This window comes from Nonomuraea sp. NPDC050540 (genome assembly GCF_044457485.1).
Lineage (GTDB): Bacteria > Actinomycetota > Actinomycetes > Streptosporangiales > Streptosporangiaceae > Nonomuraea.
On sequence record NZ_JBITHA010000006.1, the window covers coordinates 557,322 to 613,297 of the forward strand.

The 55,976-nt window shown below is 71.5% G+C and carries 54 protein-coding genes (2 of these 54 cut by a window edge); 20 read left to right on the plus strand and 34 right to left on the minus strand.

All coding sequences use genetic code 11. The features are described from left to right. On the plus strand, window positions 1-423 hold the end of the coding sequence (locus ACIBI5_RS23760) for a hypothetical protein (RefSeq protein ID WP_397250118.1). It extends 627 nt beyond the left edge of the window; 423 of the gene's 1,050 nt are visible here — the last part of the coding sequence; the start codon falls outside the window, past its left edge; its stop codon occupies window positions 421-423. 126 nt (window positions 424-549) lie between these two features. After that, on the plus strand, window positions 550-1,044 hold the full coding sequence (locus tag ACIBI5_RS23765; RefSeq protein ID WP_397250120.1) for a hypothetical protein: 495 nt from the start codon (window positions 550-552) through the stop codon (window positions 1,042-1,044). A 70-nt stretch (window positions 1,045-1,114) separates the two neighbouring features. Here the strand turns inward: ACIBI5_RS23765 and ACIBI5_RS23770 are convergent, their stop codons facing one another. Beyond that, window positions 1,115-2,542 carry a PLP-dependent aminotransferase family protein gene (locus ACIBI5_RS23770; protein ID WP_397250122.1) on the minus strand — a complete coding sequence of 476 codons (1,428 nt, stop codon included), beginning with the start codon at window positions 2,540-2,542 and terminating at the stop codon, window positions 1,115-1,117. A 72-nt stretch (window positions 2,543-2,614) separates the two neighbouring features. On the opposite strand from ACIBI5_RS23770, the gene ACIBI5_RS23775 reads away from it, so the two are divergent. Together ACIBI5_RS23775 and ACIBI5_RS23780 are read left to right on the plus strand one after the other, a co-directional pair. Then, window positions 2,615-3,220, plus strand: coding sequence for a YitT family protein (locus tag ACIBI5_RS23775; protein ID WP_397250124.1), 606 nt, complete (start codon window positions 2,615-2,617; stop codon window positions 3,218-3,220). A gap of 84 nt (window positions 3,221-3,304) precedes the next feature. Next, the gene (locus tag ACIBI5_RS23780) at window positions 3,305-5,059 is read left to right on the plus strand and encodes a glycoside hydrolase family 15 protein (protein WP_397250126.1); all 1,755 of its coding nucleotides are present in this window, start codon (window positions 3,305-3,307) and stop codon (window positions 5,057-5,059) included. Window positions 5,060-5,140: 81 nt separating this feature from the next. On the opposite strand, the gene ACIBI5_RS23785 is transcribed toward ACIBI5_RS23780, so the two are convergent. The 5 genes from ACIBI5_RS23785 to ACIBI5_RS23805 form a co-directional block, all read right to left on the minus strand. Next, window positions 5,141-6,091, minus strand: a complete 951-nt coding sequence (locus ACIBI5_RS23785; RefSeq protein WP_397250128.1) for a glutathione S-transferase C-terminal domain-containing protein — start codon at window positions 6,089-6,091, stop codon at window positions 5,141-5,143. A 13-nt stretch (window positions 6,092-6,104) separates the two neighbouring features. Continuing rightward, the gene (locus ACIBI5_RS23790; RefSeq protein ID WP_397250130.1) at window positions 6,105-7,406 is read right to left on the minus strand and encodes a lanthionine synthetase LanC family protein; all 1,302 of its coding nucleotides are present in this window, start codon (window positions 7,404-7,406) and stop codon (window positions 6,105-6,107) included. Window positions 7,407-7,484: 78 nt separating this feature from the next. Further along, complete coding sequence (locus ACIBI5_RS23795) at window positions 7,485-8,402, minus strand: hypothetical protein (RefSeq protein ID WP_397250132.1); 918 nt, start codon at window positions 8,400-8,402, stop codon at window positions 7,485-7,487. Between the two features lie 43 nt (window positions 8,403-8,445). Beyond that, entirely contained in the window at window positions 8,446-9,405 is a 960-nt protein-coding gene (locus tag ACIBI5_RS23800; protein ID WP_397250134.1) for an LD-carboxypeptidase, read from the minus strand. Then, window positions 9,392-10,117, minus strand: coding sequence for an SIR2 family NAD-dependent protein deacylase (locus ACIBI5_RS23805; protein ID WP_397250324.1), 726 nt, complete (start codon window positions 10,115-10,117; stop codon window positions 9,392-9,394). Before ACIBI5_RS23805 ends, ACIBI5_RS23800 begins: the two co-directional genes overlap by 14 nt. A 42-nt stretch (window positions 10,118-10,159) precedes the next feature. Between ACIBI5_RS23805 and ACIBI5_RS23810 the strand changes: the two genes are divergently transcribed. Further along, window positions 10,160-11,044, plus strand: coding sequence for a sulfotransferase family protein (locus ACIBI5_RS23810; protein ID WP_397250136.1), 885 nt, complete (start codon window positions 10,160-10,162; stop codon window positions 11,042-11,044). Here the strand turns inward: ACIBI5_RS23810 and ACIBI5_RS23815 are convergent. From ACIBI5_RS23815 to ACIBI5_RS23835, 5 genes are all read right to left on the minus strand, one after another. Continuing rightward, the gene (locus tag ACIBI5_RS23815; protein ID WP_397250138.1) at window positions 11,016-12,902 is read right to left on the minus strand and encodes an ABC transporter ATP-binding protein; all 1,887 of its coding nucleotides are present in this window, start codon (window positions 12,900-12,902) and stop codon (window positions 11,016-11,018) included. The genes ACIBI5_RS23810 and ACIBI5_RS23815 overlap by 29 nt on opposite strands. 39 nt (window positions 12,903-12,941) lie before the next feature. Next, window positions 12,942-13,763: an enoyl-CoA hydratase/isomerase family protein gene (locus tag ACIBI5_RS23820; protein ID WP_397250140.1), complete on the minus strand. Its 822-nt coding sequence runs from the start codon at window positions 13,761-13,763 to the stop codon at window positions 12,942-12,944. Between the two features lie 122 nt (window positions 13,764-13,885). Then, window positions 13,886-14,101, minus strand: coding sequence for a helix-turn-helix domain-containing protein (locus ACIBI5_RS23825; protein WP_157247547.1), 216 nt, complete (start codon window positions 14,099-14,101; stop codon window positions 13,886-13,888). Between the two features lie 113 nt (window positions 14,102-14,214). Further along, on the minus strand, window positions 14,215-15,813 hold the full coding sequence (locus ACIBI5_RS23830; protein WP_397250142.1) for an ABC-F family ATP-binding cassette domain-containing protein: 1,599 nt from the start codon (window positions 15,811-15,813) through the stop codon (window positions 14,215-14,217). Between the two features lie 88 nt (window positions 15,814-15,901). Then, entirely contained in the window at window positions 15,902-16,540 is a 639-nt protein-coding gene (locus tag ACIBI5_RS23835; protein ID WP_397250144.1) for an acVLRF1 family peptidyl-tRNA hydrolase, read from the minus strand. A 667-nt stretch (window positions 16,541-17,207) separates the two neighbouring features. Here ACIBI5_RS23835 and ACIBI5_RS23840 point away from each other — a divergent pair. Both ACIBI5_RS23840 and ACIBI5_RS23845 read left to right on the plus strand, forming a co-directional pair. Next, entirely contained in the window at window positions 17,208-18,209 is a 1,002-nt protein-coding gene (locus tag ACIBI5_RS23840; RefSeq protein WP_397250146.1) for an EAL domain-containing protein, read from the plus strand. A gap of 64 nt (window positions 18,210-18,273) precedes the next feature. Beyond that, a complete protein-coding gene (locus tag ACIBI5_RS23845) occupies window positions 18,274-19,584 on the plus strand; it encodes an aminotransferase class V-fold PLP-dependent enzyme (protein ID WP_397250148.1) in 1,311 nt (436 codons plus the stop codon). 48 nt (window positions 19,585-19,632) lie between these two features. On the opposite strand, the gene hisG is transcribed toward ACIBI5_RS23845, so the two are convergent. The 13 genes from hisG to ACIBI5_RS23910 form a co-directional block, all read right to left on the minus strand. Further along, window positions 19,633-20,478: an ATP phosphoribosyltransferase gene (hisG, locus tag ACIBI5_RS23850; RefSeq protein ID WP_379639194.1), complete on the minus strand. Its 846-nt coding sequence runs from the start codon at window positions 20,476-20,478 to the stop codon at window positions 19,633-19,635. 14 nt (window positions 20,479-20,492) lie between these two features. Then, window positions 20,493-20,756, minus strand: coding sequence for a phosphoribosyl-ATP diphosphatase (locus ACIBI5_RS23855; RefSeq protein ID WP_184974198.1), 264 nt, complete (start codon window positions 20,754-20,756; stop codon window positions 20,493-20,495). Window positions 20,757-21,104: 348 nt separating this feature from the next. Next, on the minus strand, window positions 21,105-23,054 hold the full coding sequence (locus ACIBI5_RS23860; RefSeq protein WP_397250150.1) for a DEAD/DEAH box helicase: 1,950 nt from the start codon (window positions 23,052-23,054) through the stop codon (window positions 21,105-21,107). A 310-nt stretch (window positions 23,055-23,364) separates the two neighbouring features. After that, window positions 23,365-23,727: a metal-sulfur cluster assembly factor gene (locus ACIBI5_RS23865; protein ID WP_397108657.1), complete on the minus strand. Its 363-nt coding sequence runs from the start codon at window positions 23,725-23,727 to the stop codon at window positions 23,365-23,367. Next, window positions 23,724-24,161 carry a Fe-S cluster assembly sulfur transfer protein SufU gene (gene sufU / locus ACIBI5_RS23870; RefSeq protein ID WP_379617703.1) on the minus strand — a complete coding sequence of 146 codons (438 nt, stop codon included), beginning with the start codon at window positions 24,159-24,161 and terminating at the stop codon, window positions 23,724-23,726. Before sufU ends, ACIBI5_RS23865 begins: the two co-directional genes overlap by 4 nt. A 2-nt stretch (window positions 24,162-24,163) precedes the next feature. Further along, complete coding sequence (locus ACIBI5_RS23875) at window positions 24,164-25,417, minus strand: cysteine desulfurase (protein WP_397250152.1); 1,254 nt, start codon at window positions 25,415-25,417, stop codon at window positions 24,164-24,166. Continuing rightward, complete coding sequence (gene sufC, locus ACIBI5_RS23880; RefSeq protein ID WP_397250154.1) at window positions 25,417-26,163, minus strand: Fe-S cluster assembly ATPase SufC; 747 nt, start codon at window positions 26,161-26,163, stop codon at window positions 25,417-25,419. The genes ACIBI5_RS23875 and sufC overlap by 1 nt, the downstream gene beginning before the upstream one ends. Then, window positions 26,164-26,481 carry a non-heme iron oxygenase ferredoxin subunit gene (locus ACIBI5_RS23885; RefSeq protein ID WP_184974174.1) on the minus strand — a complete coding sequence of 106 codons (318 nt, stop codon included), beginning with the start codon at window positions 26,479-26,481 and terminating at the stop codon, window positions 26,164-26,166. A 7-nt stretch (window positions 26,482-26,488) separates the two neighbouring features. Next, entirely contained in the window at window positions 26,489-27,610 is a 1,122-nt protein-coding gene (sufD, locus tag ACIBI5_RS23890; RefSeq protein ID WP_397250156.1) for a Fe-S cluster assembly protein SufD, read from the minus strand. After that, window positions 27,610-29,022, minus strand: coding sequence for a Fe-S cluster assembly protein SufB (gene sufB / locus ACIBI5_RS23895; protein ID WP_379617693.1), 1,413 nt, complete (start codon window positions 29,020-29,022; stop codon window positions 27,610-27,612). The genes sufD and sufB overlap by 1 nt, the downstream gene beginning before the upstream one ends. Next, the gene (locus tag ACIBI5_RS23900) at window positions 29,019-29,795 is read right to left on the minus strand and encodes a helix-turn-helix transcriptional regulator (RefSeq protein ID WP_397250158.1); all 777 of its coding nucleotides are present in this window, start codon (window positions 29,793-29,795) and stop codon (window positions 29,019-29,021) included. The genes sufB and ACIBI5_RS23900 overlap by 4 nt, the downstream gene beginning before the upstream one ends. Before the next feature lie 82 nt (window positions 29,796-29,877). Continuing rightward, window positions 29,878-31,095 carry a multidrug effflux MFS transporter gene (locus ACIBI5_RS23905; RefSeq protein WP_397250160.1) on the minus strand — a complete coding sequence of 406 codons (1,218 nt, stop codon included), beginning with the start codon at window positions 31,093-31,095 and terminating at the stop codon, window positions 29,878-29,880. Window positions 31,096-31,177: 82 nt separating this feature from the next. Beyond that, window positions 31,178-31,954: a VOC family protein gene (locus ACIBI5_RS23910; protein ID WP_397250162.1), complete on the minus strand. Its 777-nt coding sequence runs from the start codon at window positions 31,952-31,954 to the stop codon at window positions 31,178-31,180. Between the two features lie 145 nt (window positions 31,955-32,099). On the opposite strand from ACIBI5_RS23910, the gene ACIBI5_RS23915 reads away from it, so the two are divergent. The 4 genes from ACIBI5_RS23915 (at window position 32,100) to ACIBI5_RS23930 (ending at window position 35,646) form a co-directional block, all read left to right on the plus strand. Next, the gene (locus ACIBI5_RS23915) at window positions 32,100-33,008 is read left to right on the plus strand and encodes an ABC transporter ATP-binding protein (protein WP_397250164.1); all 909 of its coding nucleotides are present in this window, start codon (window positions 32,100-32,102) and stop codon (window positions 33,006-33,008) included. Further along, on the plus strand, window positions 33,005-33,772 hold the full coding sequence (locus ACIBI5_RS23920) for an ABC transporter permease (RefSeq protein WP_397250166.1): 768 nt from the start codon (window positions 33,005-33,007) through the stop codon (window positions 33,770-33,772). Before ACIBI5_RS23915 ends, ACIBI5_RS23920 begins: the two co-directional genes overlap by 4 nt. Window positions 33,773-33,837: 65 nt before the next feature. Further along, a complete protein-coding gene (locus ACIBI5_RS23925) occupies window positions 33,838-34,758 on the plus strand; it encodes an EamA family transporter (protein ID WP_397250168.1) in 921 nt (306 codons plus the stop codon). A gap of 75 nt (window positions 34,759-34,833) precedes the next feature. After that, on the plus strand, window positions 34,834-35,646 hold the full coding sequence (locus ACIBI5_RS23930) for a class I SAM-dependent methyltransferase (protein WP_397250170.1): 813 nt from the start codon (window positions 34,834-34,836) through the stop codon (window positions 35,644-35,646). A 4-nt stretch (window positions 35,647-35,650) separates the two neighbouring features. Here ACIBI5_RS23930 and ACIBI5_RS23935 read toward each other — a convergent pair whose 3' ends face one another. Together ACIBI5_RS23935 and ACIBI5_RS23940 are read right to left on the minus strand one after the other, a co-directional pair. Then, a complete protein-coding gene (locus ACIBI5_RS23935) occupies window positions 35,651-36,325 on the minus strand; it encodes a GntR family transcriptional regulator (protein WP_397250172.1) in 675 nt (224 codons plus the stop codon). 17 nt (window positions 36,326-36,342) lie between these two features. Further along, window positions 36,343-37,296 (minus strand): ornithine cyclodeaminase family protein, encoded by a 954-nt coding sequence (locus tag ACIBI5_RS23940; RefSeq protein ID WP_397250174.1) that lies wholly within the window; start codon window positions 37,294-37,296, stop codon window positions 36,343-36,345. Window positions 37,297-37,431: 135 nt separating this feature from the next. Here ACIBI5_RS23940 and ACIBI5_RS23945 point away from each other — a divergent pair, with 135 nt between their 5' ends. From ACIBI5_RS23945 to ACIBI5_RS23955, 3 genes are read left to right on the plus strand one after another with little or no spacing between them, the layout of a single operon-like run. Beyond that, window positions 37,432-38,457 carry a DUF418 domain-containing protein gene (locus ACIBI5_RS23945; RefSeq protein ID WP_397250176.1) on the plus strand — a complete coding sequence of 342 codons (1,026 nt, stop codon included), beginning with the start codon at window positions 37,432-37,434 and terminating at the stop codon, window positions 38,455-38,457. Continuing rightward, window positions 38,454-39,683: a sensor histidine kinase gene (locus ACIBI5_RS23950; RefSeq protein ID WP_397250178.1), complete on the plus strand. Its 1,230-nt coding sequence runs from the start codon at window positions 38,454-38,456 to the stop codon at window positions 39,681-39,683. Before ACIBI5_RS23945 ends, ACIBI5_RS23950 begins: the two co-directional genes overlap by 4 nt. Continuing rightward, a complete protein-coding gene (locus ACIBI5_RS23955) occupies window positions 39,680-40,345 on the plus strand; it encodes a response regulator (RefSeq protein WP_397250180.1) in 666 nt (221 codons plus the stop codon). The genes ACIBI5_RS23950 and ACIBI5_RS23955 overlap by 4 nt, the downstream gene beginning before the upstream one ends. Before the next feature lie 272 nt (window positions 40,346-40,617). Here the strand turns inward: ACIBI5_RS23955 and ACIBI5_RS23960 are convergent, their stop codons facing one another. The 6 genes from ACIBI5_RS23960 to ACIBI5_RS23985 are packed head-to-tail and all read right to left on the minus strand — an operon-like array spanning window position 40,618 to window position 46,233. Next, window positions 40,618-41,583, minus strand: a complete 966-nt coding sequence (locus ACIBI5_RS23960) for a proline racemase family protein (protein ID WP_397250182.1) — start codon at window positions 41,581-41,583, stop codon at window positions 40,618-40,620. Beyond that, window positions 41,580-42,581, minus strand: a complete 1,002-nt coding sequence (locus ACIBI5_RS23965; protein ID WP_397250184.1) for a proline racemase family protein — start codon at window positions 42,579-42,581, stop codon at window positions 41,580-41,582. Before ACIBI5_RS23965 ends, ACIBI5_RS23960 begins: the two co-directional genes overlap by 4 nt. Window positions 42,582-42,639: 58 nt before the next feature. Beyond that, on the minus strand, window positions 42,640-43,533 hold the full coding sequence (locus tag ACIBI5_RS23970) for a dihydrodipicolinate synthase family protein (RefSeq protein ID WP_397250186.1): 894 nt from the start codon (window positions 43,531-43,533) through the stop codon (window positions 42,640-42,642). Continuing rightward, window positions 43,530-44,846, minus strand: coding sequence for an NAD(P)/FAD-dependent oxidoreductase (locus ACIBI5_RS23975; protein WP_397250188.1), 1,317 nt, complete (start codon window positions 44,844-44,846; stop codon window positions 43,530-43,532). Before ACIBI5_RS23975 ends, ACIBI5_RS23970 begins: the two co-directional genes overlap by 4 nt. Further along, the gene (locus ACIBI5_RS23980) at window positions 44,843-45,088 is read right to left on the minus strand and encodes a (2Fe-2S)-binding protein (RefSeq protein WP_397250190.1); all 246 of its coding nucleotides are present in this window, start codon (window positions 45,086-45,088) and stop codon (window positions 44,843-44,845) included. Before ACIBI5_RS23980 ends, ACIBI5_RS23975 begins: the two co-directional genes overlap by 4 nt. Further along, window positions 45,088-46,233, minus strand: a complete 1,146-nt coding sequence (locus ACIBI5_RS23985; RefSeq protein WP_397250192.1) for an NAD(P)/FAD-dependent oxidoreductase — start codon at window positions 46,231-46,233, stop codon at window positions 45,088-45,090. Before ACIBI5_RS23985 ends, ACIBI5_RS23980 begins: the two co-directional genes overlap by 1 nt. 104 nt (window positions 46,234-46,337) lie before the next feature. On the opposite strand from ACIBI5_RS23985, the gene ACIBI5_RS23990 reads away from it, so the two are divergent. Together ACIBI5_RS23990 and ACIBI5_RS23995 are read left to right on the plus strand one after the other, a co-directional pair. Further along, a complete protein-coding gene (locus ACIBI5_RS23990; RefSeq protein ID WP_397250194.1) occupies window positions 46,338-47,315 on the plus strand; it encodes a heme A synthase in 978 nt (325 codons plus the stop codon). A gap of 51 nt (window positions 47,316-47,366) precedes the next feature. Beyond that, window positions 47,367-48,056 carry a vancomycin high temperature exclusion protein gene (locus ACIBI5_RS23995; protein ID WP_397250196.1) on the plus strand — a complete coding sequence of 230 codons (690 nt, stop codon included), beginning with the start codon at window positions 47,367-47,369 and terminating at the stop codon, window positions 48,054-48,056. A gap of 327 nt (window positions 48,057-48,383) precedes the next feature. Here ACIBI5_RS23995 and ACIBI5_RS24000 read toward each other — a convergent pair whose 3' ends face one another. After that, on the minus strand, window positions 48,384-49,517 hold the full coding sequence (locus tag ACIBI5_RS24000) for a PrsW family intramembrane metalloprotease (RefSeq protein WP_397250198.1): 1,134 nt from the start codon (window positions 49,515-49,517) through the stop codon (window positions 48,384-48,386). Window positions 49,518-49,563: 46 nt separating this feature from the next. Continuing rightward, on the minus strand, window positions 49,564-50,508 hold the full coding sequence (locus ACIBI5_RS24005; protein ID WP_397250200.1) for a heme o synthase: 945 nt from the start codon (window positions 50,506-50,508) through the stop codon (window positions 49,564-49,566). Window positions 50,509-50,829: 321 nt separating this feature from the next. Here ACIBI5_RS24005 and tkt point away from each other — a divergent pair, with 321 nt between their 5' ends. The 4 genes in view from tkt to zwf are tightly spaced (at most 1 nt apart) and all read left to right on the plus strand, a layout consistent with a single transcriptional unit that may run on beyond the window. Next, window positions 50,830-52,860, plus strand: a complete 2,031-nt coding sequence (gene tkt, locus ACIBI5_RS24010) for a transketolase (protein WP_397250326.1) — start codon at window positions 50,830-50,832, stop codon at window positions 52,858-52,860. Between the two features lies 1 nt (window position 52,861). Beyond that, window positions 52,862-53,959 carry a transaldolase gene (gene tal / locus ACIBI5_RS24015; RefSeq protein WP_397250202.1) on the plus strand — a complete coding sequence of 366 codons (1,098 nt, stop codon included), beginning with the start codon at window positions 52,862-52,864 and terminating at the stop codon, window positions 53,957-53,959. Further along, the gene (locus ACIBI5_RS24020) at window positions 53,959-55,569 is read left to right on the plus strand and encodes a glucose-6-phosphate isomerase (protein WP_397250204.1); all 1,611 of its coding nucleotides are present in this window, start codon (window positions 53,959-53,961) and stop codon (window positions 55,567-55,569) included. Before tal ends, ACIBI5_RS24020 begins: the two co-directional genes overlap by 1 nt. Before the next feature lies 1 nt (window position 55,570). Beyond that, window positions 55,571-55,976, plus strand: the beginning of a protein-coding gene (gene zwf, locus ACIBI5_RS24025) for a glucose-6-phosphate dehydrogenase (protein WP_397250206.1). Its footprint extends 1,196 nt past the window's final position; the window shows 406 of its 1,602 coding nt (coding positions 1-406); the start codon lies at window positions 55,571-55,573; the stop codon falls past the right edge of the window.

The window sequence follows — 55,976 nt, forward strand, 5'->3', positions numbered from 1 at the left end:
GGCCTGACCCGCTACTACCCGTCGGGCACCTGGACGATCGTCGCCACGGCGACCAGCCCCGACGGCAGGAGCGTGACCGCGTACAAGACGTTCAAGCTGCGCAAGGAGACCCGCCTGACCTCGGTGCAGGCCACCAAGGTGGCCGGCACGAAGGCCGTGCGGCTGCGCGGCGTGCTGACCCGCGTGGACCCGATGGGCTTCACCGACTACGCCCCGTTCGGCAACCAGCGCATGGAAATCCTGCACCGCCGCGACGAGAAGTCGCCGTGGAAGCAGGAGGCCGTGGCGACCACCTCGGAACTGGGCAAGTTCGGCAAGACCGTGCTGGGCCCGGCGAAGGGACAGTGGCGGGCCCGGTTCCCGGGAACCGGTCACTACGCCGCCGAACTCTCCTCGGTCGAACACATCGGAGATCGTCCTTGACCTTCGCTTTACCGGCTGTTGCCGAATCGTGATCATTCTGGCGGCAACCTTTCCCTGCCTTTGCGCGTCATTGGCGTAGACGTGTTCTGTCCCGGAGCACGTCTCGACGGGGAAGGAAGTTTTTAGATGATGCGACGTCTCGCGGCCGCGGCAGCTGCTGCCGCGCTCGGCACCGCCGTGCTGGCGACCGCCACTCCCGCCATGGCCGAACCTCCCGGCCTCGGCTTCGACACCGGCGACTACGGCGACGGCGGCAACACCCGCCTGTCGTTCGACGCCAACCCGGAGCCGGTCTGGAAGGGCTCGCGCCTGACCCTTGAGGGCAAGCTCTCGGTGCAGTGCGACGAGGACTACATCAACGGCTACGTGCAGGTGTTCAACGCCGACCACTGCCGTGAGGGCAGCTGGTACTGGCTCGGCGGCAAGCGGATCACGATCCTCTTCAAGCCGAACTACTCCGGCCGCTGGCACTACGTCGACACGGTCCGCACGGACAACGGCGGCTACTTCCACACCGGGGCCCGCGCCTGGACCTCCGGCACGTGGAAGGCGGTCTTCGAGGGCAGCAGGTACCTCGAGGGCTCGGCCGCGACCGACTGGGTGAGGGTCGTTCGCCACTAGTCACAGCGCAAGCGGAACGCCCGGCCCTCTTGTCCCGAAGGGCCGGGCGTTTCGCTGTCCGCACCAGGAGTCAGACCATCGGGATGAGCGTCTCGGCCGGGCGGGGGCCGACCGGGCCGCGGGCGTCGGCGGCCGCGAGCATGCGGGCCGCCTCGGCCAGCACCGCCGGAGGCTGGGTGAACGGCAGGCGGACGTAGGACTCCAGGGTTCCCTCCAGGCCGAACCAGGGGCCGGGCGCCAGCCGTAGCCCGTGGGTGGCCGCGGCCTCGGCGAAGGCGATGGCGTTGCCGCGCGGCAGCCGTATCCACAGGGTGCCGCCGCCGCGCGGGACGGTGAAGCTCCACTCGGGCAGGTGCGCACGCACCGCGGCGACGAGCGCGTCACGCGAGGCGCGCAGCGTGCGGCGGCGCTCGGCGCGCGTCTCCTCCATCCGGTCGAACAGCCGCGCCACGATCAGCTGTTCCATCACCGGGCTGGCGATGTCGACGGCCGCGCGGTGCAGGGCCAGGCGGCGCGTGAGCGCCTCGGTGCTGCGGATCCAGCCGATACGCAGCCCGCCCCACCACAGCTTGGACGCCGACCCGATCGTGATCACGCGGCTGTCGGTGTCGAAGGCGGCCATCGGCGCGGTGCCCGGCACTTCCTCCATCGCCAGCTCCGCCCAGGTCTCGTCGATGAGCAGCATGGTGTCGGTACGGCGGGCCGCCCCCACCACCGCCGCCCGGGTGGCGTCGTCCATGAGCGCCCCGGTGGGGTTCTGGAAGTCCGGCATCAGGTAGGCGAGCCTGGCCGCCGACTGCCGCATCGCGCCCGCGACGAGGTCGGCCTGCCAGCCCGCGTGGGTGATGCCGACCGGCGCGATCCTGGCGCCGCGCTGGCGGGCGGCGTCGATGGCGTGCGGATAGGTGGGCGACTCGACGAGCACGGTGTCGCCGGAGCCGACGAGCAGCCCCATGACGAGCTGGATGGCGTGCTGGGAGCCGGTGGTGACGAGGATCTGCTCGGGCCGGGTGGCCAGGCCACGCGCGCCGTAGTGGGCGGCGATGCGCTCGCGCAGGACGGCCAGGCCCATCGGGTCGTAGCCGTTGCCCATGCCGTAGCGGCCCACGTCGTCGACCGCCTCCAGCATGGCCTCGCGCAGGTGCGAGGTGGCGCCGGGGGCGGCGCAGTGCAGCTGGAGCAGCCCGTCGTCGCCGGTGGACAGCCACGGGTTGTCGACGGTGGTGGCCGGGTCGGGCAGCTCCGTCCAGCTGCCCGAGCCCTGGCGGCTGCCGAGGTAGCCCTGCTCGCGCAGCAGGTCGTAGGCGGAGGTCACGGTGGTGCGGCTGACGCGAAGCTGCTCGGCCAGATGGCGTTCGGCGGGCATGCGCACGCGGACCGGGATCTGGCCGTCCAGGATGCGCGCCCGCACCGCGCCGGCCAGCGCGCGGTAGTAGGGACGGGCGTCCCGCGGCACCGCGACGAGCCTCGCGACCTGCACCGCACTCAAGAACCTCATAAGGCCACTTTTCACGATTGGCCCTTTTAGCGCAACCCAAACCCCTGCCACCATGAGACCACTATGAGCGAAATGTCCGTCCCTACCGTGGGTTCCCTTCCGTCCCGTCTCCTGCGCCTCTACGGCGGCCTGGCCCTGTACGGCCTCGGCATCGGCCTCCAGATCGAGTCCGGCGTGGGCAACAGCCCGTGGGACGTCTTCCACCAGGGCGTAGCACTCAGGACGGGCCTGACCATCGGCACGATCATCATCGCGGTCGGCGCGCTGGTGATGCTGCTGTGGATCCCGCTGAAGCAGAAGCCCGGCATCGGCACGATCAGCAACGTCGTCTTCCTCGGCCTGTTCGCCGACGCCGCGATCTGGCTGCTGCCCACCCCGGGCCACTGGGCGCTCAGCTGGACGTACCTGCTGACCGCCGTCGTCACCATCGCCCTGGCCACCGCGCTCTACATCAGCGCTGGACTGGGCCCGGGCCCGCGCGACGGCATCATGACCGGCCTCATGCGCCTCGGCCTGTCGGTACGGCTCGGCCGCTTCCTCATCGAGATCACCGCGCTGGGCGTCGGCTGGCTGCTCGGCGGCACGCTCGGCCTCGGTACCCTCGTCTTCGCCCTGGCCATCGGCCCGCTCACGCAGATGTTCACCCGCTGGTTCCCGCTGACGCGAGAGACCCCCTGAACCTCCCGTGGAAGCTGACGGACATGACGCGACATGATCGATAGCTTCCACGGGACCACCCCGCGGACGGGTAGCGTCGGTCCCATGCGGATCGAGGACTACGCGATGATCGGGGACATGCAGTCGGCGGCCCTGGTGGGCAGAGACGGCTCCATCGACTGGCTCTGCCTGCCGAGGTTCGACTCCCCGTCGTGCTTCTCCGCCCTGCTCGGCGGCGAACGCAACGGGCACTGGTGGCTCGGCCCCACCGGCAGGCGGGCGGCGACCAGACGCCGATACCGGCCCGACACGCTCATCCTGGAGAGCGAGTGGGACACCCCGACGGGCACCGTCCGCGTGATCGACTTCATGCCGCCGCGTGACAAGAACCCCGACGTCGTCCGTATCGTCGAAGGCGTCAGCGGCGAGGTGGAGGTCTCCACCCAGCTCCGCGTCCGCTTCGACTACGGCCGCATCGTGCCGTGGGTGCGCCGCAGCGACGGCCACCTGCAGGCCATCGGCGGCCCCGACTCGGTCTGGCTGCACTCCCCCGTCCCGCTCAAGGGCGGCGACTACGCCCACCGGGCCACGTTCACCGTCCGCGAGGGCCAGCGGCTGCCGTTCGTGTTCACCTGGCACCCCTCGCACGAGCCGATGCCCCGCGAGATCTCCGCCGAGGGCCAGCTCGCCGAGACCGAGGCCATGTGGGCCGAATGGGTGGCCAGGTGCACCTACGAGGGCCCCCACCGCGACGCCGTCGTACGTTCGCTGATCACGCTGAAGGCGCTCACCTACGCCCCCACCGGCGGCATCGTCGCCGCGCCCACCACCTCGCTGCCCGAGGACATCGGCGGCGTGCGCAACTGGGACTACCGCTTCTGCTGGCTGCGCGACGCCACCCTCACCCTCGACGCCCTCATCAGCTCCGGCTACATCGAGGAGGCGGGCGAGTGGCGCGCGTGGCTGCTGCGCGCGATCGCGGGCCGTCCGCAGGACCTGCAGATCATGTACGGCGTCGCCGGCGAGCGCCGCCTGCCCGAGCTCGAACTGGCCTGGCTGGACGGCTACGAGGACTCCCGCCCCGTGCGCATCGGCAACAACGCCGTCAACCAGCTCCAGCTCGACGTCTACGGCGAGGTCATGAACTGCCTGTTCGTCTCCAGGAAGATGGGCCTGGGCGCCGACGACCGCGCCTGGGCCATCCAGCGCGAGCTGCTGGCCTACGTCGAGGAACACTGGGACGAGCCCGACGAGGGCCTGTGGGAGGTACGCGGCCCGCGCCGCCACTTCACCCACTCCAAGATCATGTGCTGGGTCGCCCTGGACCGGGCGGTCCGCTACGTGGAGGAGTTCGGCCGCGTCGGCCCGGTCGACCGCTGGAAACGGCTACGCGAGGTCGTCCACGCCGAGATCTGCGACAAGGGCTACGACCCGGTACGCAACACCTTCACCCAGTCCTACGGCTCGACCGAACTGGACGCGGCGCTGCTGCTCATGCCGCTCATCGGCTTCCTGCCCGTCGACGACCCCCGGGTGACCGGCACGGTGGCCGCCATCGAGAAGGAACTGCTGTCCGACGGGTTCGTGCTGCGCTACCCGGTGGCCGCCGACAACGACGTCGACGGCCTGGCCGGGGCCGAGGGCGCGTTCCTGGCCTGCAGCTTCTGGCTGGTCGAGGTCATGGCCCTGCAGGGACGCAAGAAGGAGGCCGAAGAGCTGTTCACCCGCCTGCTCGGGCTGCGCAACGACCTGGGACTGCTGGCCGAGGAGTACGACCCCCGCTACGCCAGGCTCGTCGGCAACTTCCCGCAGGCCTTCAGCCACGTGCCCCTGGTCCACGCCGCCCGCGCCCTGTCGTGACCCGTCCCGCCGAATAACGGTACGGCCGCCGCGGCGGCGCGGCCGTACCGGGTACTGAGGCCGCCGTGGCGGCGGGCGTGCTCACGCGGGTCCCCGGCGGTGGGGCTCGTCCCAGTCGGCCGCGCCGGGCGCGACATCGATGCGTTTGACGTCCGCGTTGTCCTCGGGCGGGCGGTGGCCGAACGTGGTGAAGTCGGTGGTGTCGCGGAAGGCCGGGCGCTGGTAGAGGTCGCGGGCGTAGGCCCACAGATGCGGGAAGCCGGACAGGGGACGCTCGCTGATCCTGTTGGCCGGGTTGTAGCCGAGGTCGAAGCGGGCCAGCGTCACCCACAGCCGGACGTCGGCCTCGGTGAGCTGCTCACCGACCAGGTAGCGGTGCCCGGCCAGGTGCGCGTCCAGGCTCTCGAAGGCGGCGACCACACGCTGGCGCAGGTCGTCGTACTCCTCCTGGGTGCGCGCCCGGCCCACGAGGGAGACGCCGCGGTTGACCCGGTGGAGGATCTCGTCGTTGCGCGCGTCGATCAGCGCCCGCAGCTCGGCCGGGTACAGCCGCTCCGGCGAGTCCGACCAGCGCGCGAATCGGGTGGCCAGGTCGAGGGTGATGTCCGGGTAGTGGTTGCTGACGATCCTGCCGCCTGCCCGGTCCCACAGCACCGGCACCGAGATGTGCCCGGCGTATCCGGGCTCGGTGGCCTCGTACGCCTGCTCAAGGAAGGCGAAGCCGTTCACCGGGTCGGGGCCGCGGCGCTCGCGGAAGGCCCAGCCGCGGCCGTCTCGCTCGTCGTCGACGTAGCTCAGGCCGACCACCTGCTCCAGCCCGGCGAGCGTGCGCACGATCGTCGCGCGCTGCGCCCACGGGCACAGGTGGGCGGCGTACAGGTGGTAGCGCCCCGGCTCGGCCGGGAACGGGTCGGCGCCGACGCGGCCCTGGAAGGGGTAGATCGGGCGGTTCCACTCCGGCGAGGTGTGCAGCCGTCCCGGACCGTAGGGACCGTAGGCGGCCTGATCGGCGGGCGGGGCGAAGACGGTCATCGGAGCTCCTCTGTCAATGCAAGAAAGCCGGGGACGGGATCGCCGGGAAGGGATTGTCGGGCGTCAGGATGACCCGGCGGGTCTCGCCCTCCTGCTCGGCCGCGTCCAGATGCAGCAGCGCCGCCCCGATGCCCGCGGCCCCGACCATGTAGCCGGTGTCCGCGCTCACCTCCCCCGGCCGCAGCCGCCGGTAGGCCTGGTACCACCGGTTCCCCCGCCCGTCGTGCCCGGTCGCCCGGCCGATGAGGTGCTCGGCGAGCGTGCGCGCGTACTCCCGGTACGGCTCGTGGCCGGTCACCGCCCACAACCCCACGAACAGCTCCACGAGCCCGGCCGTCCCGCAGCACTGGCAGGCGGAGTTCCAGTAGCCGTTGGTCTGCTGGTACGGCACGCCGCTGGCGATGATCCCGGCGGCCAGGCGCTCGGTCCAGTCGAGGTCGCCCAGTTCGCCGGCCACGCGGTAGAGCTCGTAGAACATGCGGGCCACGCCCGCCGAGCCGGAGCAGTAGCCGAGATAGTGCAGGCCGCGCCCGTGCGGCACGTGGTGCGGCACGTACGCCGCGTGGTTCGTCACCACCGCCACCGACTTGACGAACCCCGAGCCGCGCCTGGCCGCCTCCAGGAAACGCTCGTCGCCGGTGACGCCGTACAGGCGGGCCAGGAGGAAGGCGGTGCCGGCCGTACCGCTGTAGAAGCCGGGCGTGACCGCGTCGGTCGGGATGCCGGGGCAGTCCCCGAACTGGTGCCCCGGCACCGCCTGCGCCCTGATGCGCTCGCCCGCCTCCAGCGCCGCCTGCTCGTAGGCGGGCACGCCGAGCATGGCCGCGGCGCGCAGCAGCCCGAGCACGATCCCGCCGTCGCCCCTCTGGGCGGGGTCGTTCGACCAGCCCAGTCCTCCTGCCAGCGGACGGGCCCTGGCGACGATGTGGCCGGCGGCGGCCCGCGCCTCGTCTTCGAGGCGCTCCTCCCCCAGCACCCATCCGGCCTCGGTGAGCGCGAAGACGGTCCCGGCCAGGCCGTGGTAGAGCGTGAGGTCCTGCTGCTCACGCCAGGTGGCGGCCAGGTATCGGGCGCCTTGGCGGGCCTCCTCCAGGTACGCCTCGTGGCCGGTGGCGGCGGCCAGGTCGAGGAAGAACAGCACGATGCCGGCAGCGCCCGCGTACAGGGAGGCGGGTTCCGATCCCACGGCCGCGCGGCCGCGGTGGTCGGGGTTGGCCTGCCAGCGCCGCCCGTGCCCGTGGTCGGACCCCGCCGACCTGATCCAGCGTCCGGCCAGGATGGCCGCGTTCAGAGGAGTGGTCCGCTCGTGGCTCACCCTCGCAACTATCCCACACATTTGGTAGGAAATTAAGGTATCGACGGGTCATCCGGCGTGGAAGGGCCGGAACGCGGCTCAGACGGCCAGGCGGGCGAGGACCTGAGCGAAATCCGGGGGCGGGGTGACCACGAGGCGGGCGTGGCCCTCGTGCAGGACGATGTCGGCCCTCAGGTGGGTCAGGCGGCCCTCGTGCCACCAGTACACCTGGTCGCTCATGCCGTCGGTCCTCGCGGCGTGCAGGCGCAGCCGTTCGATGGCGCGTACGACGCCGAGGCCGTTGACCGGGTGCACCAGCAGCGTGTACGGGTCGGGCAGAACCACCAGCACCCCGTCCCTCGGCACCGGAAGGTAGTCCGGCAGCCAGCGCAGGTGTGTCGGTGCGGTCGGGGAGGGACCGGTCAGGCGGGTGACGGGGGTGCCGGACAGCTCGATCGACTCGACGGTCAGCCGCTCGCCCTCGCGCACGTTCCTGGAGGCCAGTTCGAGCGCCTTGGCCGACGGCAGCGGCCAGCAGCCGGCCTCCTCCGGGCGGATCAGGCGGGGGCCCACGCTCAGCAGTTCCACCAGGTCGCCGTTGAGGTGGCGGCCGACGACGCGGGTCAGGTCCTCGACGGCGTCCACGGCTTCCACGCGGGTACGCAGCAGCGTGCGCACCTGGTCCAGGTCGCAGAAGTCGACCAGGTCACCGGAGACCGCGTTGCCGAGGTGTTCGGAGACGAGCGTGGGCCAGTCCTCGCGGGGCCGTCGACCGGCCTCCCTGCGCAGGCCGGTCAGCCGGACCAGAACGAGTCCGTCGCGCATCGGCCGGGTGTCCCTGCCCAGGTCGAACGCCGACCGGACGCCACCGTCCGGACCGGGTGTCAGGGTCAGGGTGGCACCGTCGGCGGCGAAGTCGCAGCCGTAACCCAGCGAGTCCGCCACCAGGGCGAGAAGCGAATCGAGGTCCACGTCCTCAGGGCGGCGGCGGGACGGCTCACGCCTGAAGAATTTCACGCGCTCTATCCCCTCATGCCGGTTTCGTCCCTGCGTGTTTCTCCTACCTTGCCGTGCCGACGTCGCTGAACTGACCAGCCAGCGAGCACGATTCGGTATCGATAGCACCAAGCGCACCAAGCCAGATGCTCAGCTGCGGAGTGCCGTGTCCCACGGGAAGCCCGGCCAGCACGGGGACGCCGAGCGGCAGCAACCGCTCCCGCAGAACGGGGTACGGGTCTCCGCACTCCTCCCAGGAGCCGAGCGCAAAGCCGAGCACTCCTTGGAAGGCCCCGGCCCGCAGGAGTTGCGTGAGCATCCGGTCGATGCGGTAAGGCGCCTCCCCCACATCCTCCAAAAACACGATATTTCCGGTAAAGCGTGGCTGCCACCGGGTCCCGCACAGCGACGCCAGCACCGACAGGTTCCCCCCGGCGATCGGACCCGTGACCGGACCCGTGACCTGGCCAGTGGCCGAACCGGTGGCCGGACCGGCCGGCGGACCGGCGGCTCCGGGGAGCGGCCGCGACAGCGTCGACGTGCCCGCCACCGACCACGGCTCGCCCTTCAGCGCCCCGGTCAGCGACGCCCAGGTCGCCGGCTCCGGCCCGCCTTCGTCGGAGAACGTCGTGCAGGCCGGCATCGGACCGTGCAGCGTCGCCACCCCCAGCTCCGCCCGGAACGCCTGGTGCAGAGCCGTCACGTCGCTCGACCCCACGAGCGTCTTGGGCCCGGCGGCCCGCATGGCGTTCCAGTCCAGCAGGTCGAGGACCCTGGCGGCGCCGTACCCTCCCCTGGTGCAGAACACCGTGGTGACGGCCGGATCGCACCAGGCGGCCTGCAGGTCGGCGGCGCGCGCGGCGTCCGAGCCGGCCAGGTAGGGAAGGTCCTGGCGCGCCATCGTGTGCGCGCCCACCACGACCCGCACGCCGAGCCCTTCCAGCAGCGCCACCCCGCGCGCGAGCCGGACGGCGTCGGGCGGTCCCGAGGGGGAGACGACGGCGACGGTGTCACCCGGCCGCATGAACCAGCTCCTTCACCAGCGCCGGCAGCGCCTGGCCGATCGGCTCGCGGACGACCTCGTGGGCGAAGTCGTCGTAAGGGGTGGGCTGGGCGTTCATGACGACCAGGCGGGCGCCGGCGTCGATCGCCTCGCCGCACAGCCCGGCGGCCGGATGCACGGTCAGCGACGTGCCCACGGCGAGGAACAGGTCGCAGGACCGCGCCGCCTCCAGCGCCGCGTGGATGACGAGCGGCTTGAGCGACTGGCCGAAGGAGATCGTGTCGGCCTTCTGGATGCCGCCGCACTCCGGGCACGGCGGATCCTCCTCCCCCGCCTCGACCCGGTCGAGCACCTCGCGCATGGGCGTGCGCAGCCCGCAGGTCATGCAGACGACGTGGAAGAGCGTGCCGTGCAGCTCGATGACCTTCTCCGGCGAGCTGCCCGCGCGCTGGTGCAGTTCGTCGATGTTCTGGGTGAGCAGGGCGCGCAGCAGGCCGGCGCGCTCCAGCTCGACGAGGGCGGCGTGGCCGCCGTTGGGGCGGGCGTCCCAGGCGGCGTGCTCACGCCTGCCGATCCACGCGCGGCGCCGTACGTCGGGGTCGGCCAGGTAGGTGTCGATGGTGTACAGCTCCTGGGCGGCGGGGTCCTTCGTCCATACTCCCTGGGGCCCGCGAAAGTCAGGAATCCCGGAATCCGTGGAGATTCCCGCACCTGTCAGGACGGTCACCGACATTGGCTCGCTCACCTGGCAAACGGTGTCACACTTGGATGCCGTATGCGACTTCCGCCTCACATCCTCGTGGTCAACGGCATCAAGGTCCGCCGCCCGGTGTTCCTGCTCGGAGCTCCGCATTCGGGTACGGACCTGCTCGCCCGCGCGTTGAAACGTTCCCCCGGCTTCCACGTGACGACCGGCAGGGCCTGCGTGGCCAACGTCGTCTACGCCTTCGCCCGCAAACCCTCCATCGCCGGTGGTCCAGGCGCGGTCCGCGTGCTGCGCGACTCGCTGGCCGAGGCGTGGCAGGTGCTGCGCGGCTCGTGCGGCCTGTGCCCGGAGACCTGCCGCGAGGCGGGCGGCGTGACCGGCCTCGGCCCGTGCGTGGCCACCAGCACCGTGACCCGCTTCGGCGACGCCAGCCCCGACCTGCTCTACAGCGCGCCGGTGCTGCGACAGGCCTTCCCCGACGCCCGGTTCCTGCAGCTGATCCGCGACGGCCGCGACGTGGCCGTGGACATGCTGGCCGACCCGTCGTGCCTGGCCTGGTTCCGTCCGGTGATGCTGGCCGAAGGCACCGAGTTCCCGAACGCCTTCCTGGGACTCAGCCGCGACGAGCACCGCGAGCGCTGGAAGGACATGCCAGCCGCGGGCAAGTCGGCGCTGCGCTGGCGCAGCGCCGTGCGCCTGAGCGCCTCCCTGCGCCGCGACCTGCCCGCCGAGCAGTTGCTGACGCTGCGCTACGAGGACCTCGTGCTGCGGCCCGCGCAGACGATCGCGTCGGTGTCGGAGTTTCTGGAGACGCGCGTGTCGAAGGTCGCCCTGTACGGCCGGCCCATCCCGAAGGCCGGCTCCTGGCGCTCCGGCCTGCGCCCCGACGACCTGGCCCTGGTGGAGAAGGTCGCCAGGCAGGAGCTCACACGCCTGGGCTACCTGTCGAGCTGAACTGCGTGCGGTAGAGCTCGGCGTACAGCCCGCCGCGCTCCAGCAGTTCGTCGTGCCCGCCGCGCTCGGCGATGCGGCCGTCCTGGACGACGAGGATCGTGTCGGCCTCGCGGATCGTCGAAAGCCGGTGGGCGATGACCAGCGAGGTACGCCCGGCCAGCGCCGTCTTCAGCGCCTGCTGCACGGCCGACTCCGACTCGGAGTCGAGGTGGGCGGTGGCCTCGTCCAGCACGACCACGCGCGGCGCCTTCAGCAGCAGCCGGGCCAGCGCGAGTCGCTGCTTCTCCCCGCCGGACAGCCGGTAGCCGCGGTCGCCGACGACGGTGTCGAGCCGGTCGGGCAGAGCCTCGACCAGGTCGGCGATCTGCGCCGCGCGCAGCGCCTCCCAGATCTCCTCCTCCTCGGCGTCAGGCCTGGCGTAGCGGAGGTTGGCGCCGATGGTGTCGTGGAAGAGGTGCGCGTCCTGCATGACGACGCCCACGGTGTCGTGCAGCGAGGCCAGTGTGGCCTCGCGCACATCGACGCCGTTGACGCGCACCGCGCCCTCGTTCACGTCGTACAGGCGCGAGACCAGCGAGGTGATCGTGGTCTTGCCCGCTCCCGAGGGGCCGACGAGGGCGATGAGCTGTCCCGGCCCGGCGGTGAACGACACGCCCTTGAGCACCGGGTGCGACGGGCCGGTGTCCTGGCGGGCCACCGACTCCAGGGAGGCCAGCGAGACCTCCTCGGCCGCCGGGTAGCGGAAGCGCACGTCGTCGAAGGTGATCGTGACCGGCCCGTCGGGCAGCGGCCCGGCCCCCGGCTTCTCGGCGACCATCGGCCTGAGGTCGAGCACCTCGAAGACCCGGTCGAAGCTGACCAGCGCCGTCATCACGTCCACATGCACGTTGGACAGCGAGGTCAGCGGGCCGTACAGGCGCATGAGCAGCGCGGCCAGGGCGACCAGCGTGCCGAGCTCGAAGACGTCGCGGGTGGCCATGACGCCGCCGATGCCGTAGACCAGCGCGGTGGCCAGGGCGGCGACCAGGCCGAGCGCGACCCGGAAGACGGTGCCGTACATGCCGACGGTCACGCCGACGTCGCGCACCCTGGCAGCCCTCCTGCCGAACAGGTCGGTCTCCTCCTGCGGCCGGCCGTACAGCTTGGCGACCATCGCGCCCGCGACGTTGAAACGCTCGGTCATCACCGAGCTCATCTCGGCGTCGAGTTGCATCTGCTCGCGCGTCAGCGCGGACATGCGCCGGCCCACCCACTTGGCGGGCACGATGAAGACCGGCAGCAGCACCAGCGCGATCAGCGTGACCTGCCACGACAGCGCGAGCATGGCGCCGAGCACGAGCAGGAGGCTGATGACGTTGGACACCACCGACGACAGCGTGCTCGTCAGGGCGCGCTGGGCGCCGATGACGTCGGTGTTGAGGCGGGAGACCAGCGCGCCGGTCTGGGCGCGCATGAAGAAGGCCACCGGCATGCGCTGCACGTGGTCGAAGACCTCGGTGCGCAGGTTGTAGATGAGCCCCTCGCCGATGCGCGAGGAGAACCAGCGCTGCGCCAGCGTCAGCCCGGCGTCCAGCAGGGCCAGCGCGGCGATCGAGACCGCCAGCGCGATCACCACGCCCGGCCGCTTGGGCAGGATGCCGTCGTCGATGATGGCCTTCATGAGCAGCGGGTTGGCCACCACGATCACCGCGCCCGCCACGACCAGCAGCAGAAACGCGGTGATCTGCTTCTTGTACGGCCGCGCGTAGGAGGCGATGCGCCGCACGGTGCCGGGCGTCAGCCGCTGGTCCATGACCGACTCGTCACGGCGCAGCGACCGCATCGCCTGCGGGCCGAACCCGCCACCCATCATCGCCATTGTCTGGTCAGCACGCGGGCGCCTGCGGCTGTTCCCCTCTCAGCTCCCGGCGAACAACGCCCGGATCCGCGCCGCCTGCTCCGTCCGCTCGGCGGCACTCTGCTCCTCCAGGGTGCGCGTCTGCGCCCCCTGGAGGAGACGCTTGGTCGCCGCGGCCGCTTCCCTGTTGGTCGACAGCAGCTGCGCGACCTTCTCCTGTACGGCTTTCGCCAGCTCACCCGGTTCGACGACCTGTTCGGCCAGGCCGATCCGGAAGGCTTCCTCCGCCCCGACGACGCGGGCGGTCAGGCACAGGTCCTTCGCCTTGGCGAGGCCCACCAGCTCGACCAGCGGTTTGGTGCCGGTCAGGTCGGGGACCAGGCCCAGTGCGGGCTCCTTCATGCAGAATGTGACGTCGTCGGCCACGATCCGAAGATCGCAGGCGAGGGCAAGCTGGAATCCGGCGCCGATCGCATGGCCCTGAACGGCCGCGATCGAGACGATCTCCGGACGGCGCAACCACAGGAATCCCTGCTGTGCTCGTTCGATCCCCTTGTCGAACGTGTCCTGATCCTGCCGGGCCACAGAGCTGAACGAGCCCTGTCCCGGAACCCCCTCGGGGGTGAACATGCGTAGGTCGATCCCTGCCGAGAAGGACGGTCCCTCACCTCTCACCACGACGACGCGTACCCGCTCCGGCAGGCTGTCGCCGATGCCGGCCAGTGCCGACCAGGTCGCGAACGTTTGCGCGTTCCGCTTCTCCGGTCGTGCGAGCGTGATCGTGGCAATCTCACCGTCCACCTCGAAGCGCAGGCCCGCCTCCTCGAAAGAGGCGTCCCTCGCACTCCCCCCGCGCTGATAAGGCGCCTTCGCTTCCGCCATCGCCTCGCTCCGTCCGTCGCTGTGCCGTCGCGCCCGAGCTTACAGAATAAGATTCTGACCCGGGCGCGACGGCCGGTCGACTGGAGACGAAGCGGCTGCGGTCGCGACGTTCCGAGGCGGCCTTAGCGCTTGGACTTGCCTCGGGTCGCCCCGCCGCGCCCGCGCAGAGTCACTCCGGACTCGCTGAGGATGCGGTGGATGAACCCGTAGGAGCGACCGGTCGAAGCGGCCAGGGCGCGGATGCTCTCACCCGCGGCGTAGCGCTTCTTGAGATCACCGGCCAGCTTGTCGCGGTCGGCCCCGGTCACCCGGGTGCCTTTCTTCAGAGTCTCGGCCACGAGTACCTCCTGTAGTGCCAGACTTCCGCAGCGTTACACCGCCATGATCAGTCATTTCAGCGGGATCGGCTACCTACTCCACGGGAAAAGATCCGTACCCACTCAAATTCAGATCAGGCGAGTGCCACAAGATCGGAAAATTCCTCGCTCCACGCGTCTTCAGTTCCGTCTGGTAGCAAGATCACCCTATCCGGTGAAAGAGCATCAACGGCACCCTCGTCATGGGTAACCAGGACGATTGCTCCTGAATACGACCGCAAAGCGGTGAGGACTTGCTCCCTGGAGACGGGGTCGAGGTTGTTAGTGGGCTCGTCCAGGAGGAGGACGTTGGCGCTCGACAACACCAGCAGCGCAAGGGCCAGCCGAGTTTTCTCACCTCCTGACAGCACCCCCGCCGGCTTGTCAACGTCGTCGCCGGTGAACAGGAAAGATCCGAGGACCTTTCTCAGCTCGGTGTCGGTGAACTCCCCGCCGGCGGAGCGCATGTTCTCCAAGAGGGTGCGATCGGCCTCCAGGGTCTCGTGCTCCTGAGCGTAGTAGCCGATCTTGAGGCCGTGACCCGGGCGGATCTCGCCGGTGTCGGGATCCTCGACGCCGCCGAGGATCCGCAGCAGCGTGGTCTTGCCCGCGCCGTTGAGCCCGAGGATGACGACCCGGTGACCTCGGTCGATGGCCACGTCGACGTCGGTGAAGACCTCCAGCGAGCCGTAGGACTTCGACAGGTCCACGGCCTGCAGCGGCGTCTTGCCGCACGGGGAGGGGTCGGGAAAGCGCAGCTTGGCGACCTTGTCGCTCTGACGCTCCTCCTCGGTGCCGGCCAGCAGGCGGTTGGCGCGGCGCATCATGTCCTGGGCCGCCTTGGCCTTGGTGGCCTTGGCGCGCATCTTGTCGGCCTGCGCCAGCAGCGCGCCCGCCTGCTTCTCGGCGTTGGCCCGCTCGCGCTTGCGGCGCTTCTCGTCGGTCTCGCGCTGGTCCAGATAGGCCTTCCAGCCGACGTTGTAGTGGTCGATCACGCAGCGGTTGGCGTCGAGGTGGAGGACCTTGTTGACCGTCGCTTCAAGAAGACCGACGTCGTGACTGATGATCACCAACCCGCCGTGATGTGATCGCAAAAAATCACGAAGCCACCCGATTGAGTCTGCATCAAGGTGGTTTGTCGGCTCGTCGAGAAGGAGAGTTTCCGCTCCGCTGAAAAGAATGCGTGCCAATTCCACGCGTCTGCGCTGGCCGCCCGAGAGCGTTTCGAGCGGCTGCTTCAGGACCCTGTCCGGGAGCCCCAGGCTGGAGGCGATCGAGGCCGCCTCCGCCTCCGCCGCGTAGCCGCCCAGGACGTGCATCTGGTCCTCGAGCCTGCCGTACCTGCGCACGGCCTTCTCGCGGGTCTTGTCGTCGGCGGAGGACATCGCCAGCTCCGCCTGGTGCAGCTTGCGCAGCACCTCGTCCAGGCCGCGCGCCGACAGGATGCGGTCGCGCGCCAGCACCTGCAGGTCGCCGGTACGCGGGTCCTGCGGCAGGTAGCCGACCGCGCCCGTGGTCGTGACCGTGCCCGCGGCGGGCAGGCCCTCACCCGCCAGCACCTTGGTCAACGTGGTCTTGCCCGCCCCGTTCCGGCCGACAAGTCCTATTTTGTCGCCTGGATTGACGCGGAAGTTGGCCTTCTCGATCAGCAGACGCGCACCGGCGCGCAGCTCGATGTCAGTAGCAAGGATCATGGTTGAAAGGACGCTCCCGGGCTAGGAAAGGACGTCGGAGACGTGGGCATGCTTGCGCCGGTTAACCGGGAGTGTGCATGCGGCCAGTCTACGGTCCCCCGCGGCCCCCGGGCTCTGGGTCCACGACCCGGATGCGCACCGCGCGGAACTGCTCCGGAGCCTCCTTCAGCACCGCCAGCCTGGGATCGGGCACCACCAGGAACGGCTCCGCCTCCAGCGCCACCAGCGGCGCCAGCCGCCGATCGGCCCTGAGCGCGTCGGCGGCCTTCCTGTCGCCCCCGAACACCACGGCCTCCAGCCCGTCCAGGTGCGGCGTCAGCACGCGCAGCGCCGTCTCGGCGGCGGCCTCGAACGCCTGGTTCGCCTGGAGCGCGCGCCGCCTGGCGAACCGCTGCTGCGACCAGCCGCCGGCCGCCGTACGCCCCTGCACCAGCCGCGACCCCACCTTGGACGCGACCAGTTCGCTCCCCTGAAACACCCCCGCCGCATACCCGCCGAGCCGCACCAGCACCACGCCCACGCGCCGCTCCCGCTGAGCATGCGCCACGAACCTCGACACATAAGGCGGCCCTTGGATCATCGGCGGAAACGGCACGTGCATCTCCGCCAGCGCCCCGTCCCCGGCCCGCAGCCGCACGACCAGGTCATCCCCACCGGCCTCGAACGCCCCATGCCGGTCGGCGAACCCGTCGATCCACCTGTTCAGCCGCCCAGGCGCGACCGACACCCATCTCCCCCCACCCCGCGCCGGCCCCATCCCGCCCTCTCCTGTTCTCCCTTAAGGGCGCCCATCCGTTACGGCTGTCGCCGCCCACCCCGCCACCCGCCGCCGTGCGCCGGCGCCGATCGTGGGGGTCGCTTCTCACGTCGGACGTCGTCCCCACCGCAACGACCCTTCGTCACCCATCTCCCTGGGCAACCTACCGCCCTGCCCCGGTGTCGTGCCCGCTTGCTTTTGCCCTCGGGCGCCCACCAACGGCCTCTGCGCCAGCACGGTCAGCGCCTCCCCACGGCGATTCCCCCGAGCGTGGCTCTCTCGTGCGGCACGTGTTGTCCGGCACGTCCCGCCTCTCGGCAGGCGCATCGGACTGGTCCGGGTGGCAGGTGACATGCGGTGGCTGGGGGATGGAGCTGTGTTGGGGGTTCTGGTCAGGGACCGTTGGGGCTTGGGCGGGGTTCTGGTCAGGGCGGCTGGGGGCTGGGGCGTGGGGGTCTCACAGGGGGCTGCCGGGGGCGGTGGGGCCTGGGGTGCAGGTGGGGTGGGTCGCGGGAGCGGAAGGGAGCTGGGGGTGGCCAATGCGGGGGTTCGGTGGTAAGGAACACTGCCTGAAATGTCGGTGAACTTCGTTTCCCGGCACTTATGCCGCACCGGTTGCCGGGCGGATCATTTTGGCGTGTCTTCCCAGTTCACAGCCCCTGTTGTAGATCTTGACACGGGGGCGGTCATCGCGACGCACGCCACAGACAGCATCCCTCAGGGACCGCTGCCGCTGCTGCTCGACCTGCCCGTCCAGGTGGTCCTGAACGGCGCCGGCGCGCTGGCCCCGCTCCACGAAGCGCTCCGCCGGGCCGGCCGGCACCCGCGGGAGGTGGTGCTCACCCTCCGGGGTACGTGTGGGGAGACCGAGAAGGACGTGTTCAAGGTCGGCCTCGACGGGCTGCGTGCCCACGGTTACCTGCTGGCCTTCAGCGGGTCGGGCGGCGTGCCGCTGGATCTGGTGTCGCAGGCCTCGCCGTACCTGCTGCTTCTGGAGACGGAGCTGGTCGCGCGGATGCCGCGCGACCACCGCAGCGTCGCGGTGGCGCGCGCGACCGCGACGCTGGCCCGCGGGCTGGGCGCGCATGTGCTGGCGCCCGGCGTCGAGGACGAGGCGGAGCTGGGCGCGGCCCGCAGCTGCGGCGTACGGCTGGCCTACGGGCCGCTGCTCGCCCCGGGACCCGACGGGCGGGTGCGGGTGCCGCTGCCCGCGCCCGAGGAGACTCCCGAGGCGTTCATGCTGGGGCCGAGGGTGCAGGAGCTGCTGCTGCCGGCGGTGACGCTGCCCGCCCAGGCCAACGCCGAGGACGTGGTCGCGGCGTTCGGGCACGAGCCGTCGATCTCCAGCGTGATCCTGGTCGACGAGTACCAGCGGCCCAAGGGGAGCCTGGACCGCAGCCGGTTCCTGCTGTCGTTCGCGGCGCGCTACGGGCACGCGCTGCACGGCAAGAAGCCCGCCCACCGGCTGGCCGACCCGCCCAGGACGGTGCCGCGCACCACCCCTGCGGTGGCGGCCATGCAGGCGGCGGGGCGCGACTCGATGCGCGTGTACGACGACCTGGTGGTGACCGACGAACTGAACCGCTGCCTGGGCATCGTCCGCGTCTCCGACTTGATCCGGCATGTCTCCAAGACCTGACATGTCGTGAAACCGTGATGGATCGGCCCTGTCTCGCGGCCTCGCGTGCGGGTAAGCAGGAGGCGTGAACCAGCAGCTGAACAGACGGGCCCTGCTCAGTGCCGGACTCCTGGCCGGGGTGGGCGCGTGCACCTCCGCTCCCCCGGCCGCCGCCCCGACCGGCGGCAGCCCGGCGCCACCGCTCAAGGCCGACGACTGGGCGTCGGTGCGCGCCCAGTTCGACCTGCCCAAGGATCGTGCCGACTTCGCCGCGTTCGTGCTGGCCCGCCACCCCGCCGAGGTCCGCCGCGCGATCGAGGAGCACCGCAGGGGGCTGGACGCCGACCCCGAGTACCTTCCCGCCGGGGGCAACCCCGACCAGGCCGTACGCGAGGCCGCGGCACGCTACGTGGGCGGCGCACCGGCCCAGATCGTGCTCACCGACAGCACCACGATGGGCCTGGCCCTCCTGTACGGCGGAATCGGGCTCCTGCCCGGCCAGGACGTGCTGACCACCGAGCACGACTTCCTGGCCACGCACGAGGCGCTGAGGCTGCGCACCGAGCGCACCGGCGCCGCCGTACGCCGGGTGCGCCTGTACGACGAACCCGCCAAGGCCTCCGTGGACGAGATCGCCGGCCGGCTGCGCAAGGCGATCGGCCCGAGGACCAGGATCGTCGCCGTCACCTGGGTGCACTCCAGCACCGGCGTGCGGCTGCCGGTCAAGGAGATGGCCGCCGTCGTCGCCGAGGCCAACAAGGGCCGCGAGGACAAGGACCGGGCGCTGCTGTGCGTGGACGGCGTGCACGGCTTCGGCGCCATGGCCGACGGCGCGGAGGACCTCGGCTGTGACTTCCTGGCCAGCGGCACCCACAAGTGGCTGTGCGGGCCGCGCGGCACCGGCATCGTGTGGGGACGGGCGTGGGAGGCGGTCGTGCCGCTGATCCCGAGTTTCGGCCAGGCCAGTTTCGACTACTTCTTCGAGGGGTCCTCACAGCAGCCGGTCACCGCCGAGTACTTCACTCCCGGCGGCTACAAGGCGTTCGAGCACCGCTGGGCGGCCGGCGCCGCCTTCGCCTTCCAGGAGGCGATCGGCAAGGACCGGGTCCAGGCCCGCATCCAGGAACTGGCCACCCGCCTCAAGAGCGGACTGGCCGGGGTCGCCCACGTCAAGCTGGCCACTCCGGTCGCGCCCGAACTGTCGGCGGGACTGGTGTGCATGGAGGTGGACGGGATCGCCAATCCGTACGAGGCGGTGGGCAGGCTGCGCGAACAGCACCGGATCGTGGCCAGCAGCACCCCGTACCGCGAGTCGCTGCTGCGGCTCGGGACCACGATCATGAACACGCCCGAGGAGGTCGACCGGGCCGTCAAGGCGGTCGCGGCCCTGCGCTAGCAGGAGCGGACCTCCCGGCGACACGGTGATCGCCGGGAGGTCCCGGGGCTACAGCCTGCAGGCGTAGATGTCGGTGACCAGGATGGCCCTGGCGCCGATGTCCCACAGCTCGTCCATCACGTGCTGGTGTCCCTTGCGCCGGACCATGGCGCGTACCGCCACCCAGCCCTCGCGGTGGAGCGGGGAGACCGTCGGGCCCTCCATGCCGGGGGTCAGCGCGATGGCCTCCTCGATCCGCTCGGCGCGGATGTCGTAGTCCATCATCACGTAGTCGCGCGCGTGGATGACGCCCTGCAGGCGGCGCACGACCTGTTCGAGCCCGGGGGTGCCCGCGCCCTCGCGGCCCCTGATCAGCACGCCCTCCGAGCGCATGATCGGCTCGCCGAACACCTCGAGCCCCACGTTGCGCAGGGTGGTGCCGGTCTCGACCACGTCGGCGACCGCGTCGGCCACGCCGAGCCGGATGGCGGTCTCGACGGCGCCGTCGAGCTTGATCACGCGGGCGTCGACGTCGCACTCGGCCAGGTACTTCTCCAGCAGTCCCGGATACGCGGTGGCCACGCGCAGCCCCTTGAGGTCCTGCACGGAGCTCATCTGCCCGCTGCTCGCCGCCAGGCGGAAGGTGGAGCCGCCGAACCCTAGCGGCATCACCTCCTCGACCTGCGCGCCGGAGTCGATGAGCATGTCGCGCCCGGTGATGCCGGCGTCGAGCGTGCCCTCACCGACGTAGACGGCGATGTCGCGCGGGCGCAGGAAGAACAGTTCGCAGGAACTGTCGGTGTCGACGACCACCAGTTCCTTGCTGTCACGGCGGGGCCGGTAGCCGGCCTCCTTGAGCATGGTCTGGGCCGCTTCGCTGAGCGCGCCCTTGTTCGGTACGGCAAGCCGCAACATCAGTGGTCAACCCCCTACAGGTGCTTGTAAACCTCGTCCAGCCCGATACCCCGGGCGATCATCAGCACCTGCACGTGGTACAGCAGCTGAGAGATCTCTTCTGCGGCGCGGTCCTTCGACTCGTGCTCGGCGGCCATCCAGCTCTCCGCCGCCTCCTCCACGACCTTCTTGCCGATGGCATGGACGCCGGCGTCGAGCGCCGCCACGGTGCCCGATCCCTCGGGGCGCAGGCGTGCCTTGTCTGACAGCTCGGCGAACAGCTCTTCGAAGGTCTTCATGATCTCTCTCGTCGGTCGGCTGACATGCGGGTCCAGCCTAACGTTCGCGGCGGCCTCGTACGTGCGGCGTCCGCGACCCGAGACGCCCGGGTTTCGGTCCGTCGATAACGAATCGAAAGCGCTGGGCGCTACGCTCGCCGCTGTGTCGGGGGAGTGCGCCTCAGGGCGCACGGACACACGGGGTGCTGCGGCCCGCCGTGCCTCCTCCGGGGGAACGGCGGGCACAGCCAGTCACGGCTTCCGGGGTGACCGCGGGCGGGCCGTACCGGAATGCGAAAATCCCGGCCGATCACGCTGATCGGCCGGGATCTCAGGAGGCGCGCCGGGCGTCAGGCCCGGCGGCCGGGGTCAGCGGCCGTAGCGGCGGCCGGAGTTGCCGGTGTTGTTGCCGGAGCGGTAACCGTCACGGGGACGCTCGCCGCGGTCGGCCGAGAACGGACGGCGCTCGCCACGGTCGTCGGCGCGGAACGCGCCACCGCGCGGGCCGCGGTCGTCGGCGCGGAAGGGACGCGAGCCCCGGTCGTCGGAGCGGAAGGAGCCGCCACGAGCGCCACGGTCGTCAGAGCGGAAGCCGCCACGGTCGTCGGAGCGAGGGCCCTGACGGTCGTCGGAGCGGAATCCGCCACCACGGGGACCGCGGTCCTCGCCGGAGCGGAAGCCGCCACGGTCGTCGGAACGAGGGCCCTGACGGTCGTCCGAGCGGAACCCGCCACCCTGTCCGCGGTCGTCGGAGCGGAAGCCCTGACGGTTGTCGGAACGGTAGCCACCACGGCCGCGGTCGTCGGAGCGGAAGCCGCCCCCACGGGGGCCGCGGTCGCCGGAACGCTCGCCCGAGCGGTAGCCACCGCCGCTCTGACCGCGGTCGTCGCGCTCGGGGCGGTTCTCGCCGACCGTGCGGGGGCCGCCGTCGAAGTGACGCTTCGGGTAACGCTCGCCGTCCTCGTGACGACGGCCGCCGCTGGGGCGGTCACCGCCCTCGGGACGACGTCCGTAGGAACGCTCGCCACGACGGCCGCGACGCTCGCCGCCGTGACCGCCCTCACGGCGAGGACGCAGCGGCTTGCGGACGTCCGGCTCCCAGACCGGGATCGGCTCGCCGCTGGGGACGCGGGCGCCGGTGACCTCGGCCACCCGGGAGTTACCGGGAGCGGCCTTGAGGCGGAACGGGTGGATGCCCGCGCGCCGGGTCAGCTGGTCGGTCGAGCGCCGCTCGTTGGGCAGCACCAGGGTGACGACGGTGCCCTTCTCCCCCGCGCGGGCCGTACGGCCACCGCGGTGGAGGTAGGACTTGTGGTCCTGCGGCGGGTCCACGTGCAGCACCAGGCTGATGTTGTCGACGTGGATGCCGCGGGCGGCCACGTCGGTGCAGACCAGGACGTTGACGGAGCCCTCACGGAACTCCGCCAGGATCCGGGTGCGCTGGTTCTGGCGCTTGCCGCCGTGCAGGCCGCCGGAGCGCACGCCGACCCGGGCCAGCTGCTTGCACAGCCGGTCCACGCCGTGCTGGGTGCGCACGAAGATGATCGTGCGGCCCTCGCGGTTGGCGATCTCGGCGGTCACGTCGAACTTCTCGTCGCGGGTCACCTGCAGCACGTGGTGCTCCATGGTGTCGACCGGGGAGGTCGCCGGGGCCACGGAGTGGGTGATCGGGTCCTTCAGGAACTTCCGCACCAGCTTGTCGACGTCGCCGTCGAGCGTGGCCGAGAACAGCAGGCGCTGGCCGTCGGGGGCGGTCTGCGCGAGCAGGTCCGTCACGACGGGGAAGAAACCGAGGTCGCACATGTGGTCGGCCTCGTCCAGGACGCTGATCTCGACCTCCGACAGCGAACACTCACCCTGGCGGATGAGGTCGCCGAGGCGGCCGGGGGTGGCGATGACGAGGTCGATGCCGCGGCGCAGCGCCTCGACCTGCTTGCCCATGGACATGCCGCCGACGACGACCTTCATGCGCAGGCCGAGGCCGCGGCCGAGGGGCTCGAGGGCGTCGTGCACCTGGAGGGCGAGCTCACGGGTGGGAACGAGGATCATGGCGCGCGGGTGCTTCGGCTTGGGCCGGTCACCGGCGATGCGAACCATCGTCGGCAGGCCGAACGCCAGGGTCTTGCCGGAGCCGGTCTGGCCGCGGCCGAGCACGTCGTGACCCGCCAGCACGTCCGGGATGGTGGCGCTCTGGATGGGGAACGGGGCGTTGATGCCCTGACGGGCGAGGCCGTTCACGATCGGCGCGGGCAGGCCCAGCAGCTCGAACTCGGACGGACCCGACTCCGGGGAGGTTTCGGGCAGGACAACGTCAAGCATGGTCACGGAAAATCGTGCCTTTCGGTCGAAGTGGCGCGTCACTTCTGCGAAAGGACGAGCCGGGGCGTACGGCAGCGCCGTACCTGTGCAGAGAAAACACCTCGGGGTGGGGACGTGCCCGCCTTGATGGAGGCGGTCGTCTACGCGCACCCGGTGCCGGCGCAGGCGGCTGAAGACGCGAGATGATGCGTCAGGTGCACGTGGTGGCCAACACGGGAGGAGATCGATCTATTCCCGCCCTGGCACGCTGAAGCGGCTGACGCGGGCTGCGTCAGCCGTGCAGCTCAAGAAAAGTTCAGACCCTTGGGGATCAGACGTTGAAGCCTAGCATACGGAGCTGCTCGCGCCCCTCGTCGGTGATCTTGTCCGGGCCCCACGGCGGGAGCCAGACCCAGTTGATCTTCACGTCGGAGACCATGCCGTCGAGCGCCGAGTGCGCCTGGTCCTCGATGACGTCGGTCAGCGGGCAGGCGGCACTGGTCAGGGTCATGTCGATGGTGGCCACGGGCGCGGCGCCCTCGGCCGGATCGAGGTGGAGGCCGTAGATGAGGCCGAGGTCGACGACGTTGATCCCGAGCTCGGGGTCCACGACGTCCTTCAGGGCCTCCATGACCTCCTCGACGGTGGCCTCACCGTCATACCCCTGCGTCGGGGTCTGCGTTGGCTTACTCACGAGGCACTCCTCACCACAGCGTCTTTGTAGGCCATCCACGACAGCAGCGCGCACTTCACCCGTGCCGGGAACTTGGCGACCCCGGCGAAGGCGACGGCGTCGCCCAGCACGTCCTCGTCGGCCTCCACCTGTCCCCTGCCCTGCATGAGGCGGGTGAACTCATCGACCACGGACAACGTCTCGGTGACGGTCGAGCCGGTGGTCAGCTCGTGCAGCACCGACGCGGCGGCCTGGCTGATGGAGCAGCCCTGGCCGTCGTAGGACACGTCCTCGATCTTGCCGCCGTCGCCGAGCTTCACCCGGAGCGTGATCTCGTCGCCGCACGTCGGGTTCACGTGGTGAACCTCGGCATCGTACGGCTCGCGCAGCCCCCGCCCCTGCGGGTGCTTGTAGTGCTCCAGGATCAGCTCCTGGTACATCGACTCGCCGATCATGACTATGCGAACACCTTCTGGACGTGATGGAGGCCGCGCACCAGGGCGTCGATCTCGCCCGTGGTGTTGTACAGGTAGAACGACGCCCGCGTGGTCGCGGGTATTCCGAAGCGCAGGTGAAGCGGGCGGGCGCAGTGGTGCCCGACGCGTACCGCGATGCCGAACTCGTCGTCGAGGATCTGCCCCACGTCGTGCGGGTGAATCCCCTCAAGCGTGAACGCGACGGTCCCGCCGCGCTCCTCCAGCGTGGAGGGTCCGATGAGCCGCAGCGACGGGACCTCGGCCAGCGCGTCGAGAGCGTGGGCGGTCATGGCGCGCTCGTGCGCCTCGATCGCCTCCATCCCGGCGGCCGTGAGGTAGTCGACGGCGGCGCCGAGACCGATGGCCTCGACGATCGGCGGCGTGCCGGCCTCGAACTTGTGCGGGTAGGGCGCGTAGGTCGAGTGGTCCATCCAGACCGCCTCGATCATCTCGCCGCCGCCCAGGAACGGGGGCATGGCCTCCAGCAGTTCGCCGCGGGCCCAGAGCACGCCGATGCCGGACGGGCCGAGCATCTTGTGGCCGGTGAAGGCGACGAAGTCGACGCCCAGCGCGGCCACGTCCACCGGGTGGTGCGGGACCGACTGGGAGGCGTCGAGCATGACCAGCGCGCCGACCTCGCGGGCCCGCCTGAGCACGGGCGCGACGGGGTTGACGGTGCCGAGCACGTTCGACTGGTGCGCGATCGAGACGATCTTCGTGCGCTCGGTGATGACCTCGCCCGACAGGTCCAGCCGGCCCTCGTCGGTGACGCCGAACCACTTCAGCGTGGCGCCGGTGCGCTGGGCCAGCATCTGCCACGGCACGATGTTGGAGTGGTGCTCCATCTCCGAGATGACGATCTCGTCGCCGGGGCCCATCGTGAAGCGCGGGTCCTCGTTCGTCTTGTTGCCGAAGCTGTAGGCGACCAGGTTGAGCGCCTCGGAGGCGTTCTTGGTGAAGACCACCTCGTCGCGCGAGGGCGCGCCGACGAAGGCCGCGACCTTGTCACGGGCGTCCTCGTAGGCCTGGGTGGACTCCGCGCCGAGCACGTGCATGGCACGGCCGACGTTGCTGTAGTGCATCGCCAGGTGCTCGCGCATGGTCTCGACGACCTGCGCCGGCTTCTGCGAGGAGTTGCCCGAGTCGAGATAGACCAGCGACCGGCCGCCGGGCAGCTCGCGGGAGAGGACCGGGAAGTCCTTCCTGATCCTCTCCACGTCGAAGGCCGCCGACATTAGACGGCAGCCTTCGTGTAGGCCTCGTAGCCCTCGGCCTCCAGCTTGTCGGCCAGCTCGGGGCCGCCCTCTTCAACGATCTTGCCGTTGGCGAAGACGTGCACGAAGTCGGGCTTCACGTACCGCAGGATGCGGGTGTAGTGCGTGATCAGCAGAACGCCCGTCTCGCCGGAGGCGCGGAAGCGGTTGATGCCCTCCGACACCACGCGCAGGGCGTCGACGTCGAGGCCGGAGTCGGTCTCGTCGAGCACCGCGATCTTCGGCTTGAGGAGTTCGAGCTGGAGGATCTCGTGGCGCTTCTTCTCGCCGCCGGAGAAGCCCTCGTTGAGGTTGCGCTGGGCGAAGGCCGCGTCGATGGCCAGCGCGTCCATGCCGCCCTTGAGGTCCTTGGCGAACTCACGCAGCTTCGGCGCCTCGCCGCGGATGGCGGTGACGGCCGAGCGCAGGAAGTTGGAGACCGAGACGCCGGGGACCTCGACCGGGTACTGCATGGCCAGGAACAGACCGGCGCGGGCCCGCTCGTCGACCGTCAGCTCCAGCAGGTCGACACCGTCGAGCAGCACCTGGCCGCCGGTGATGGTGTACTTCGGGTGGCCGGCGATGGCGTAGGCCAGCGTCGACTTGCCCGAGCCGTTGGGGCCCATGATGGCGTGGGTCTCGCCCGACTTCACGGTGAGGTTGACGCCGCGCAGGATTTCCTTGTCCTCGACGGCGACCTTCAGCTCGCGGATTTCGAGAGTGCTCATTTATGACTCCTTCGAGAGCGAGACGAGCACGTCATCGCCATCGATCTTCACTGTGTAGACGTTCACGGGCTTGGTGGCCGGCGGGCCGGTCGGCTTGCCGCTGCGGATGTCGAAGCACGATCCGTGCAGCCAGCATTCGAGGGTGTCGTCGTAGACCTCGCCCTCGCTGAGCTTGACCTCGGCGTGCGAGCAGATGTCGTGCAGCGCGAAGACCTCCGCGCCCTTGCGCACGAGCGCGACCGGCGTCTCGCCCACCTCGACGGCGATGACCCCCGAGTCGGGAATGTCACTCACCCTGCAGACCTTCTCGTAGCTCATGAGTGGCTCACCGCGCGAGCTCCGCTTCCACCGCGCTCATCACGCGCTCGCGGATCGCCTCGACCTCGATCTTCTCGATCAGCTGGCCGAGGAAGCCCCTGATGACCAGGCGGCGGGCCTCGTCGAAGGGGATGCCGCGGGCCTGGAGGTAGAACAGATGCTCGTCGTCCAGGCGGCCCGAGGTGGAGGCGTGGCCCGCCCCGGCGACCTCGCCGGTGAGGATCTCCAGGTTCGGCACCGAGTCGGCGCGGGCGCCGTCGGTGAGGATGAGGTTGCGGTTGAGCTCGTAGGTGTCGGTGCCCTCGGCCGCCACGCGGATGATCACGTCGCCGATCCAGACGGCGTGCGCCTCCTCGCCCTGCAGGGCGCCGCGGTAGTCCACGTTGCTCTTGCAGTTGGGCTCGGAGTGGTCGACCAGGAGGCGGTGCTCCAGGTGCTGCTTGGCGTCGACGAAGTACACGCCCGACAGGTCGGCGTCGCCGCCGGGGCCGGTGTAGGAGACGCTGGGCGACAGGCGTACCAGGTCGCCGCCGAGCGTCACCACGAAGCTGCGGAAGGTCGCGTCCTTGGCGAGCTGGGCGTGGTGGTGGGAGACGTGCACGGCGTCGGCGGCCCAGTCCTGCAGGCTGACGACCTTCAGCGTGGCGCCGTCGCCGACCACGAACTCGACGTTGTCGGCGTAGACCGCGCTGCCCTTGTGGTCGAGCACGACCACGGCCTCGGCCATCGGCTCCACCTTGATCACGATGTGACCGTAGGTGGCGCCGTCGCCGGAGCCGGTGAGCGTGACGACCGTCTCCTTGGAGACGACGGCCTCGCGCGGCACGGTGATGACCGTGGCCTTCTCGAAGGAGTTGTAGGCCTGCGCGCTGACCCGGTCGGCGGGCACGTACGCCTTGCCGACCCGGGCGTCGTCACGGCCGACCGTCTCCACGGTGACCTCGGGGGCCGCGTCGACGTCCACGATCACGTGGCCGGAGGCCGCGGCGCTGCCGTTGTGCAGGCCCTTGAGACGGGACAGCGGCGTGAAGCGCCACTGCTCCTCGCGGCCCGTGGGCACCTCGAAGTCGTCCAGGTTGTAGGAGGACTTCTCGTGCAGGGTCGACAGGGGCTTCTCGTTCAGGCCCATCAGCCGACGGCTCCTTCCATCTGCAGCTCGATCAGGCGGTTCAGTTCGAGGGCGTACTCCATGGGGAGCTCGCGGGCGATCGGCTCGACGAAGCCGCGCACGATCATCGCCATCGCCTCGTCCTCACCGAGCCCGCGGCTCATGAGGTAGAACAGCTGGTCCTCGCTGACCTTGGAGACCGTGGCCTCGTGCCCCATCGAGACGTCGTCCTCGCGGACGTCGACGTAGGGGTAGGTGTCGGAGCGGCTGATCTGGTCGACCAGGAGCGCGTCGCACTTGACCGTGCTCGCGCTGCCGTGGGCGCCCTCCTCGATCTGCACCAGACCGCGGTAGGAGGTACGGCCGCCGCCGCGCGCCACCGACTTGGAGATGACGCTGGAGGAGGTGTGGGGCGCCAGGTGGACCATCTTGGATCCGGCGTCCTGGTGCTGGCCCTCGCCCGCGAACGCGACCGACAGGGTCTCGCCCTTGGCGTGCTCGCCCATCAGGTAGACGGCCGGGTACTTCATCGTGACCTTGGAGCCGATGTTGCCGTCGATCCACTCCATGGTGGCGCCCTCGTAGGCGACGGCGCGCTTGGTGACCAGGTTGTAGACGTTGTTCGACCAGTTCTGGATGGTCGTGTAACGGCAGCGGGCGCCCTTCTTCACGATGATCTCGACGACCGCGGAGTGCAGCGAGTCGCTGGAGTAGATCGGCGCGGTACAGCCCTCGACGTAGTGAACGTAGGAGTTCTCGTCGACGATGATCAGGGTGCGCTCGAACTGGCCCATGTTCTCGGTGTTGATCCGGAAGTAGGCCTGCAGCGGGATCTCGACGTTGACGTTCGGCGGCACGTAGATGAAGGAGCCGCCGGACCAGGTCGCGGTGTTGAGCGCGGCGAACTTGTTGTCGCCGACCGGGATGACCGAGCCGAAGTACTCCTTGAAAAGTTCCTCGTGCTCCTTCAGGCCCGTGTCGGTGTCGACGAAGATGACGCCCTTTTCCTCAAGGTCCTCACGGATCTTGTGGTAGACGACCTCGGACTCGTACTGGGCGGCGACGCCGGCGATGAGGCGCTGCTTCTCGGCCTCGGGGATGCCGAGCCTGTCATAGGTGTTCTTGATGTCCTCGGGCAGCTCTTCCCAGGAAGCGGCCTGCTTCTCGGTGGAGCGCACGAAGTACTTGATGTTGTCGAAGTCGATGCCGGTGAGGTCGGAGCCCCAGGTGGGCAGCGGCTTCTTGCCGAACAGCCGCAGGCCCTTCAGACGCAGGTCGAGCATCCACTCCGGCTCGTTCTTGAGCGCGGAGATGTTGCGGACGACCTCCTCGGACAGGCCGCGCTTGGCGGCCGCGCCCGCCGCGTCCGAGTCGGCCCAGCCGAACTTGTAATTCCCGAGGCCTTCCAGCTCCGGGCGGTCGGTGACAGTCACCTTCCGGTCTCCTTGCTCTCAGTGTCCAATGGGTCGCTCACCGCTCCTGGCTCCGTCCGCGAAGTCCCTGACGGGCCTCCACGCCGGTTGGGCGGATGCGCTCCCTGTATCCGAACGGGGCTCACATGCGTGGTGCAGACCCCGTCGCCGTGTGCGATGGTGGCCAGGCGTTGCACCGGGGTGCCGAGCAGCTGCGCGAACGCCTCCGTCTCGGCCTCACACAGCTGCGGGAACTCCGCCGCCGCGTGCGCCACCGGGCAGTGGTGCTGGCAGAGCTGGTCGCCGCCGGACTTGGCCTTGCTGGCCGAGGCGGCGTAACCCTCTGCCGACAGCGCCTGGGCCAGCACGTGCACCCGCTGGTCCTCCGGCACTGTCGCCATGACCGGCTCAAGCCGCTGCAGCAGGCTCTTGACCTGCGAGCGGGCGAACTCGGTCACGGCTTCCTCACCCATGCGCTCGGCCAGGAAGCGCAGCGCGCTCCCGGCCAGGTCGTCATAGGCGTGCTCGAAAGCACTGCGCCCCGCGTCGGTGATGGCGAACAGCTTGGCCGGCCGCCCTCTGCCGCGCTGCCCGCGCGGCCGCACGGTGCGAGGCTCTATCATCCCGTCGGTCAGCAGCGCGTCGAGATGGCGTCGTACGGCTGCGGGCGTGAGCCCGAGCCGCTCGCCGAGCGCGGCGGCCGTGACGGGACCGTGCTCCAGGATCAGCCGGGCCACGCGGGCGCGTGTGCTGCGCTCGCTTCCTGGCTCGATCGAGGAGGTCACGTTTTTCACAACATCAGTGTGCCGTAATTCCTTCCCCGTTCACAAACGGTTCCGGAGATGCGGAGAATGCAATTTCTCACGCAGGGTAGCCTTACCTAACTCCACGCCGGAGCAGGGTGAACGCCACTCCCGAGGCCAGGATGAGGCCGAGCATGACGCTCGCCATCGGCACCGCCGTACCGGATCCGGCGAGTCCCACCAGCGGCGCGGCGACCGCGCCGAGGGCGAACTGCAGGACCCCGAGCAGCGCCGAGGCGCTGCCGGCGACCTGGGGAGGCTGGCTGGCGAGGGCGAGCGCGCCGGTGCCCGGCAGCACGAGGCCCTGCCCGCACATGATGACGAACAGGCCCGCCACGATACCGCCGAGACCCAGCCCCGCGGTGGCGGCGGCGACGAGCAGCACGCCTCCCGCCAGCGTGACGACCAGGCCGACGCGGACCAGGAGCGCGGGCCGGACGCGTCCGGCCAGGCGCCCGCCGACCTGCGCCATGACGGTCAGGCCGAGGGCGTTGAGCCCGAAGATGAGCGAGTACTGCTGCGGCGTGGCCTGGTAGACGCCCTGCAGGACGAACGGCGAGCCGGAGATGTAGGCGAACATGGCGGCGAAGGCCAGGCCCGCGGTCAGCGCGCTGGCCATGAAGGCGCGGTCGCGCAGCAGGCGCCAGAACGTCGTCGCGGTGTGCCGGAGCCCGCCGCTCTCCCGCTGGCCGGCGGGAAGCGTCTCCTTGACGCCGGGGATGACCGCGAGCAGCAGCGCCAGGCCGAGCAGGCTCAGCGCGACGAAGACGCCGCGCCAGGAGGTGAACGCCAGCAGTTGCGCTCCGGCGATCGGGGCCAGGATCGGCGCGAGGCCGCTGACGAGCATGAGGGTGGCGAAGATGCGGGCGATGGCCGCGCCGTCGTACAGGTCGCGCACCACGGCGCGGACGATCACCAGCGCGGCGCCGCCGAGCACACCCTGCAGCAGGCGCAGCGCGATCAGCGCCGGCACGTTCGGGGCGAAGGCGCACAGCAGCGAGGCCAGCGCGAACCCGCCGACGCCCACGAGCAGCGGCCCGCGGCGCCCGCGTACGTCGCTCAGCGGCCCGGCCAGCACCTGGCCGACGGAGACGCCGATGAGACAGGCGGTGAGGGTGAGCTGGACCTGCGCCGGGGCCGACATCATCTCGCCGGAGATGGCCGGCAGCGCGGGCAGGTACATGTCGATGGACAGCGGTCCGATGGCGCTCAGCGCGCCCAGGATCACCAGGAGCAGTCCGCGGCGTTCTTTCCTGACCTCGACCGACGGCGTGGCCTCTGCCACGGACATGCGTGGTCTCCTCTCCCTCGTAGACCGATGGCCCACGAGGGCCGAGGGTGGAACGGGGATTAGGTCGCCCTAATTCCCCATTTCAGGAATTTTCACGAAGTTGGATGACGTTGAACGCCGCTCCCTGCGGGTCGATGAGCACGCCGAACGCGCCGGGCGGCGCGTCCATCCTGTCCACGAGGACCGTGGCCCCCTTCTCGCGGGCCTTGGCGATCGTGGCGTCGAGGTCGGCCACGGCGAAGTAGGTCCCCCAGTGGGACGGGACCTGCGGCGGGTACTCCTCGCCCATGGGCATCATGCCCGCGATGCTGTTCTCGCCGTTGTACCACTCGGTATAGGCGATCTCGCCCATCTGCTGCGCGTGGGGCCGCCAGCCGAACACCTCGGCGTAGAAGCGGGTGGCCGCCTCGACGTCGCGGCTGACGAGCTCGTTCCAGCAGTACGCGCCCGGCTCGTTGACCAGCGCCGCGCCATGGTGGTTGCCGGGCTGCCAGACACAGAAGAAGCCGCCGTCGGGACCCTGGAAGACCGCCATCGTGCCCTCTTCGAACACCGCGAACGGCTCGGCGAAGACCGTGCCGCCCGCGTTCTTGACCCGGTCGGCGACCGCCGCCGCGTCGTCGGTGGAGACGTACATGTTCCAGACCGGCGGCATGCCCGGATTCTGGAGCGGGCCGACGCCGGCCACGACCTTGTCGCCGACGTAGAACTGCCCGTAACCGCCCGCGGCCGGGTCCTCGGCCATCTCGGCCCGCCACCCGAGCAGCTCGCCGTAGAAGCCGACCGCCGCCGCCACATCGGTGGTCGACAGATCCACCCAGCAGGGAACGCCTGGATCATAAGCACTGCGTACTGACACTTCCCCCTCCTTCTGTGAGATGGACCACAATCACCCAATCACGTCCCGTCTCACCCGTCAGGCGACTTGACGGGTTCGTCCGCAAGCCTTTACGCGCTGCCAGGTCGAAGCCCGGACCACCGCGGGCAGTCCCTAGACTCTTGCCATGGATTCCCCAGCCGTCGAGATCATCGATCTGGTCAAGCGCTACGGCGCCACCACGGCGATCGACGGCCTCACGCTCTCGGCGGCGCGCGGCGCGGTCACCGCGATCCTCGGCCCCAACGGTGCGGGCAAGACCTCCACGATCGAGATCTGCGAGGGCTTCAGGCGCGCCGACGCCGGCACCGTCCGCGTGCTCGGCGCCGATCCGCGCACCCACGCGCTGCGTCCCCGGGTGGGCGTCATGCTCCAGGCGGGCGGCGTCCCGCCCGCGATGCGCTGCGGCGAGTGGCTGAGGCTGGTCTCGCGCTTCTACGCCCGCCCCCTCGATCCGCGGGCCCTTCTGGTACGCCTGGGGCTGGCCGAGCACGCCCGCACCCCCTACCGCAGGCTCTCCGGCGGCCAGCAGCAGCGCCTGTCCCTGGCCGCGGCGGTCGTCGGCCGCCCCGAGCTGGTCTTCCTCGACGAGCCGACCGCCGGGCTCGACCCGCAGGCCAGGCACGGCTGCTGGGACCTGGTCGGCGACCTGCGCGCGGCCGGGGTCTCCGTGGTGCTCACCACCCACCACATGGACGAGGCCGAGCGCCTGTCCGACCACGTCGTCATCATCGACCGCGGCCAGGTCGTGGCCGAGGGCAGCCCCGCCCAGCTGACCGGCGCCGAGCGGCAGCTGCGCTTCCGCGCCCGTCCCGGCCTGGCGCTGGAGGAACTGCTCAACGCGCTGCCGGCCGGCAGCGCCGCCAAGGAGTCCCCCGCCGGCCACTACATCCTCGAGGGCCAGGTCGGGCCCGAGCTGCTGGCCACGGTCACCGCCTGGTGCGCCGCCGAGGGCGTCACGGCCGACGACCTGCGCATCGAGCGCCGCACGCTGGAGGACGTCTTCCTCGAACTGACGGGACGCGAACTGCGATGACCACCCTTGACCTCACTCCGGCGCCCGGCGCGGCGCCGCTGCCCAGGATGGTGCTGGCGCAGGCGGGAGCCGAGGTGCGGGCCATCCTGCGCAACGGCGAGCAACTGCTGCTCACGCTGATCATCCCGGTGCTCCTGCTCGCGGGCTTCTCGCTGGCGCCGCTGATCGACATCGGGGGCGGCAGCCGGGTCGGCTTCCTGGCCCCCGGCGTGCTGGCGCTGGCCGTGATGTCCACGGCGTTCACCGGGCAGGCGATCGCGACCGGGTTCGAGCGCCGCTACGGCGTGCTGAAGCGCCTCGGGGCCACGCCGCTGTCGCGGGCCGGGCTCATGCTGGCCAAGACGCTGGCCGTACTCGCGGTGGAGGCCCTGCAGGTGGTGGTCATCGTGGCCGTCGCGCTGGCGCTCGGGTGGCGGCCGCAGGGCTCGTTCCTGGGGGCGGCCCTGCTGGTGCTGCTCGGCACCGCGGCCTTCAGCGGGCTGGGCCTGCTCATGGCGGGGGTCCTGCGCGCGGAGGCGACGCTGGCCGCGGCCAATCTCGTCTACCTGGTGCTCCTGGGCGCGGGCGGGGTGGTCTTCCCCCTGTCGAAGTTCCCTGAGGGGCTGCGCTCGGCGCTTGAGCTGCTGCCGATCTCGGCGCTGACCGGCGGCCTGCGCGCGGTGCTGCGCGACGGGGCCGCGCTGCCGCTCGGCGCGCTGGCCGTGCTGGCGGTCTGGGCGGTGCTCACGCTGGGGCTGGCCTCGCGCACGTTCCGCTGGGAGTGACACCCCCGGACTCGGTTTGTGTCGGTCGTCGTGAGTACCCTCTGACGACGACCTGAGGAGTCCCCTTGACCGCCTTTGCCCTTGATGAACCATTCGACCGTTCCAAGTCCGGCGTGCCGGGACCGGGCGGCCTGCTGCGCACCGCCGCCGACTCGATCCCGCCGTCCGGGCTCGTGCTGCTGGCCATCGTCTCCGTCCAGCTGGGCGCCGGGTTCGCCAAGGACCTGTTCCACATCCTGCCGCCGAGCGCCATGGTCTTCCTGCGCATCGCGGCCGGGGCGCTGATCATCACCGCTGTGGCGCGGCCGCGGCTGCGGGGCATGACCAGGCGCGACTGGGCGGTCGTGGTCGGCTTCGGCGCCACGTTGGCGGTCATGAATCTGACGTTCTACGAGGCTCTGGCCCGGTTGCCCATGGGGATCGCGGTGGCGATCGAGTTCCTGGGGCCGCTGGGGGTCGCGGTGGCCGCCTCGCGGCGGCGGCTGGACCTGTTGTGGGTGCTGCTGGCCGGGGGCGGCGTGGTCCTGCTCGCTCCCTGGGGGCAGTCGTCCTCGGTCAGCTGGGCCGGCATCGGCTTCGCGCTGGTGGCCGGGGCCTGCTGGGCGGCGTACATCCTGCTGTCGGCGGCGGCCGGGCAGCGCTTCTCCGGCGCCACCGGGCTGTCGCTGGCCATGGCGGTCTCGGCGGTGGTGGTCGCGCCCGTCGGCGTCACGGCCGGCGGGGCGGACCTGCTGCAGCCCGAGGTGCTGCTGATCGGACTGGGGGTCGGGCTGCTGTCGTCGGTGATCCCCTACTCGCTGGAGCTGCAGGCGCTGCGCCGGATGCCCAAACACGTGTTCGGGATCCTGATGAGCCTGGAGCCCGCCGTGGCGGCCATGATCGGGCTGGTGGTGCTGGGCGAGATCCTGCACCTCCGTGAGTGGGCGGCGGTCATCTGCGTGGTCGCGGCCAGCCTGGGCGCCACCCGGGCGCGCAAGAAGCTCTGACCCAGGCTGGTTTCCACCCCCACCACCAGGCACTATTACCCTGAGTCATTCTTCGGATGCGAGGGGTTGTGGGCGATGGGGTCCGAGCCGGTCAAGCTCACCAGCGACTGGATGGCCGTGCTGCGTGCCCGCGAACACGCCCAGCCCGATGCGTACCTGGACGATCCGTGCGCGGCCGTCTTCGTCACCCCCGCCTCCGAGGCGGGCGTCGACAGCGTGCGCGCCGACGCGCTGCCGTCCGCGGTGGTGCCGCTGCGCGGGCGGCTGGGCGACCTCACGCTGCTCTCCCCCGGGGTACGGCAGGCCGTCTGCCTCGGATCCGGCACCGACGCCCGCGCCTACCGGCTGCCCGTCGAGCCCTCGCTCGTCTACTACGAGGTGGACCTGCCCGGCCAGCTGGACGGCAAGGCGGAACTGCTGGCCGCGGCCGGGTTCGGAGCGCGCTGCGACGTGCGGGTGGTCGAGGCCGACCTCCGGCTCCACTGGGCCCCGGCGCTGGTCGAGGCCGGGTTCTCCGTCTCCGAGCCGGCCTGCTGGATCGCCGACGGGCTCTTCTACTATCTGACCCCGGCCCAGACCCACGCGGTGCTGGACTCGGTCAGCGCGCTGGCGGCGCCGGGGTCGTGGCTGACGTTCGACGTGCCGCACGAGCTGTTCCTGCGGGACCCGGTGATGCAGCCGTTCCTGCGGGAGATGGCGCTGCGGGGAGTGCCGTTCGTGGGGGCGCTGCGCGATCCGGCGGGGCTGCTGGCGCGGCACGGGTGGAGCGCGTCGGCCGCCCTGCACCGGGAGATCGCCGCGGGGGCGTGCGGGTGGCTACCCCCGCTGCCGCAGCGGCTGCGCACCCCGGCGATGGACCTCTGGCTGGTGCGGGCGCGCCAGCCCTGACGGCCTATTCGGGGCGGTCGGCCCAGATGCCGCGCACGTGCTGGATGTGGGCGCTCATGATGCTCTCGGCCGCGGCGGAGTCGCCCGCGGCCAAGGCGCTGAGCAGAGCCAGGTGCTCGCGTCCCGAGTCGGGGAGCTTGCCGCGCTCGAAGAGCTGCTGCAGGCCGTACAGGCGGGCCCGGTTGCGCAGGTCGCGCACGACTTCCACCAGATGTGCGTTGCCCGACAGCTTGAGCAGCTCCACGTGGAAGCGCAGGTCGGCGTCCACGTAGGCCAGCAGGTCGCCGCGTTCCGCCGCGGAGACGATCTCCTCCGCGATCGGCCGCAGGCTCTCGAACTCCGCGGCCCGCGAGGCGTCCGCGAGCCGGGTCACCGTGGGCACCTCGATCAGCTGGCGAATCTCGGTGAGCTCGTCGAGGTCGCGCTCGGACAGCTCCGTGACCCGGAAGCCCTTGTTGCGGACCGCCTCGACCAGGCCCTCCTTGGCCAGGTCGAGCATGGCCTCGCGGACGGGGGTCGCCGACACCCCGAACTGGGCGGCCAGCACCGGCGCGGAGTACACCACGCCCGGCCGCATCTCGCCGGTGATCAGCGCCGCCCGGAGCGCGTGCGCGACCTGCTCGCGCAGGCTCTGCCGCTCCCCCACCATCGGCAGGTCGAGCCGGTCCTCCGCAGCCATCGCGCGCATCCCTTTCCCTACGTCCACGCCTCGTATGCGGCCGCGGCCACCACGAGGTCCTGCCAGGCCATCCCTGTGCTCTTGAACAGTCTGGGTCCTGGGCCTGCGGTGATGCGGCCGTTGATCAGCTCGGCGAGGTTTCCGGCGAGGTGACCAGTCGTGATCGTACCGTGGCGGATCGGGACGATCACATCTCCGGCCTCGACCAGCGCGCTCGCCCGGGACTCGACGACCACGCACGAGCGGGCGACGAGGTCGTCGTCCACCTCGCGGGCGTCGGGTTCGTGGGAGCCGACGGCGAGGATGGCGGCGCCGTCGCGGGCGAGCTTACCGGCGAACAGCGGCTCGCGGGCGGTGGTGCAGCAGGCGATGAGGCCGGCCTCGGCCACGGCGGCGTCGACGTCCGCGCGCGTGCCGGGATCGTCGCCGCGGAGGGCCCGCGCGGTCAGGCCGAGTGACCGGCAGCGGGCGGCCAGGGCCTCGGCCCGCTCCCTGTGCCGGGCGACGACGGTGACGCGCTCCAGCGGGCGTACGGCGCGCAGCGCCAGGACGTGACCCCAAGCCTGCGGGCCGGAGCCGAAGACCACCAGCGTGCGGGCGTCGGCGGCGGCCAGGTGGGTGGCGGCCAGCGCGGAGACGGCCGGGGTGCGCAGGCTGGTCAGGGCGATGCCGTCCATGACCGCGAGCGGGCTCAGGGTGCCGCCGTCGAACAACAGGTAGGCGCCCTGGATGCGGGGCAGGTCACGCGCGGGCCCGTCGGGCGCGATCGTGACCGCCTTGACCCCGGCGTAGGCACGGGTGGCGGCGGGCATCAGCAACATCTGGCCGCCCGGCAGGTCCACGACCGGCCGCTGCGGGGTGTCCTCGGGATCCAGGCCGTCGCGCAGCGCCTGCTCCAGCAGCTGTACGGCCCGCCTCACCGGAACCAGGCGGCCGAGGGCCTCCGCGTCGATATAGGGCAGCGCGTTCATGGGGCCAAGCATCCTGGCCACCGACCGGAGAAGGGAAGGGGGCCGCGCGGACGAGTCGTCCTCCTCCCCGCGACCGAGAAGGAAAGGGCCACGGGCCCGAAGCGCCCGGACCGTGCCCCCGGTCACCATGAAGGCGTGTCAGTCTCCCCGTCCTCTTCGTCCTCTTCGCAGGCCCCGGTCGCCCCGAAGCAGCGCATCGCCGCGCTCGACGCGCTGCGCGGGTTCGCCCTGTGCGGGATCATCTTCGTGAACATCCCCCAGACCATGGAGATGTTCGCCTACGCCGGGCAACTGCCCGGCCCGCTGCGCCTGTTCTTCCTCGGGCGCTTCTATCCCATCTTCTACCTGCTGTTCGGCATCGGCTTCGGCATCTTCCTGCGCTCGGCCGCCCGGCGCTCGGGACGGCCGAGGCTGCTCCTGCTGAGGCGGTTCGCGGCGCTGGCCGCGCTGGGCGCCGTCCTGCACCTGCTGCAGCCCGGGGAGGTGCTGCTGCCGTTCGCCGTCACCGGCGTCGTGGTGCTTCTCCCCCTCAGCTACCTGCCGCGCCGGGCGCTTCCCGCCGTGGCCGTCGTGCTGACGGTGGCGGGCGTCCTGGCCGGGGTGGGCGGTCTGGGGCTGCTGCCCGGATTGTTCGCGCTCGGGTACACGCTGGCCGAACTGCGGGTGCCGGAGACGCTCGGCGAGCGTCCCCGGCGCCTGGCCGCGCTCGGCGTCGTCTCGCTGGCGGTCTGCGGGCTGACGTACTGGCTCATCACCCTGCCGCTGCCCGACATGGCGCAGATCCGGCTCGGCACGACGCTGTCGCTGGCCACCGCGGGCTGCTACGTCGCGCTGTTCCTGCTGCTTCTACGCACCCCGGCGGGGACGGCGCTGTCGTGGGCGCTGGCGCCGATGGGCAGGATGGCGCTGACCAACTACTTCGGGGCCGCCCTGCTGTTCGTCCCGATCGGCACGGCGCTCGGCCTGCGCGGCTCGAAGGAATGGGCGCTCGCGGCGGCTCTGGGCGCAGCGATCCTGCTCCTTCAGGCCGTGGTGAGTAACCTGTGGTTGCGAAGGTACGGCTACGGCCCGCTGGAGTGGGCCTGGCGGTGCGTGACGTACTGGCGGCGGCTGCCCATCGGCGGTCGCGCCGACGCCGGAGGAGCGCGCGGAGCGGCATGAGCGTGTGGAGCGAAGGGCTGGCGCGACTCGGCGTCCGCACCGCCGCCGGGCGTGACGCGCTGGCCGCCGCTCTGCTCATCCTCGTCAGTACGGCCCGCCTGCTGCCCGCCGTCCACCAGGGCACGCTGAGCGCGCTCGCCCCCGGCGTCGTGGCCGCCGGCTTCGGCCTGGCCGCGGCGGACCTGGCCACCATCGCCACGCGGCGGCGCCGTCCCGTTCTCGCGCTGGCGGCGGCCAGTGTGCTCCCGCTGGCGGCCATGCTGTTGCCCGGCCGTCCCGCCCTGATCGGCGTGGGCGCCGTGGTGTGCTCCTACACCGTGGCCAGCCGCCTGCCCCAGGTGCGGGCGACGGTCGCGATCCTGGCCTGCGGCGCCGTCCACGCCGCCGGAGGACTGCTCGGGACGCTGGCGGGCGGCGGGCACAGTGGGCTGCTCACCTTCTGGGGTGTGCCGCCGGGCGATCCGGCCGGGATGGCGGCCGCCGTCGCCGCGGCCTATCTGCTTCCCGCCACGGCCGGCTTCGCCGTACAGGCCAGGCGGGCGGGTGCGGCCAGGGCGGCGGCGGGCATCGCGCGCGACCGGGAGGAGCGCGCCAGGACCGCGGTCGCCGAGGAGCGGGCCAGGATCGCCAGGGAACTGCACGACATCGCCGCGCACGACCTGTCCGCTATCGTCGTGCAGGCTGGCGCCGCCGACCGGCTGCTCGACCGCGACCCGGCCGCCGCGCGGGCCACGTTACGGGCGATCAGGTCCCAGGGACGCGACACGCTGGCCGCGCTGCGCGCGCTCGTGGGGCTCATGCGCGACAGCGAGCCGGGTGAGGCCGACGGCCGCGCCCCCGCGCTGACCGGAGTGGCGGAGACCGTCCGCCGGTTCCGCACGACCGGCATGGACGTCGAGGTCAGCGCCTCGGGCGAGCCGCGGACGCTGCCCGTCACGACCGGGCTGGCGGTCTCCCGCCTCGTTCGGGAGGCGCTGACCAACGCCCGCCGGCACGCGCCCGGCGCCAAGGTCAGCGTCACGACCACCTTCGGCGAGGCCGGGTTCGCGGTGGCGGTGCGCAACGCCAGGCCCGCCCGCGCCGCCCGCCCGACCGGCGCCGACGGCGGCTACGGCCTGCTCGGCATGCGCGAACGCGTCAACCACGCCGGCGGCGCGCTCACCGCCGGCCCCGAGCCCGACGGCGGCTGGCTGGTCAGCGCCTCCTTTCCGCTGGAGCGTCCATGACTTTCACGATCCTGATCGCCGACGACCAGGCCGTGGTCCGGGCCGGGTTCCGCACGATCCTGGAGTCGGAGCCCGACCTCGAGATCGTCGGCGAGGCCGCCGACGGGCAGGAGGCGGTACGGCTCGCCCGCCGCCTGCGGCCCGACCTGGTCATCATGGACGTCCGCATGCCCGTGCTCGACGGCATCGCCGCGACCGAGCGCCTTGCCGGCGTGGGGGTCGCCGACCCGCTCGCCGTCCTGGTCGTGACCACGTTCGACCTCGACGAGTACGTCTTCTCGGCGCTGCGCGGAGGTGCGCGCGGTTTCCTGCTGAAGGACGTCGAACCCGACGAGCTGGTGGCGGCCGTGCGGGTGGTGGCCGGAGGTCAGGGCCTGGTCGCGCCCGGCGTCACGCGCCGCCTCGTCGCCGAGTTCGCCCGCACCTCGAAGCCGCCACGAGTCCTGGAGCCGCTGCCCGCGCTGACCGGCCGCGAGCACGACACGCTCGTCCTCCTGGCCCGCGGGCTGTCCAACGTGGAGATCGCCCAGACCCTGACCGTGAGCGTCTCGACGGTCAAGACGCACGTGGCCAACCTCCTGGCCAAGATCGGCTGCCGGGACCGCGTCCAGGCGATCATCTACGCGTACGAGCACGGCGTCGTCGAACCGGGCAACCCGTGAACCGGACACGCCACAGCCCACGAGCCGACCGGACGAGCCGCGAGCGCGACAGGCCGGGGCAACCAGAGTTGAGCAGCCCGGCCGCCCACGTGCCAGCCACCCAGAAGCTCAGGCGGCCCGGGAACGTGCCGGGCGGGCAGTTCGTGAGCCGGGGACCTTGCGGCCGGTGAGCCGATGGGCCGGGCGGGCTGTGGGCCGGGCGGCCCGTGAGCGGGGGTCGGGGCCGGGCGGCCCGTGAGCGGGGGTCGGGGCCGGGCGGCCCGTGAGCGGGGTCAGCGTAGGACGAAGCCGGTGCCGAGGGGGTCGGCGGGGTCGAGGTCGAAGGTGTGGCGGCCGGTGCGGTAGGCCATGCCGTCGATCTCCGGCACGATCCCCTCGGCCGTCCGCCCGGCCACCCGGGCGGTGAAGCGGGTGCCGATCACGCTGTCGTGGGTCAGCGTGACGGCGTCGCCGTGGTCGGCGGCCAGCAGGGCCATGCGGGCGGCGGTGCCGGAGCCGCAGGGCGAGCGGTCCACCTCGCCGTCGGCGAAGACGGTGACGTTGCGCTGGTGCAAGGCGGTTCCGGCGGCGGACAGCTCGTCGTGGAAGATGACGCCGTAGATCCCGGACAGCCGCTCGTCCCCGGGGTGGCGGGCGGCGGGGTGGTCCCGCAGCGCGGCCTTGACGCGGCGGCCGTGGGCGATGAGGGCGGGCAGGTGCTCCCGCTCCGCGGACAGGCCCACGGCGGAGGCGGGCAGGCTGGCGTAGATGGCGCCGCCGTAGGAGAGGTCGAGGCTGACGCCGGCGACCTCGACGCCGCGGGCGATCACCCACGACGGCACGCTGCGGAAGGTGACGCCGGTGATCCGGCCCCCCGCGCGGGCCACGCGGGCCGTCACCCGCCCCGACGGGACGTCGACGACCACGTCGGTGGCACCGTCCGGGCCGGCGGCGACCAGCCCCTCCTGCACAGCGTGTACGGCCAGCGCGATCGTGCCATGACCACACGCGGTGGAATAGCCGTCCTTGTGCCAGAACAGCACGCCCAGATGAGCCCCGGCGTCGTCAGGCGGCACCAGGAAGCATCCGTACATGTCGGCGTGGCCCCGCGGCTCATGGCACAACAGCCGCCGTACATGATCGACCCCCTCGGTGGCCGACCGCCGTTCGAGCACCGTGGCGCCGGGAATGTCCGGCACGCCACCGGTCACGATCCTGAACGGCTCGCCACCGGTGTGGTAGTCGACCGTCGTGATCACAGCTCGAACCCTTCGGGGAACGGGTCGCGGGGATCGAGGAAGTACTGGGCGGTCCCGGTGATCCAGGCCCGCCCGGTGATGGACGGCACGACCGCGGGCCGCCCGCCCACGGTGGTCTCCTCCAGCAGCCGCCCGACGAAGCGGGTGCCGATGAACGACTCGTTGACGAAGTCGGCGCCGATCGCCAGCTCGCCCCGGGCGTGCAGCTGGGCCATCCGGGCGCTGGTGCCGGTGCCGCAGGGCGAGCGGTCGAACCAGCCCGGGAAGATCGCCATCGCGTGCCGGGAGTGCTGGGCGGTGGAGCCGGGGGCGGCGAAGTAGACGTGATGGCAGCCGCGGATACGCGGGTCCTCGGGGTGGACCGGCTCGTCGGTGGCGTTGATCGCGTCCATGGTGGCCAGCCCGGCGGCGATGATCTCGTTCTTGGCGGCCCGGTCGAACGGCAGCTTGTAGGAGTCGAGGCCGGCGATGGCGTAGAAGTTGCCGCCGTAGGCGAGGTCATAGCGGATCCGCCCGAACCCGGGCACCTCGACCTCGGCGTCCAGCCGGTCGCTGAAGGCGGCGACGTTGCGGAGCGTGACCGACTCGGCGACGCCGTCCCTGACCGCGACGTCGACGGTGACCAGCCCGGCGGGGACCTCCAGCCGGATCGTGGTCACCGGCTCGCTCACCTCGACCATGCCGGTCTCGACCAGCACGGTCGCCACCCCGATCGTGCCGTGCCCGCACATCGGCAGCAGCCCGGACACCTCGATGAACAGCACGCCCCAGTCGGCGTCCGGCCGGGTGGGCGGCTGCAGGATCGCCCCGCTCATCGCGGAGTGGCCGCGGGGCTCGCGCATGAGCAGGTTGCGCAGGTGGTCGAGGTGGTCACGGAAGTACACCCGGCGCTCGGCCATGGTGGCGCCAGGGATCACCCCGACGCCGCCGGTGATCACCCGTGTGGGCATGCCCTCGGTGTGCGAGTCGACCGCGTGGAAGACCCGGTTGGTTCTCATGTCGCTCCTCTGGGGGGTGCCTGGGCCACGTGGCCGGTGCGGCGTACCTCGTGGAAAGTTATGCGATCCCCTCGGCGAGGGCCTTCTCGGTGGCGGCGCGGACGGCGCTGGCCTGGTCCTCGGTCAGGTGCACGCGCGGCTGGCGGCAGGGGCCGCCGCGGCGGCCCGCCACGTCCATGGAGAGCTTGATGGCCTGCACGAACTCGATCTTGGAGTCCCAGCGCAGCAGCGGGTGCAGCGTGCGGTACAGGGGCAGCGCCGTGTCCAGGTCGCGGGCGAGCGCGGCGCGGTACAGGGCGACGTTGGCGGCGGGCAGCGCGTTGGGGAAGCCGGCGATCCAGCCCACGGCCCCGGCGATGCCCAGCTCCAGCAGCACGTCGTCGGAGCCGACCAGCAGGTCGAGTCCGGGGGCGAGCTCGGACAGCTCGTAGGCGCGGCGCACGTCCCCGGTGAACTCCTTGACCGCCACGATCAGCCCCTCGGCGTACAGCCTGGCCAGCAGCGCCGGGGTGAGGTCGACCTTGGTGTCGTAGGGGTTGTTGTAGGCCACGACGGGCACGCCCGCCTCGGCCACCTGGCGGTAGTGCTCCAGCACGGCGCGCTCGTCGGCGCGGTAGGTGTTGGGCGGCAGCGCGAGCACCGAGCCGCAGCCGATCTCGCGGGCGTGCTCGGCCCACCGGCGCGACTCGGCCGCGCCGTAGGCGCCGACACCGGCCATGACGCGCTCGCCGCCGATCGCGGCGACGGCGGTCTCGGCGACCTTGGCGCGCTCTTCCGGCGTGAGCGTCTGGTACTCGCCCAGCGAGCCGTTGGGCACGACGCCGTCGCAGCCGTTCTCGACCAGCCAGCGGCAGTGCGCGGCGTAGCCGTCATAGTCCACGGACAGGTCGTCGTGCAGGGGAAGCGCGGTGGCCACCATGACGCCGTGCCAGGGTTTGGTGCGTGTTGTCATCGATATTCCTTCTGTGGGGGCTCCGCTAGGGCGCCTAGGGAGATCGGCTGGGCGATGGGGCGGCGTGGGGGCTGCTGGGGTTCCCCGGCCAGGCAGGCGAGCGCGTAGCCGCACATGCGGCCCTGGCACCAGCCCATGCCGGGCCTGGCCAGCAGCTTGATCGAACGGGCGTCGGTGGCGCCGAGCTCCTGTGCCTCGCGCACGCGAGACAGCGGCACCTCCTCACACCGGCAGATGAGCGTGTCCTGGGTGAGCCACGACTGCCAGCCCGGCCTCACCGGGTAGGCGCTCTGCAGCGCCGCGGCGAAGGCCCGCAGCCGGGCGCGCCTGCGCAGCAGCAGGCCGGGCACCTCGCCCGCGGGCCCGCCGGCGAGCGCGAGGCCGGCGACGCGGCCCTCGATCTCCGACAGCTCCCAGCCGCCGACGCCGGTGGGCTCACCGGCCGCCCACACCCCGGGGACGCTGGTGCGCTGGCGCGCGTCCACGTCCACGACCGGCGTGCCGTCGGTGTCGTGGCGGGTCCCGCAGCCGAGCTGGACGGCCAGCTCGATCTGCGGCACGAACCCGTAGCCGACGGCCAGCGCGTCGCACTCCAGCTCCTCGGTGCCCAGAACGTTCCAGTCGCGATCCAGTCTGGCCACCGTGACCGCGCGCAGCTCGTGCTCGCCGTGCGCGGCGATCACCGCGTGGTTCCTCCGGTACGGCACGCGCCGCGCGGCCAGCGCCCACGCGTACCCGGCGGCCTCGCCCGCCTTGGCGAGGGCCATGACCGGGTGCCGGGCCAGCCCCAGCCCGCCCGAGGCCTCGAACACCCCGGCCACCTCCGCGCCCGCCCCGGCCAGCCCGGCCGCCACCGGCAGCAGGAACGGCCCGGTCCCGGCCACGACGATCCGCCGCCCGGCCAGCACGCGCTCGCCCTTGAGCAGCGCCTGCGCGCCGCCGGCGGTGAGCACGCCGGGCAGGTCCCAGCCGGGGAAGGGCAGGGGCCGGTCGTGGGCGCCGGTGGCGATGAGCAGGCGCCGCGCCTGTGTCTCGGTGCGGGCGGCGCCGTGGGCGTGCACGGTGAATCCGTCGTCCTCGCGGCTGACGGCCCAGACCTGGTGCTTGAGCAGGACCTCGGCCCGTTGGCCCAGGGCGTGGGACTGGCGGGCGAAGCGGGGTTCCGGTTCCGCCCCGTGGGCGTGGCGGAAGTACTGACCGCCCAGGCGCGGGCCGCCGTCCAGCAGCACGACGCGCAGCCCGGCGAGCGCGGCGGTCAGCGCGCCCGCGACCCCGGCGGGGCCGCCGCCGATGACGGCCAGGTCGTAGGTCATGAGGTGCTCACCTCGTCACCGGGACGGGCCTCCAGCCGGCAGGCGCGCTCGGCCGGGCGGCCGTTGACCTCGACGAGGCAGTCGAAGCACACGCCGATGCCGCAGAACAGGCCGCGCGGCCGGCCGCCGAACCGGGTACTGCGCCAGGAGCGCACCCCGGCGGCGTGCAGCGCCGCGCCGATCGTCTGCCCCGGCTCGGCGGGCACGGCGCGGCCGTCGACGGAGATGTCGAACCGCTCCATCAGCCGGTCTCCTCTCGGGTGAAGCGGTCGGGGCGGAACGGGCGGAGGTCCAGGCCGGGCCGCTGCCCGGCCAGGAGCTGGGCCAGCAGGTGGCCGGTGGCGGGGGCCAGGCCGATGCCCGCCCCCTCGTGGCCGCAGGCGTGGTAGAGGCCGGGCGCGCGGGGGTCCTCGCCGATGACGGGCAGGTGGTCGGGACAGTACGGGCGAAAGCCGCAGTAGGAGCGGATCGCCCGCACCTCGCGCAGGGCGGGGAACAGCGCGACGGCCTGCGCGGCCAGCCTGGACAGCACCGGCACCGAGGTGGTCCGGTCGAAGCCGACCCGTTCCCTGCTGGCCCCGATGAGGACGGGTCCGGCGGGGGTGCCCTCGACCACGGCCGAGGTCTCCAGCCCTTCGGCGTCGCTGGCCACGTTGGTGACGTACGCGGCGGTGTAGACCTTGTGCCGGATCAGCGGTTCGCGCAACGGTTCCGTCACCAGGATGAAGCCGCGTCTGGGCAGCACCGGCAGGTGGAGGCCGGCCAGCGCGGCGACCTCGCCGCCCCAGGTGCCCGCGGCGTTGACGACGGCGCCGCCGAGGATGTCGCCGTGGGAGCTGCGCACGCCGCTCACCCGCTCTCCGCTGCGCAGGAATCCGGTGACGGTGACGCCGGTGCGCAGGTGGAGGGTGCCGTGGCCGTAGGAGTCCGCGCCGAGCCCGATCAGGCGGGCGGCGGCGAGCATGGGCTGGACCTGCGCGTCCTGGGGGTAGTGGACGCCGCCGGCCAGCCCCGGCGCCAGGTGCGGCTCGTAGCCGCCCAGCGCCTCGCCGGGTACCGCCGCGTGCTCCACGCCCTGCTTGGCGGCCAGTTCGGTGAGCTGCCGCAGGACGTCGGCGGTCTCGGCGACGACGAGCCCGCCCTTGGCCTCGAACTCGAACCCGCCGTGCTCGGCCAGTTCGCGCCAGAGGCGGTTGGACAGAAGGGCGAGGTCGAGCTCGGGGCCCGGCTCCTTGTCGGAGACGAGCACGTTGCCCTCGCCGGATCCCGTGGTGCCGCTCGCCACGGGGCCGCGGTCGACGACGGTCACGTCCAGCCCGGCGCGCGCCGCGTAGTAGGCGCAGGCGGCGCCGACCACTCCGGCGCCGATGACGATGACGTCCGACATCGGCCTCCCTTCAGTAATATGTCACACTACACTGAACTTCGCCCGGTCGGCCAGAGGCCATCGCGGTGGAAGGACCGGCACATACGGCCCCTACCATCGATGACGTGAAGCTACCCACGGACCACCGGAACCCGATCATCAGGAGTCTTTTCTTCTGGGCGCCCACTCAGGCCTCGATCCGCTACTGGGCGCTGGCGTCGGTCGTGGTCAACGCGGGCATCACGGTCACCGGCGCCACGGTCCGGGTGACGGAGTCGGGGCTGGGCTGCCCGACCTGGCCCCAGTGCACCAGCGACAGCTACCTCCCGGTCCTGCATCCGGAGATCTCGCCGCTGCACATGGCGGTCGAGTTCGGCAACCGGCTGCTCACGTTCCTGGTGCTGGCGGTCGGCTTCGCCTGCGTGATCGCCGCGCTGCGCCTGGCGCCGCGCCGTCCCGACCTGGTACGCCTGGCCTGGCTGCAGCCGGCCGGCATCGTCGTGCAGGCGCTCTGGGGCGGACTGGTGGTCAGGAGCGCGCTGCACCCGGCCACGGTCGGCACGCACTACCTGATCTCCGTGGTGCTGATGGCCGCGTGCTGGCTGTTCTACGTGCGGACGGGCGAGCGCGAGGGAGTGATCCGGCGCACCGTGCACCGCGACATCAGGCGGCTGGCACAGGTCCTGGTCGCGGCGACGTTCGCGCTGCTGATGGCGGGTGTGCTGGTCACCGGCACCGGCCCCCACTCCGGCGACGAGATCGCCTCGCGCTTCGACTTCGACATCGAGACCGTGGCGAGGATCCACGCCGACCTCGCCTACCTCGTCGTCGGCCTGACCTTCGCGCTGCTGATCGCCCTGCACGTGAGCGACGCGCCACGGGCGGCCCGCCGGGCGGCGCTGGCGCTGCTGGGCATCGAACTGCTGCAGGGCGTCATCGGCTACACGCAGTACTTCCTGGGCGTGCCCGCCTTCCTCGTGGGCCTGCACGTGCTCGGCTCGACCCTGGTGTGGATCTTCGCGCTGCGTGCGGCGACCGCCACGCGCGTGCGTGAGCCGGTGGGGACGCTCCCCTCCCCCAACCGGGAGCCCGCCACCGCCTGACCGGTTATGGCACGATAGGTCCGCCCCTCCCCCACCGGCGGAAGGCCACCCTTGTCGGGAAATAAGCGGAAGCTCCTGAGAAGGGGCTACCAGACACTCGTCCTGGCCAGTGTGCTCGCGCTGGCCCCCATGACCTGGGCGTGGCTCGACAGCTCACCGCACCGCGCCACCGCCGACACCGAGGGCTGGCTCGCGCGGGTCCCGGACGCGCAGGCCGCCCTCGTGCTCGGCGCCGGCCTGTACGGCGGGCAGCCCTCCCCCATGCTCGCGCGCCGCCTGGACATCGCCGCCGAGCTGTACCGGGCCGGCAAGGTGAAGGCGCTGCTGCTGTCCGGCGACAACAGCCGCAGGGAGTACGACGAGCCCACCGCCATGCGCGACTACCTGACCCACAAGGGCGTGCCGCCGGGCGCGATGGTCCTGGACTACGCCGGATTCGACACCTGGGACTCCTGCGTACGTGCCCGCAAGGTCTTCGGCGCCCAACGCCTGACCGTGGTCACCCAGGTCTTCCACATCCCCCGGGCCGTCACGCTCTGCCGTACGGCCGGCCTGGAAACCTACGGGGTGGGCGACGACTCGACCAAGCAGTGGGCGGCGGCGACCTACGTCTACGCGACCCGCGAGCTCCTCGCCACGGCGAAGGGCTTCGCCGACGCCGTCCTCCTGCGCTCCGACCCCGTCTTCCCAGGCCCAAGGGAAACCACCCTGGACCACATCCTGGCCCACCCCGCCCCCTAGGATCCCCAGGGGCGGCCGTGACTGCGTCTCCGGCCCACGCCCGTGACGGCCCAGGCGCCGACCCACGAGGTGCGCAGGGCGCGATCCACCCAGGAGGGGCAGCGGTCGCGATGGCCCGGGTTCTGGTCCACGCCGGAGCCGGGTCGTCACGACCTGAAGCACCCGTTCACGTGGGCCGTGACGGCGGGGACCCCGTCCGACGTGAGAAGCGACCCCCACGATCGGCGCCCGCCCACGGCGGCGGGTGGTGGTGGGGTGGCGGCAGCCGTAACGGAAGGCGATCGTCCTCGCGCGCAAGAAACGATCGAGCAAGAGAGCGCCGAAACGCTATCTCCGCGCGGGGACGGGGAAGCCGGCGCGGGCGGCGCTCATGCATTCGAGGAGGGCGCGTTGTTCCTCGTGGAAGGTCTGCTCGTCGACCACCCGGCGGGCCGCGCGGTCGTGCAGCAGGCCGAGTTCGGTGGCGGCGAGCTGGTAGTCGCTCATCGCGCGCAACCCGCGTTTGCCGCCGTGCGCGCTGGCCCACTGGCGGGCGCGGCGGCGGCGGGACAGGGCCGAGAGCATGTGGATGTCGGCGGTGTCGACCAGGCGGGTCGGGGCGTAGGGCGGCAGGTAGCGCTGGATGAGGGCGACGATGCGCCGTCTGTCCTTGATGACGATGCCGATCATGACCAGGAGGACCAGCAGCAGGATCAGGTAGGCGATCACGAGGCCGCCGAAGCCGCCGTAGGAGGCCATGCCGTTCCACAGGCCGTGCAGGAGCATCGCGCCGATCCAGCCCGCCAGGATGTAGCCGACCCGCACCGAGCCGCTGCGCAGCGCGGCGTAGGCCACCGCGACGCCGATCATCGAGGTGAACAGCGGGTGCGCGAACGGCGACAGGATGCCGCGCAGCACGACCGTGACGGCCAGGCCCTCGACGCCCCTCTCGGTGAGCGCGGCCACGTAGTAGCTGACGTTCTCGCTCATCGCGAAGCCGAGTCCGACCATGCTGGCGTAGATGATGCCGTCGGTGGGGCCGTCGAGCTCGGCTCGGCGAAAGCGCAGCAGGCCGAGCAGGACCAGGCCCTTCATCGTCTCCTCGACGACGGGCGCGCCGAACGTGGCGGCGACGCTGCGGGCGTTGTCGGGGGTGAGGTTGGCGGCGTCGACGATGTAGTGCAGGTTGAGCGAGTTGACGACGCCCGCGACCAGGACGGCCACGCCCGCCCCCCACGCGAAGGCGAAGACGAGGTTGCTCCGCGGCTCCGGCTCCATGCGGTCGAGCGCGAGCACCGCCGCGAGCAGGACGGGCACCGGAGCCAGGGCCAGCAGGAGAGCGACGAGGAAGTCGACAGGCGCGCCGTTGATCACGTCGAAGGAGAGCGAGACGAGTGCGCAGATGCCGGTGACGACCAGCCCGATGATCAGGGCGAAGGATGGCCGGTCCTTGAACACCCAGCGTGGATCACGGGACGCCATAGGGTGACTTTAACGGATCGCGTGCACGGTGTCCCGCCGCACACGCTCAGCTGAGGAGCGGGTCGATGGCGACGGCGAGGAAGAGAAGCGCCAGGTAGGCGTTGGACCAGTGGAAGAAGCGCATCGGCCGCAGATCGACGCCGGTCTTGCCGGCGTTGACCCTGGCCAGCATGCGGTGGATCTCCCACAGGCACACCACGCCGAGCGCCAGCGCCACGATCGGGTAGAGCAGCGTGGTGCCCGCGACGGGCCACAGCAGCAGCGAGCAGATCACCGTCGCCCAGGTGTAGACGATGGACTCCACGACGACCCGGCGCTCGGTGGCGACCACGGGCAGCATCGGGATCGAGGCGGCGGCGTAGTCCTCCTTGTAGCGCATGGCCAGCGTCCAGGTGTGCGGCGGCGTCCAGAAGAACACCACGCCGAACAGCACCAGCGGCGTCCACTCCAGGCTGCCGGTGATGCCCGACCAGCCGATGACCACCGGCATGCAGCCGGCCAGGCCGCCCCAGACGATGTTCTGGGACGTGCGCCGCTTGAGGATCATCGAGTAGACGAAGACGTAGAACAGGATCGCCGACAGGTTGAGCGCGGCGGCGAGCAGGTTCGTGGTGACCCACATGCCAACAACGGACAAAGTTCCGAGGACGATTCCGAAGATCAGCGCGTTGCGCGGCGTGACCTGGTGGCGGGCCAGCGGGCGCTTGCGGGTGCGCCGCATCTTCACGTCGATGTCGCGGTCGATGTAGCAGTTGAGCGCGTTGGCGCTGCCCGCCGACAGCGTGCCGAACACCATGACCCACAGGGCCTTCCACAGGGGCGGCAGGCCGCCCGACGCGAGGAACATGACCGGCAGCGTCGTGATCAGGAGCAGCTCGATGACCCGCGGCTTGGTCAGCGCGACATAGGCCTTGACGACCGCGCCGAAGGAGCGCGGCGGCGCGGCCTGCGGGGCCGGGGCCGTCGATTGCCTGTTCGTGAGCACCGTCAAGGCGCTTCCAGCACGTGCGGAGTCAACGCGTAACCTCTGATTAGAGCGGATCCGTGAATGGACGCCGTGGCGTCTCTGCGAACACACAAACTGTAGTAGCAGGGTCGGCCGGTCCGGCCATGGGGGGCGTGACCCGCTCTCGGACACGCACGGAGCGGCAAGGGAATCGATCTTGACCGCGGCTCCGTTAGGGTCCGGTGTGGGCGGGAAATGCCAACCGGCACCACCTATGACAACGAGATTCCGGAGATCGAGCAGTTGAGCACCTTTGAATGGACCGACCTCGACAAGAAGGCGGTCGACGTCGTCCGAGCACTGGCGATGGACGCGGTGGAAAAGGCCGGCTCCGGCCACCCCGGCACGGCGATGAGCCTGGCTCCGGCCGCCTACCTGCTCTTCCAGCGCACGATGCGGCACGACCCGACCGACGCGAGCTGGCTCGGCCGCGACCGCTTCGTCCTGTCGTGCGGCCACTCCAGCCTCACCCTCTACATCCAGCTCTACCTTTCCGGTTACGGGCTGACGCTTGAGGACATCGAGGGCCTGCGTACGTGGGACAGCCTCACCCCCGGCCACCCGGAGCACGGGCACACGATCGGCGTGGAGACCACGACCGGCCCGCTGGGCCAGGGCGTCGGCAACGCGGTCGGCATGGCGATGGCCGCCCGCCGCGAGCGCGGCATGTTCGACCCGGACGCCGCCCCCGGCACGAGCCCCTTCGACCACCACATCTGGTGCGTCGCCTCCGAGGGTGACATCGAGGAGGGCATCAGCCACGAGGTCAGCGCGCTCGCCGGCCACCAGAAGCTCGGCAACCTGACCGTGCTGTTCGACTCCAACCACATCTCGATCGAGGACGACACGCAGATCGCGCTGTCGGAGGACATCCTCAAGCGCTACGAGGCCTACGGCTGGCACGTGCAGAAGGTCGACTGGACGAAGACCGGCGACTACACCGAGGACGTCGCCGCCCTGAACGCCGCCCTGGAAGCCGCCCGCGCCGAGACCGGCAAGCCGTCGTTCATCATGCTGCGCACGATCATCGGCTGGCCGGCGCCCAACAAGCAGAACACCGGCAAGATCCACGGCTCCAAGCTCGGCGCCGACGAGGTCGCCGCCACCAAGAAGATCCTCGACATGGACCCGGAGAAGTCCTTCGACGTCCCTGCCGAGGTGCTGGAGCACGCGAGGCTGGTGGCCGCGCGCGGCCGCGAGGCGCACGCCGAATGGGAGAAGGGCTACGCCGCCTGGCGCCTGGCCAACCCTGAGCGCGCCGCCGAGCTCGACCGTATCTCCGCCCGTCAACTGCCCGGCGACTGGACCAGCGCGCTGCCGGAGTTCGAGGCCGGCGCCTCGGTCGCCACGCGCAAGGCCTCGGGCGAGTTCCTCAACTCCGTCTCCCGCGTGCTGCCCGAGCTGTGGGGCGGCTCGGCCGACCTGGCCGAGTCCAACAACACCACGATGAAGGGCGAGCCGTCCTTCATCCCGGAGGAGCACCAGACCAAGGACTTCCCCGGCAACCGCTACGGCCGGACGCTGCACTTCGGCATCCGCGAGCACGGCATGGGCGCCATTCTCAACGGCATCGCCCTGCACGGCGGCACCCGGCCCTACGGCGGCACCTTCCTGGTCTTCTCCGACTACATGCGGCCGGCCGTACGCCTGGCGGCGCTGATGAAGCTGCCGGTCACCTACGTCTGGACGCACGACTCGATCGGCCTCGGCGAGGACGGCCCGACCCACCAGCCGGTCGAGCACCTGTGGGCGCTGCGCGCGATCCCGGGCCTGGACGTGGTCCGCCCGGCCGACGCCAACGAGACCGTCTTCGCGTGGAAGGCCGTGCTGGAGCACACCGACCGCCCGGCCGCGCTGGCGCTGACCCGGCAGAACCTGCCGGTCTACGAGGGCACGAGCGCCGAGGGCGTCAAGCGCGGCGCGTACGTGCTGCGCGAGGCCTCCAACGGGCAGCCGCAGGTGATCCTCATCGCCACCGGCTCCGAGGTCGAGCTGGCCGTGGAGGGCAGGGAACTGCTGGAGGCGCAGGGCATCCCGGCGCGCGTGGTCTCGATGCCGTGTGTGGAGTGGTTCAACGGGCAGGACTCCGCCTACCGGCAGAGTGTGCTGCCGCCCTCGGTCAAGGCCCGTGTCGCGGTCGAGGCGGGAATCGCGCTCGGCTGGCGGGAGTTCGTGGGTGAGGCGGGCGAGACGGTCAGCCTTGAGCACTTCGGGGCTTCCGCTCCCTACAAGACGCTGTACGAGCAGTTCGGCCTGACGGCCGAGCGCGTGGCGGCGGCGGCCAAGGCCAGCCTCGCCAAGCTCGGTCAGGACAAGGGCGAGACGACGGGAAACTGAGATGAGCAGCAGCGAGATCCTGAACAAGCTGTCCGGCCAGGGTGTGTCCATCTGGCTCGACGACATCAGCCGTGAGCGCCTGCGCACCGGCAACCTGGAGCAGCTGATCCGCGAGAAGAACGTGGTCGGCGTCACCTCCAACCCGACCATCTTCGCGGGCGCCCTCGGCAAGGGCGACGCCTACGACAGCCAGATCCAGGACCTGGCGGTACGCGGCGTCGACGTGGGCGAGGCCGTGCGCGCGATCACCTCCTACGACATCCGCTGGGCCGCCGACGTGCTGCGCCCCGTCTACGACGCCACCGGCGGCGTGGACGGCCGCGTGTCGCTGGAGGTCGACCCGCGCCTGGCCCGTGAGACGGAGAAGACCGTCGCCGAGGCCCGCGCGCTGTGGTGGATGGTCGACCGGCCCAACCTGTTCATCAAGATCCCGGCGACCCTGGAGGGCCTTCCGGCGATCACACAGGCGATCTCCGAGGGCATCAGCGTCAACGTCACGCTGATCTTCTCGCTGGAGCGCTACCGCGCGGTGATGGACGCCTGGCTGACCGGCCTGGAGGCCGCGCAGGCCAAGGGGCTCAAGCTGTCCGGCGTCGAGTCGGTGGCCTCGTTCTTCGTCAGCCGCGTCGACACCGAGATCGACAAGCGCCTTGACGCCGCCGGCAAGCCGGAGCTGAAGGGCAAGGCGGGCGTGGCCAACGCGCGCCTGGCCTACGCGGCCTTCGAGGAGGTCATGAACTCCGAGCGCTGGCAGCGCCTGCGCGCCGCCGGCGCCCGCCCGCAGCGCCCGCTGTGGGCCTCGACCGGCGTGAAGAACCCCGAGTACCGCGACACGATGTACGTCGACGACCTCGTCGCGCCCGGCACGGTCAACACCATGCCGGAGAAGACGCTCGACTCGACCGCCGACCACGGCAACATCACCGGCGACACCATCCGCCCCTTCTACGAGCAGGCCTGGAACACGATGGCCGCGCTCAAGGAGGCCGGCGTCGACTACGACGACGTCGTGAAGGTCCTGGAGGACGAGGGCGTCGACAAGTTCGAGGCCTCCTGGACCGAGCTGCTCGACAGCGTGGCGAAGAAGCTGGCCGGTTAGTGGAAGTCACGATCCGCGACGAGGGGGTGGCCGCGGCCGCCTCCTCCGCCGCGGTACGTCTCCTCGACGACGGTGTGCCGCCACGGCTGGCCGCCGGCGACCCAGGGCTCTGGGGTGAGGAGGCGGCGGCCGGGGCGGCGACCCGCCTCGGCTGGCTCGACCTGCCCCTGACCTCTCGCGAGCTGCTGCCGGAGATCGGCAAGCTGGCCGAGTGGGCGGGGGCGCAGGGCCTGACCAACGTCGTGCTGGCCGGGATGGGCGGCTCCTCGCTGGCCGCGGAGGTGATTTGCAACACCGCCGACGTGCCGCTGACCGTGCTCGACACCAGCGACCCCCGGCAGGTACGCCGCGCGCTGGCCGACGACCTGGACCGGACCGTCCTCGTGGTGGCCAGCAAGAGCGGCACGACCGTCGAGACCGACGCCGCCCTGCGCGTGTTCGAGTCCGCCTTCCGCGCCGCCGGGATCGACCCCGGCGACCGGATCGTGGTGGTGACCGACCCGGGCTCGCCGCTGGAGCAGGCCGCGATCGACGCCGGGTACCAGATGATCCTGGCCAGGCCGGACGTGGGCGGCCGCTACTCGGCGCTGTCGGCGTTCGGCCTGGTGCCGAGCGCCCTGGCGGGCGCGGAGATCGGGCGGCTGCTCGACGACGCCGACGAGGTGACGCCGCTGCTGGCGCGCTCCGAGGGCAACCCCGGTCTCGACCTGGGCGCGGTGCTCGGCGGCGCGGCGCTGGCCGGCCGCGACAAGCTCATCCTGGAGGACCGGCTGTCGCAGATCACCGGGCTGCCCGACTGGATCGAGCAGCTCGTCGCCGAGTCGCTCGGCAAGGACGGCCGTGGCATCCTGCCCGTCGTCGCCGCCGACCCCGGCGGGGCCGGCGACGAGCTCGTCGTGGCGATCGGCTCCGACAACGGCGACGTGCGCGTGGACGGCCCGCTCGGGGCGCAGTTCCTGGTGTGGGAGTACGCGACGGCGCTGGCCGGGCGGCTGCTGGAGGTCGATCCCTTCGGCCGGCCGGACGTGGCCGAGGCCAAGCGCAACACCGCGGCGCTGCTGGAGCACCCGGCCGCGGAGCGGCTGCCCGCGTTCACCGACGGCCCGGTGGAGGTCTACGGCTCCACCGCCGCCCGTGACCTTCCCGGGCTGCTGGCCGAACTGCTGGCGGCCGTGCCCGGCGACGGCTACCTGGCCGTGCTCGCCCACCTCGACCGGCTGGCCGCCTTCGACGCGCCGGTGCCCGACGGCGCCGACTTCGAAGAGATGACCGACACCTGGATGGCGGCCGACGCGGCGACGTTGCGGGCGCTGCTCGCCCTGCGCACCGACCGGCCGGTGACCTTCGGCTGGGGGCCGCGCTACCTGCACTCCACCGGGCAGTACCACAAGGGCGGGCCACGGAACGGGGTGTTCGTCCTGATCACCGGCGTGGTGGAGGACGACCTCGGGGTGCCCGGCCGGCCGTACAGCTTGGGCGGGCTGCAGCTGGCCCAGGCGCTGGGCGACCTTCAGGCGCTGGCGGGCCGGGGGCGGCCTGCCGTACGCCTGCATCTGACCGACCGCGTGACCGGAGTCGCGCACTTGCTCGCAGCCGCACAGGAGGCTTGACATGACAGACCCGGCAGCGCCCGCAGAGGAGGCCGTCACCGTGGCGGCGGCCGTCGCGGGCACCGCCACCACCCTTGAGGTGGCGGCCGCCAACCCGCTGCGTGACCCGCGCGACAAGCGGCTGCCCAGGGTGGCGGGACCGTGCGTGATGGTGTTGTTCGGCGTGACGGGCGACCTGGCCAAGCGCAAGTTGTTGCCGGCGATCTACGACCTGGGCAACCGGGGGCTGCTGCCGCCCGGCTTCTCGCTGGTCGGTTTCGCGCGCCGTGATTGGAAGGACCAGGACTTCGCCCGGCTGACGCACGACGCGGTGAAGGCCAACGCCAGGACGCCGTTCCGCGAGGAAGTGTGGAAGCAGCTGGCCGAGGGGATCCACTTCGTGCCCGGGGAGTTCTCCGACGACGGCG

Bases quoted from the DNA above. Each gene is read 5' to 3' on its own strand.
- ACIBI5_RS23765 (WP_397250120.1), top strand. From the start codon at position 550: ATGATGCGACGTCTCGCGGCCGCGGCAGCTGCTGCCGCGCTCGGCACC.
- ACIBI5_RS23770 (WP_397250122.1), bottom strand. From the start codon at position 2,542: ATGAGGTTCTTGAGTGCGGTGCAGGTCGCGAGGCTCGTCGCGGTGCCG.
- ACIBI5_RS23775 (WP_397250124.1), top strand. From the start codon at position 2,615: ATGTCCGTCCCTACCGTGGGTTCCCTTCCGTCCCGTCTCCTGCGCCTC.
- ACIBI5_RS23780 (WP_397250126.1), top strand. From the start codon at position 3,305: ATGCGGATCGAGGACTACGCGATGATCGGGGACATGCAGTCGGCGGCC.
- ACIBI5_RS23785 (WP_397250128.1), bottom strand. From the start codon at position 6,091: ATGACCGTCTTCGCCCCGCCCGCCGATCAGGCCGCCTACGGTCCCTAC.
- ACIBI5_RS23800 (WP_397250134.1), bottom strand. From the start codon at position 9,405: ATGCGGCCGGGTGACACCGTCGCCGTCGTCTCCCCCTCGGGACCGCCC.
- ACIBI5_RS23805 (WP_397250324.1), bottom strand. From the start codon at position 10,117: ATGTCGGTGACCGTCCTGACAGGTGCGGGAATCTCCACGGATTCCGGG.
- ACIBI5_RS23810 (WP_397250136.1), top strand. From the start codon at position 10,160: ATGCGACTTCCGCCTCACATCCTCGTGGTCAACGGCATCAAGGTCCGC.
- ACIBI5_RS23815 (WP_397250138.1), bottom strand. From the start codon at position 12,902: ATGGCGATGATGGGTGGCGGGTTCGGCCCGCAGGCGATGCGGTCGCTG.
- ACIBI5_RS23820 (WP_397250140.1), bottom strand. From the start codon at position 13,763: ATGGCGGAAGCGAAGGCGCCTTATCAGCGCGGGGGGAGTGCGAGGGAC.
- ACIBI5_RS23830 (WP_397250142.1), bottom strand. From the start codon at position 15,813: ATGATCCTTGCTACTGACATCGAGCTGCGCGCCGGTGCGCGTCTGCTG.
- hisG (WP_379639194.1), bottom strand. From the start codon at position 20,478: ATGTTGCGGCTTGCCGTACCGAACAAGGGCGCGCTCAGCGAAGCGGCC.
- ACIBI5_RS23855 (WP_184974198.1), bottom strand. From the start codon at position 20,756: ATGAAGACCTTCGAAGAGCTGTTCGCCGAGCTGTCAGACAAGGCACGC.
- ACIBI5_RS23860 (WP_397250150.1), bottom strand. From the start codon at position 23,054: ATGCTTGACGTTGTCCTGCCCGAAACCTCCCCGGAGTCGGGTCCGTCC.
- sufU (WP_379617703.1), bottom strand. From the start codon at position 24,161: ATGATCGGCGAGTCGATGTACCAGGAGCTGATCCTGGAGCACTACAAG.
- ACIBI5_RS23875 (WP_397250152.1), bottom strand. From the start codon at position 25,417: ATGTCGGCGGCCTTCGACGTGGAGAGGATCAGGAAGGACTTCCCGGTC.
- sufC (WP_397250154.1), bottom strand. From the start codon at position 26,163: ATGAGCACTCTCGAAATCCGCGAGCTGAAGGTCGCCGTCGAGGACAAG.
- ACIBI5_RS23885 (WP_184974174.1), bottom strand. From the start codon at position 26,481: ATGAGCTACGAGAAGGTCTGCAGGGTGAGTGACATTCCCGACTCGGGG.
- sufD (WP_397250156.1), bottom strand. From the start codon at position 27,610: ATGGGCCTGAACGAGAAGCCCCTGTCGACCCTGCACGAGAAGTCCTCC.
- ACIBI5_RS23905 (WP_397250160.1), bottom strand. From the start codon at position 31,095: ATGTCCGTGGCAGAGGCCACGCCGTCGGTCGAGGTCAGGAAAGAACGC.
- ACIBI5_RS23915 (WP_397250164.1), top strand. From the start codon at position 32,100: ATGGATTCCCCAGCCGTCGAGATCATCGATCTGGTCAAGCGCTACGGC.
- ACIBI5_RS23920 (WP_397250166.1), top strand. From the start codon at position 33,005: ATGACCACCCTTGACCTCACTCCGGCGCCCGGCGCGGCGCCGCTGCCC.
- ACIBI5_RS23930 (WP_397250170.1), top strand. From the start codon at position 34,834: ATGGGGTCCGAGCCGGTCAAGCTCACCAGCGACTGGATGGCCGTGCTG.
- ACIBI5_RS23935 (WP_397250172.1), bottom strand. From the start codon at position 36,325: ATGGCTGCGGAGGACCGGCTCGACCTGCCGATGGTGGGGGAGCGGCAG.
- ACIBI5_RS23940 (WP_397250174.1), bottom strand. From the start codon at position 37,296: ATGAACGCGCTGCCCTATATCGACGCGGAGGCCCTCGGCCGCCTGGTT.
- ACIBI5_RS23950 (WP_397250178.1), top strand. From the start codon at position 38,454: ATGAGCGTGTGGAGCGAAGGGCTGGCGCGACTCGGCGTCCGCACCGCC.
- ACIBI5_RS23955 (WP_397250180.1), top strand. From the start codon at position 39,680: ATGACTTTCACGATCCTGATCGCCGACGACCAGGCCGTGGTCCGGGCC.
- ACIBI5_RS23965 (WP_397250184.1), bottom strand. From the start codon at position 42,581: ATGAGAACCAACCGGGTCTTCCACGCGGTCGACTCGCACACCGAGGGC.
- ACIBI5_RS23970 (WP_397250186.1), bottom strand. From the start codon at position 43,533: ATGACAACACGCACCAAACCCTGGCACGGCGTCATGGTGGCCACCGCG.
- ACIBI5_RS23975 (WP_397250188.1), bottom strand. From the start codon at position 44,846: ATGACCTACGACCTGGCCGTCATCGGCGGCGGCCCCGCCGGGGTCGCG.
- ACIBI5_RS23980 (WP_397250190.1), bottom strand. From the start codon at position 45,088: ATGGAGCGGTTCGACATCTCCGTCGACGGCCGCGCCGTGCCCGCCGAG.
- ACIBI5_RS23985 (WP_397250192.1), bottom strand. From the start codon at position 46,233: ATGTCGGACGTCATCGTCATCGGCGCCGGAGTGGTCGGCGCCGCCTGC.
- ACIBI5_RS24000 (WP_397250198.1), bottom strand. From the start codon at position 49,517: ATGGCGTCCCGTGATCCACGCTGGGTGTTCAAGGACCGGCCATCCTTC.
- tkt (WP_397250326.1), top strand. From the start codon at position 50,830: ATGGACGCGGTGGAAAAGGCCGGCTCCGGCCACCCCGGCACGGCGATG.
- tal (WP_397250202.1), top strand. From the start codon at position 52,862: ATGAGCAGCAGCGAGATCCTGAACAAGCTGTCCGGCCAGGGTGTGTCC.